Consider the following 46,682-nt stretch of genomic DNA (forward strand, 5'->3'; position numbering starts at 1 on the left):
TTTTTTACCATCTTGCACTCCGTTTCTCCCCATGGTACAATGGGGCTGTAGAATAATTAGTAGTTACCTTGAATCCCTGGGAGTTGCAGCTCCTGGGGATTCTGCTTTTAGTGTATTTACGCGGCGTACCGCATCAGAAAGCTCACTGAGTTTGTATGCGCGCGGCCATATTTTAGTATCGGAATCTTTGCCGGGAGTCCAGCCAGCAGAATATGTCCGAATGCTTATCCGCCCAACATGACCAGAAAAGTCAAAAAATACTGTTGGAAGATTCCCTGTAACTTTCTGTTCTCTTGGTTCCAGTCCATTGATATCCAGCGCCAGATCTAGCAGCCGGTGGATCTGTTCACGCTTCCGCTTCTCCATCTTCTTCTCTAATCGTTTCTTCATCTGCTTTTACCTCCTCTCATACTGCCTCGAATCCCTCAGCGAACTCTACAATTTCCCTGCTTAACTCCTGATACTCCTGCCACGTGATTGCATTGGTCAGACACAGGCCGTTTAAAAATCCCTGCCACATCATGGCTATGTAATCCCGGTCTTTCTGCTCCGCGGCCTCGCTGATGAGACGCTTCTGTTTCTGTATCCATACCCTGAGCTGCTGTTCTTTCTGCATGGGTTGTCCCTCCTCTTATAATCCTTACACGGATACCGACGGCTCTGCTCTATGCAGCGGTTGCGGTACCGGCAGGTGTTGCAGGTTACATTTGGGTTGATGCGGATCACCCTCCTTTTCCTATGATGTAAGGCTACGCTCTACAGTCGTCCGTTCCCATGAGCACCCGCAGGTACATACATATTTACGGCTAGTAACCTCTCTTCCATTTTCGTCCCATGATCTGATAGATACAGGTCTGGGTCTTACATCTAATTTGTATTCTCCCTAGCAGCGGGGACACCTGTTATCATTTTCTCTCAACCGATCCATCTCCCTTCCACCACTAACATCAACAGCAGATACCCTATGTACCCGCAGACCCCTGCTCCGGCCAGATCAAAGATCCCAACCAGCAGCCATTCCACCCAGTCGATCAGCGGCGGCCGGCTGTCGTCCTCGAAGTCGTCCAGGTTGTCAATGTACTTCTGCATTCTGTATCACCTCCCACTGCTTGTCCATCAGTCCCGCTATTAAGCGGTTTCATCTTTCTGTACCTCTCGCATATACTTAGCCCTCAAAGCAGGATATGCGATTCTAGCAATGTTGTTTAGTATAACCTCCACCTCCTCCGGCGTAGTGTTCTTACAATAATCATCATGAAAATAGAATGTGGTCTCACCCTTTTTAATTGTCTCCACTAACATATCACCCCTCCTCTCTGATAGAGTCTATGTATTACGGGTTGTACTTGTTTCCTATATCCTTATTGCCATCTCTTTCCTGGGCCCCTATAATCTAAGTACAGGCCATGCAGGGCCGAGTACAAAAGAAAGGAGAAATATTCAATGTCTAAAACAAGCAAAGAACTTGCGACTGAAATAGTTATTGCACAGATTCAGGCTCAATCAGTAATTAAAATGAACCAATTACAAACAGGCTCTGTAATCAAAGCTAATTCTGTATGCGATCTGCTGAAAATGTATTACAACACGCTTGAATCCTTGGGCTCCAAAACAGAATAGATGCCTAACATACTGTTTGTGATGCCAGCAAGACAATCATCTCCACAGGATTTAGAGCTCTCCGCTAACAGTTCCAGCTGCTGGCGGAGAATTTCTTTTTCCGTCATCTCACTAATATTTTTTTCCATCTCTCTCACCCTCCTTCCTGTGATGTGAGGTTGTCCTACAATAAAATAAACTTCTTCACTTCTCCGCTCGTCAACGCCTGCCCTGCAAGAATACTGGCGTTCTGTATCGGAGTGAATTTGAGAATCTTACTGAGTTTCCACAACTCTTCCATCGTGAACGTTTCCGGACTCTCCCGCTTATTCCGAAATGTCCGTTCGGCAAATCCCATTTTTGCCGCTATAGCCTCGTTGTCCAGATGATAAAGCTCCATGTTACTGGCTATGCAGGCCCGAACAATCCGCCGTCGTTCTTCCAGATTATTGGGTTTTACTTTCGGCATCTACGTCACCTCCTCACGCTACTCCCAGATTCATCTGCGCGTTGGCGACTTCGATCAGTTCCATTAGATACGTAGGGGCCTCATAACAGTCGATCAGCTCATGAGCATCTGCGATATACTTCCGTTTCAGAGCCTTGTAGGACTTAGGCCTGCCGGTATCGTCATAGATACCAAATTCACGCTTAATCTGATCGTAGATGTCCCGATAAACCTTTGAACGGATTTCGGTATCTTTGTAGGCATCTGCCTGTTTCCCGCCCAGAATCTTCACCCCTTTACGTTTAACATGCGCCGAGAGTTCGTCCGCTTCGCTGCCGTAAAGAGGAATGTCATATTCCAGCTTGTCTATACGCTGCTCCATCTTTACCTGCTTCTGATCGATCATAAGAATCGCCTTCATCTCCGTAGACAAGTTAGGATTCTCATAATAGCCATTCTGGCGGATTGATGGAAGCACCTCATCAAATACCCATGATTCGAATCGCTCCGCGCTTTCCAACTTGCTGTGGGTGACGAGACGGTACATATCGCCTTCCGGGATTACGTTTACCTCTATCTGCTTGTCTGGATTCTGTGGGTGAGGTATTCCCTGTTTCAGGGTATACCGGCAATGTGTCGCTACAGCATTCGCCGGTTTCTCATACCCGAGTGCCCTTGCTATATCACTTGCTACAAAATAAATCTTCCCTTCTACTTCTACTGTTCGTATCTGCCCGAACTCGGCATTGTTAAAAATCTGCAAGTCGTTCATTCTGCTTCTCCTTTCATTATAAAATCTTCAACGTGCGTCGGTTAGTTTGTCATTGTGTCTAAATTAGACACATCTTGAGTAAAAAAAATTTCTACTACTACATTAGCATCTAGCGAATACCTTCTTTTAATCGAAGCTATTTCCCCTTGAGTAAATTCTGCCCCCTTTGTTTCGTTAATTTTTGCAGAAAAGGTACTTCTTGCCATGCCTAAATACTGAGACAATGTAGTGCCAGTGTCTCCATGTGCTTTCATTATAGATTCTAAAAGACATTTATTCAATTACTATCACCTCTCTTTCAAGTGTCTATTTTAGACACCTAAACTATAGCATCCTTTTACCGCACTGTCAACGACTTTTTATGATTTTTAAGACACTTTTTTCGATTTTTCTTGCAATTAGTCATAAAATGTAGTAAAATTAAGACACCAAAGTTATGGAGGAAAAATAAATGGGAATGTCAGAAAGAATTAAAGAACGCCGACTAGCTATGAATTATACTCAAGAAGAACTCGCACAGAAACTGGGACTTCAAAAATCGGCTATTGCAAAATATGAAAATGGACGTGTAGAAAACATTAAGCGTTCTGTTATTGCTCAGATGGCAAAAACTCTTGATTGCTCCCCTTCCTACCTTATGGGCTGGGAAGATCATAAAGACATTGAAACAGCAGCAAGCGCTTTGGACTTAATTTATAATGATAAAAATATACAGCTAATTACAGAAAAGTGTTCACAATTAAAGAATGAAGCATCTATTAAAAGGTTATTAAGGTATATTGATTTATTAATCGAAGAGGAGAATGAACTATAATTTCTTGCTCACTCTCCTCTTATATTATTTTAGGAATGTCGCAAAAGTTGCTTATCAAGAAAAGAGATAATAATTTTCATCAAATCCTCGTCATTAATCTCTTTTAATTGTTCTGTAATTACAGTTATGTAATCTTCAATACCCATTGGATTTTCCTCCCTTTCCGGCCTGTATAGCCTCGAAAAAGCAAACCTTTGTTACTTTAATTATACCACATAATATTACTGGAATATCATCCAGTAGTTTCCACCTTTGGTATTAACTTCCAGGGAAAGGAAAAAGCCAATACTGTAAGATTGGAAGAGAACATTTGTTCTATTACTAGGATTATATATCAGCCCAAAGAAAAAATCAACCCAGAACAGAACATTTGTTCTTTTCCAATTCTTACAATATTGAAATCACGAATAGTAAGGAGATGATATCATGTCGTACCTCATGTATCTAAGAAAGAGTCGCGCCGACAAGGAGGCTGAGGCTCGAGGCGAAGGGGAAACGCTTGCACGCCACGAACAGATTCTATCTGAATTGGCAGCTAAAATGGATCTTCCCATAGGGGCCACTTATAAAGAAATTGTTTCCGGAGAGACCATCTCCTCACGCCCCAAAATGCAGCAACTCCTTATTGAAGTTATGCAGGGGCAATGGGATGGTGTTCTGGTTATGGAAATAGAACGTCTGGCCCGTGGTGATACCAAAGACCAGGGAACCGTTGCGGAAGCGTTTAAATTCAGTAACACCAAAATTATTACACCAATTAAAACTTATGATCCCTTAAATGAATACGATGAGGAATATTTTGAATTCAACCTGTTCATGAGCCGCCGCGAATATAAAACTATCAACCGGCGGATTCAACGCGGCCGGGTAGCAGCCTTCCAGGACGGCTGGTACATTGCTGGCACAGCTCCTTATGGCTACGAAAAAATTAAGCGTAAAGGAGATAAGGGGTATACTCTTGATATAGTAGATAATGAAGCGCAGGTTGTTCGCATGATCTACGATCTCTATACTCACGGAGAGCTGCAAGATGATGGAAGTTATCTAAGATTTGGATCCTATCAAATCAAGGATCGGCTCAATGATCTTCACATACAGTCTCGATCTGGATCCACTTGGTCAGCCGCAACGATTATTGACATACTTCGTAACCCGGCTTATGCAGGATACCAGAGATGGAGCTGGCGCAAAGTTCAGAAAAAGTTGGTTGGTGGTAACATTGTGGAATCTCGCCCCAAAAATGATGACTGCCCAAAAGTAAAAGGGAGGTTTGAGGCAATTATCACAGATGAGCAATTTGAACTGGCACAAAAAATTAGAGAAGGCAAGCCAACCCCTATTCGCTCAACAAATGCCTTGCAAAACCCTCTTTCCGGTCTCGTGTACTGCGAAAAATGTGGTACACTAATGACGCGCCAACCCAGTAATACTAAAGATCATTATCCGGTATTGCGTTGCCCGAATAGTAAATGCACTAATATATCAGCGCCTCTCTATCTGATAGAACAAAAGCTCATAGAAGGTTTGGCAGAGTGGGCCGATGAATATGAATTAAACTGGCCTAAAAAAGATTGGGAAGATACAGAAATATCCACAGCCACTTATCAGCATTCTGTCGATTCCATGCAAGGCAAACTGGATACAATCACCAAACAGTTGTCTGCGGCTTATGATTTACTAGAGCAGGGAATCTACACGCTTCAAATATTTCAAGAGCGCCGAAGCACTCTCGAAAACCAAAAGGAGGAAACCGAAACAGAATTGCAGCGTTTGAATAGAGAATTAGAAATCAGCCAGGCAAGAGCAAGAGCCAAAAGAGAGTTTTTACCCACAATCAGGCACATAGTCGATACCTATTGGACTATTGATGATGTTTTTGTCAAAAATACTATGCTTAAAGAGGTATTGGAGAAAGTTGATTATCTAAAAACCGAGAGAAACAAAAAAGGCGGAAGGGGAAATGCTAATTTCTCTATCTATTTTTATCCACGCGTCCCGAAATTCTGAAATCATGTATACTTTTTCGGGGCGCATAATTACCTATAGTTTATCGGCGCATATGTGTATCCCCATTCATACGTCATCAGCAAAACCCGGTTGGCCGCCTCTCCGAGCAGGCGGTAATCGATTCCTTCGTAGAGCAGCCCTCTCTGGTCTCTGTCCGTCTTGGGAGCCAGTGCAACGCTCACCTGATAGCCGAACAGGTTCATCACCTGTCTCACCAGCTTTACAAATTCTGCATATTTCACCCGGTCCTCCGCCAGCACGTATTCAAAATCAATATCAACTCCGCCGTAGCCTTTCTGCGTCATCGTGCGCCCCAGCTCCCAGATAAGATTTTTCTGAACATCGGGATTATTTACCAGTGCTGTCACAAGATTATTGTTGAATTTTCCGTCCTCACCCAGAGGCGTCAGCGTCAGGACGGGCCGCACGCCGTTTGCCGACGCCACATTTACCATCCAGCTGTCGTCAGCCATGGGCGGAATCAGGTCCCCATCCGCCGTAAATCCATAGGAGAAGACAGATAGATCCGTCAGATAAGGAAGCGTCCAGTCCAAAGTATCCGGGTTAATAAATGGATACGCGTAGCCGTTTACGTGCAGAGGGCTCTTCATTCTTCCGTTTCTTTCATTATCTAGTAAAAGCGCCTGACCCACGGCCAGGCGATATGGATATGCAATCTGATTGTCCCACAGAAGCGTACTCACGGGAATTCCGGCTTCTGCGGCTATGGAATCTACATTATCTCCGCTTTTTACAACATATATCTGCATGTCAGCATCCTTTTATCAGTATTACTACAATATATGCCGCAGAGGGGAAACACGTTATCCTGTGATCCCGTTGTTTTCATTTGACAAAAAAGCTGCCGTTCCACAGACGATCCTTCATCCGCTTTTGCAGCAGCTTTCAAGCTATATGCTTTACTTTTTATATTTGTTACTTATACCATTTCGTTCTGTAAACACTTCCCTCTGCCGAGCTCCGGTAGGCCGCCCGTATAATCTGAAGCGTATGCTCGGAATCCTCCAGTGTCGACAACGGTTTTCCCGTACCATCCAGGCAGTCCAGAAATGCCTGCGCCTGATTAACAAATGTCTGGTCGTACGGCTCTGCGTCACAGAGTCTTTCCCCATTTACATAGAGCGCATCCGTCAAATGCATCTCCCCATCGGTCCCCAGTATTCGTATCCCGTTTAACTGGTCTGCCGCTTCAGATGCCCAACTCTCTGTTATGACGCAGAGCGAGCCATCCGTCATCTGCATATTGAGCTGAGCGGTATCTTCGCCATCCAGATCATGCAAACGCAGATTAGCCGTAAACGCCTGAAGCCGCGCCGGCACGCCCAGAAGATACAGCATTTGGTAAATCAGGTGGTGTCCGCTGTCGATTAACGCACCTCCGCAGGACAGCTCCTTCTGCCTTCTCCAGTTCTCTGTTCCCGAGGTATCCAGAAGCTGCGCTGAGAAGAAAGAGGACTGGAGTATTGTTCCCAACGCCTTCTCGTCAAGCAGTTTTTTCATCTGCGAAAGGGGCCTCCGGTACATGAAATTATGTCCTGGAAAAAGCATGACCCGGTTCTGTTCGATGGCTCGCCTGACGCGCTGATACTGTTCAGCCTCACCCACCACGGGCTTTTCCACCAGCATGGAGACCCCGGCAGCGGCGGCCTTTAATATTTCCTGATAGTGGCAGGCAGTCACGCTGCAGAGAACCACCGCATCCAGTTCTCCCTTTTCCAGCATTTCATCCATACTGGCAAACGGGATAATCTGGTGTTCCTCACAGATGGCATGCAGTTTTTCCATATTGGAGTAGGTACACATGCCCACAATCTCCGCTTTCTTCTGCGCCTTGAACGCAGCCAAATGTTTCATCGCAATAAACCCGGTACCTACGATCCCTATTCGTTTTCCCATCTATGGTTACTCCCCTGTATCTAATCTTAACAGCACTCCGTCATATCCGGGGACCTCCAGGCTCCACTCCTTCCCTGTCTGTTCCCTGGCAAAGAGAGGTCTGCTCTCCGGTGTCTGGTTTACAGCTGCCATAACCGGTCCGTTCTCCGTCTGGAGCAGTCTGACGATCAGATCCGGCGCCTCCAGTACAGAAAACAGAGAATATCCTTCCGCTTTGAACTGCTTTTGTATAAATTCAGCCGCTGCGCGGCTCCCCGCATCCTTTACTGCTGCCCCTGGAAATGTTCCGGTCCACCGTATTTCCCCTTTTCCATATTCCACCTCAGCCATAGCAGGAGTTCCGTCTTCAAACCAGCCGGTCACTTCCCCCCGGGCTGCCTTCATCGTCTGCCTGTAATACAGGCCTTCACACAGGACAGCGCCCTCTTTATCCATCACCGGAAGCTCTCCGTCTCCAGCGTCCAGAGATATCTCCTCCGCCCCAAAAGCGGCTTCCAGCATGGGACATGGAGAGCTTGATCCACCCGCAGATATCTCCCCCATCTCCGAATAGAGGCCTGCGGCCGCTTCCAGAACCACGCGGCCGCCCATTCCGGCAAACTTAAGGATTCTGCTCTGCTCTTCGTCAGACAGGGAAAGCGCCATGGGAACATACAGAACCCGCAGGCCCTCTTCCCATACGGAATCCATATAGTCGCTATGGACAAATCTCACAGGTATTCCCCCTTCGGCGCAGGACTTAAAGACACCATAGATACTGTGTGCATATTTCTCTTCCTGGGCGCCTGCTGCAAAGAGCAGTAAGTCCGCATTTCTGGAGAGGTAGATGCCATTTATAGCCGGAACCGGCCTGCTTCGGTCCAGCTCATATGCTTCGAAGAGCCTGGCGCAGCGGCCCGCTTCCAGACTTCTCTCCGTGTTTTCTCCGTTAAAGCCTGTCAGGCCAAATCCGGGAGATTCCATTCCCGCAGGCTCCGGAGCGTACTGCCAGTACACCACGCCTTTTCCCCCAGCCGCAATGGTATTCCAGTTCCAGATACGGATATCCTCTCTCTTTGGGACCTTATGAGCCAGAAATCCCGGTACGCCGGCCCCGCCCTGAAGCTCTGCCTGGTAGAAATCCTTTTCCCGGGAGGCCGCACAGATGATTTCTGACTGAAGCAGATGAGAAAGATCGTAGTCCCGCTTCGTCTCTCCCATCAGCCACTTCGGAAAGCTGGACAGCCCGAACACGTCCACCTCGCGGGCGAGCAGGAATTCATCGGACAGTTCTATACCCAGCGCGCCGTTACTGGAAGCCCCCATATAATCCGCGCTGGCACTGTGAGTCTGAATCAACTTGCCTGGTGCGCCGCGTCTCGCCGCGTCCACACGCCGTTTCAGCCATTCGGCCAGATTATATAACCAGAACCGCCTCCAGTCCATCATATCCGTATATGTCCCAAACCGCGGCGGAGGAACGATCTCCTCCCAGTCGGAATACCGACGGAACCACGCCTCGTTTAGACGCTCCAGCGATCCATACCTAACCTTCAGCCAGTCCCGGAACGCCCGTTTCGACGCTCTGCAGGCACAGAGGAGCTCATTCTTATAATCGAACATCGGCTCCAGGTGCGGTTCATTCCACACATCAAGGATGATCACACTGCTGTTGTCACGGTAATGCTCTGCTGTACGGAATATAAAATTACACACCAGATCCGAAACTTCCGGATTATCCATACAGAGTCCCGGCCATCCCCCTGTCGGAAGGTTCGCAGGCCCCCCCATGGTAATTTTCTTTCCTTCCACAGTCTCGTACAGACAGTCCGGGTATGCCTCATACAGCCAGTACGGCGCCCCTTCCGGTATCGTATTAATAATCACCTTCAGACCGTTCTTTCCGGCAAACTCTGTCAGTCGGTCCAGATCATCAAACACAAAATGATCCGGTTCCCGCTCAATATCGTTCCATACCGCCCAAAGCTTTACCACACGAAATCCCAGCTGCTTCATATTTAAAAAATCGCGCTCCCAACACGTCCGGTCCGGGAATGGCGGCCTGTAATACTGCGCTCCAAAATACACGTCCTGTACCTCCATTGTTCATTCTTTCTTTGCTGTAATATTATTTTATACTCATCCCTTAACCGCACCGGCCGTCAGCCCGCTGACGAGATACTTCTGAAGGAAGAAGCCCGCGATAATAATCGGCACCATGACAATGGTAGCCGCCGCGCTGGACTGTCCCCAGTCTACCGAAATCGCCCCTACGAACCTGGATACACCCACCGTAAGCGTATACGTGTGGAGATTTGTGTACTGCATGGAAAACAGCAGTTCGTTCCAGGAATACTGCATGACCAGTAAAAGTGCGGATCCAATCGCCGGTGAGAGAAGAGGAAATACAATCTTCCAGAATACCTGCATTCTCGTACAGCCGTCCAGCTTCCCGGCCTCAAATAAGTCTCCCGGAATATCCCGGATAAATCCGAGCACCAGCCAGGCCACAAACGGCGCGTTTACCGACACATGGGCCAGTATGGGCCCCACGTAGGTCCCCAGAAGATGCACCTTGTCCAGAATAATATAGAGAGGGATCATAATGGTAATCGTCGGCACCAGCTTGGAAAACAGCAGAAACGTGGAAATACGGTTCCCCCAGTTGGATTTCATGATTGCCAGCCCATATGCCGCGAGGCTTCCCAGCACAATACTGATAACCGTTGTCGACATGGCAATGATAAACGAGTTGCCAAAATACGACAGGAAGTTTCCCTGCTTAAAGATCTTCACATAATGCTGAAGAGTCGGGGGAAAGAAAAACTGCGGCGGCATTTTCCTGATCAACAGCGTTGGCTTAAAGGAATTGCTCACTATCATATAGATCGGGAAGACTACCGTAAGCACCACAAGCAGGCCGAACAGCGCTTTTCCGCATACAATCGCTGATTTTTTCATCACTGCTGTCCCTCCTTATGCGCTTTTGCATTATACCGGATAAAGATAATGCCAAATACCAGAAAGGAAAGGATCATGCTGGCATTGGATATCGTCATCGCATATCCCATATCAAAGGTATCAAACCCAATTTTATACGCATAGAGGCTGAGCGACATGGTGGAGTTATTCGGACCGCCGCCGGTCAATGCATAGATGATATCAAACACCTTGATGGCATCCACTCCGTTAAACAGGAGGATGACCATATAAACCGGAATCAGACCCGGAAGGGATATATGAAAAAATTTCTGTATAAATCCGGCTCCGTCCATTTCCGCCGCCTCATAATACTCGCCCGGTATGCTGAGCAAACCGGAGCTGAGCACCACGATAACAAAGGGAATAACCTGCCAGCAATGTGCAATGACAGCGCAGAGCATGGCTGTGGACGTTCCCGCAAGGCCCGGGAACTGTTTGGAGGTGATTCCAAACAGCCCCAGAACCCAGTAGATGAGTCCGCCGTTGATATTAAACATGTATTTCCAGATCAGACCGATGATAATGGGCGAGACCAGGAGCGGCATGGTGCAGATGGGACGGAGAATACTCTTTAACCGGCCCGTAAGGCTCTGAAGCCACACTGCGATCACCGTACCGAGTATTAAATCCCCGGCAATGGCGGCGGCTGTGAAATACAGCGTATTCCCGACCGCTTTTAAGAAGACCTTGTCTTTAAACAGCCTGACATAATTGCTGATGCTTATGAAATCCTCTTTGAGATCAATACTGCCCATATGATAGTTGTAAAAACTCATGAACACGCCGTACAAAAGAGGAATGAACATCACCACAAACACTACCAGAATACTGGGCAGAAGAAGGAGGACGGGCAGTAAATCCCCTTGTTCCAGTATATTTCTTCTCCGCTTCATTGTTACTTTACCTCCCATCCCCTTTATCACTACCTGCCAAACTGATAATCTTTGCAGGACTCGTTATAAGACTTGATTAACGCAGCCGAATCGGTGTCCGGATCAGTGGCAATCTCTGATAAAACTGCCTGTAAGCCGGTCAGCATGGTGGAGGAATCTCCTGCTGTAGGCAGAATCCTGGCGTGCGCAAGGGCCTCTGTGACTGCGGGCAGATACGGAATTTTTTCCAGTACTTCCTGATCTTCGGCCAGCTCCGGCAGCGCGGAGATCGATCCGTTTGCCAGAGACGCTGACTTTTCCTGTTCCGGGCTCGTCAGCCATACGGCCGCCTGGAATGCTTCATCCGGATTTTCACTGTTTGCCGCTACAGACCATCCCCAGAAATTGGCGGTTCCCACATAATCCTTGTCTCCGACTCCAGGCATACCGGCGAATTTTACGGTTTCAGCCACTGCCGACTGCTCCGGATCTAAGTATGCGGAGCAGTTGCCCGACAGGCTGATGCTGATAGGAGCCACGCCATCCTTCATTGCCTGCCCCACGTCGTCCACATGCCACGTAGAAGCTCCGTCCATAGCATACTTACAGAGTTCCTGCCAGATGGTAATTGCCTGTGCTGCCTCATCACTTCCCAAATCAGCCTTACCATCCTTTATAAACTCTCCGCCGCAGGAGTAGAGGATCGCACCAAATAAATCGACTGCCGCCTGTCCTTGCATGGCCGGAACTGCAATTCCGGTTCCCTCATTTTCCTTAAACCATTTGGCGCATGCAATCAGCTCGTCGAAGGTCTTCGGAACCTCTCCGCCGTACCGCTGCATGGCAGTCTCGTCATATGCCAGGATGGACGTCTGCGTAAATGTCGGAAGCGACATGATTTTTCCATCTACTGTCATGGTGTCCAGGAGGCTCTGGTTATACATGCTTAAATCCACATTATATTTTTCAATGTAGTCATTTAAAGGAAGAAGCCAGCCATTCGATGCGTAATCCGGGCACCATACTTCCGCTACATAGATCAGGTCGTAATCTCCCCCTCCGCTCTTCTGCATACTAAGCGTTTCCTTTTCCTTTAACTTATCGTACGCCACATCGTCAATCACAATCTCAGAAGCCGTATACCCCTTTACAAGCTCCTTCTGATCATCAGACTGTCCTCCGGACCATCTGGTCGCTACCAGCTCCACATTGGAGGCGGCCTGCGTCGTCTCCTTTCCGCTCTGAGCGGACTCTGTCTGTCCCTGTGCCTGCGTTGCAGTTGTCTCTTTGCTTTCCGTCCTGCCTCCACAGGCCGTAAGACTGAGTGTCAACACCACTGCCATCCCCAAACTCAATACCTTCTTCATATCTGTTGCTCCCTTCCTCGCACATTTTGTGCTATTTGTTTTTAAAATAATTGATAAACGCAGGCAGCCCCAAGCCTTTCAGTGCGGCCAGCCATGCCTTTTTCTCATCTTCTGTCGCGTCAGGCTGTTTACCCAGCCCCTGTACAACGGCGGCCTGTACCGCCTTTGAGGCTCCCATGCCGTGATACGGCATGATTTCAAATGCCTCAATTCCCGCCTGACGGCGGTAGAGCTTTGCCAATTCGCCGAAAAAGGTCTCCGTATCATTTATTCCCGGGATCAGCGGAACCCGGATTACCACATGACACTTCTTTTCAAGAAGAATCTCCAGATTTTGGTATATTTCCTCCGCCCTGACACCAGTTAAGTGTGGATACGCCGCCCTCTCCCCTTTCAGATCAAACAGGAATAAGTCCGTGAGAGGAATGACCGCATTTAACGGTTCAGCGGCACAGAAGCCTGATGTCTCCAGACACGTATGAATGCCCTCATCCTTGGCCGCCTGCAACAGTTCCCTCAGAAAATACGGCTGGAATAACGGTTCCCCTCCGGAAATGGTGATTCCGCCAGGTCCCGGCTTCTCATAAAACGTCCTGTCTTTCTTAACCTCGGCGATTACCTCTTCCGCGGTCACAGTTCTGCCGATTTTCTTCAGCGCCCCATAACAGCAGACCTCCGTACATGCCCCGCATCTGGTGCATGCCTCTCTCTCAAACCGGTGCAATCCTGTCACAATCCGGTGCGCCTTCTGAGGACAGACCTCCACGCACGCGCCGCATCCCGAACATTTGCTTTCATTGTACGAGATGGTATCCCTTTTCTCGTAGGATTCCGGGTTATGACACCAGATACAGCGAAGCGGGCAGCCCTTTAAAAACACAGTGGTACGAATTCCAGGACCGTCATCCAGGCAGAAATGCTGCAAATCAAATATTTCCCCCATTTTTTTCTCAGTAGCTGGCCCGTTCATAGATCTCCTTCTGGACATCCTTTTCCAGCATGACGAATCTTGCCGAAAAACCGCCGACCCTCACGATCAGATCGCCGTACTCCTCGGGGCGTTCCATCGCATTTTTCAAATCATCCTTTCCGATTACGGTAATCATCGCCTGACATCCGCCTCTGTCAAAGTAATCTTTCATGGCGGCGATCACCTTATCCTCTGATTGCTCCAACAGCTCCTTCGTGAATCGAAAATTCTGTACCATCCCAGCGTGATTTATGTGAGAGGGCTTCAGCAGACTGTTAATCATGGAGGTCAATCCCTTCGTCTCTACCACCGATTCCGGGTTATTGGCGTTGGCTGTCGCGCACCCGGACTTTCTGCCGTTCGGCGTAGCTCCCACCCATCTCGCCAGCGTGGTATTCTGTGCATTATTTATGTAAACCGGCAAATAACTCTTTAGTCCGACCCGGTCTGCCTGGGCCTTTGCCGTCTCATTAAAAAAGTCCTGTAATTCTACGAAAAATGCATCTGCTTCCTCATGATCCACGCCGTATTTCGGAGCTTCCAGCATCATTTTTCTGGCAGCCGGATAGTCTAAAAAGTTATCGGCAAGCGCCTCCATCATCTCTTCCGCTGTCATCCGTTTTTCATCGAAGATCAGTTTTTTAATCGCACACAGACTGTCTGCCGCATCGACCGCGCCATAGAACTCCAGCGTTCCCGCCAGATACTCACAGCCTCCCTCAAAAAGTGCTTTTCCTTTTTTGATGCAGCCGTCATAAAGAACGGATGCCATCAGAAATGGGTGCCTGGCGCCTGTAATCTCATATTCATACGCCTCAAATTCCGCCTGGGCCTCTATATAATATTTCGCATGCTCCTGATAGTAACGGTAAAACTCCTCGAAACTTCCGCATTCGGAAAGCTTTGGCGTCCTGGGACCGATTGCCCAGCCCCCTACCGGATCCCATCCTCCGTTTACGGTCAGTTCCATGATTTTTGCGGCGTTGAGAGATCCGCTCGGCGTTGCCACACTGTAGTGCTCAAACTCATATTCTCCGCATCCAAGCATAATATAGTGTTCGGCCATCTCCCTCGACACACCGTACGTACTCATTACTCCTGGCACGATCACGTCGTCATTATAGAGAAGCGGGTATGTTCTTCCCTCTAAAATACAGCGAATCGCGGCCTTCATCACCGATTCGGGCGTGTCTTTATGAAACCGGAGTGTGAACTGCGGAAGAACCTCTTTTACGGTTCTGCACGCCTCAATAGCCAGCAGGCTGTAACGGTCCCCCGTCTCCGGATTGCGCCGGCCATATCCGCCTACGATCACGCGGCCGTCTGTCTCACAATCCAGATGGTCAACCAGCTGAAAGAAGTTTTGGGTAATCTTAAGTGCTTCCTCCTCGGTCAGAATTCCATTGTCTATGTCATGGCAGTAAAGATCACCAAAGAACACATCACATCTTCCAATATCAATGATAGGCGTCATAAGGCAGTACATCCATACCAGCTGGACCGCCTCCAGATAGGACTCCGGCTTCCTTCGCTGATTCTGGAAGAGCGCCTCCTTAAGCTTTTGCAGCTCTTCTTTCCGTTTTCCCTCTGCTCTTTCGGCCATTTCACCGGCCTGCTCCTCGTAGTAATGAAGCATCTCTTTCAGGAGATCAAACATCTCGATAGAAGCCGCCAGAAACTGAATCTGTTCTTCCTTAAGCCCACTCCTCTCCATTGATTCCGACAGCTCCTCCACCATCCCCGGAATTCCCTTAAGCACCAGTTTGTCAAAGTCCAGGTAGCATCCCGCCATTCGGAGAATCGGGCAGGCCGGCATGGGAAGCTTATCCCACTGGTCAGATATCAGAGCCTTTTTTAAGTGTTCCGGCATGTGCTCCATCACATAGCGGTCCGTGTTTTCTTTTTTCCAGAATACCAGCATATCATTTAAGTCTTCACGATATTTCAGGCTTCCGACTCCGTTCTCCAGCTCCTTTACCACCTCGTCCTCGTGGATATAGAATCCGAAGCCCCCGGTCTGATGCTGAATTCCGAATCCTACCGGTCCGAACTCATGGCGCCCCGCCAGAACATCCTGCTCCTCAATCGGGTGGAGTATGGCTGGATACATGGCCTTCATACACTCTGCTTCAATCTTGTATTTATTCCCCCGCCACTGCTTCAGGATCCTTCGGTACGCCTTCGTAAATGAAATTTCCACTTCCAGATTTGTTCTGGGGCTGGCCACCTTAAAATGATTCATAACTGCCTCCTTCATTGTAATAAATTATCCACTTTCTTCCATCTCTTGCTTTTTGAGCGCACTTGACAGACCGTGTATTTCCCTCCGGTATTCTTAGAAAGAAATGCACTTTTTATAGACATTTTATTTATTTCCCTTGTTTTCAAGTAATTTTGATAGCATAAATGTACCATAAAAAAAGGGCGCTGTCTTGTCTTGCCTTTCCCTATTTATTGTGCTATATTGACATACATAGAAACCGTAAGAATGACCTCCCCATGACAGAATAAAGAGTGCGCATCCTGCCCGGAGGGCTTTTTATGTAATAGGAGCAATTTCCAATTACATAAAAAAAGCCCTGCGCATAACGCGAAGGCCTATATCTCATAATGATCTCTTATTAAACGATTTCCCATATCAGAAAACGCAGACTGGTAATCCAGTAGACACGAAAGGAGCCGAGAGATGAAAATTGAATTTTACAGAGAGCAGGACTGGCTCTTCTCAGGCGAAGACGGGATCTGCACAAAAATCGCATTTCAGGATGCCGACACCCGTTCCCATAACCATAATTATTATGAATTCTTCCTGGTCGGCGCGGGAAGCGCCACACATCACATTAATGACAAGAAAAAGATAGTAAACACCGGAGCCTTAGTCTTCATCCGCCCAAAGGACATACACAGCTTCCAGAATCCGTCTTCCGATTTCTGTTTTTATAATCTGCTGGTTTCCAGAGGCACCATGGACTCGTGTTTTTCTTTTCTTGGTACCGGATGCAACGCGGACCAGCTGATGGAGAACGAGATGCCTCCCTTCCGCCAGCTTCTCCCCGCGGAATTAAACAACTTACTGCCCTCCTTCGAGCAGCTGGCCATTGCACACGAACTCAACATCGTCCGGTTTAATACTCTTTTGAGGGCCGCCACCGTCAATCTCCTTACCAGCTATTTTCTTTCCTATAACTTAAAGCTGTCCCACGACATTCCAACGTGGCTGGGGCTACTTGCGCTGGAGATGCAGAAACAGCAGAATTACCAGGAAGGCTTAAACGCCCTCTACCGCATCTCTCAGAAGAGTCCTGAATACCTGTGCCGGGTCTTTAAAAAGCATTTAAATAAGACGCCGACTGAATTTATCAATGACATCCGCATCGCCAATGCAAAACTTGCTCTTGAATATACCAACCGGTCCATTTTACAGATCTGTGAGGAGGTGGGTTTTGACAACACCAGCCATTTCTACCATCTGTTTAAAAGGGATACCGGGTTATCGCCCAAAGCATTCAGGGAGCTGTCCAGTGAAGTCAGTGTGTCCCAGGCTCCCTGACCGCCGCCAGGCATTATTTCCCGCTTTTTTTCTTATGCTTTGCCATAAATTCGTTTCCCGCCAGCCGGATCCCCATTTCCAGCCACATTTTCTTATCATCCGGAGTCAGGCAATCCCCGATCTCTCTCGGATCCATGTCGGCGAAATTAAAATCACAGGACTGTTCCGAACGCTCCATTAAATAATCGGCCGTAACACCGAAGTAGTCGGCAATCCGGCAGAGCAGCTCCGATGAGATATCTGGAATCGGCTGTGATTCTATCTTACTGACGGTCTGCTGACTGACTCCCAGTAAATCTCCCAATAATGCCTGGGGAATTTTTTTCTGTCTCCTCAAACTATAGATTCTGTTTTTTCCCATTGTATCAATCCTTTTTCTTTTTATTGTAGCGGAAAGACTCCTGCTATATTACTTATATAATCTGTACTTTCTACTATTTATAAATGTTTTGTCCCTGATTCTTCAGAAAAAAGTAATGTGAATTTTATCCTGCCCGTTGTATAATAATGGAAAAGGAGGTTTTGACATGCAGAGTATATTAGTTTGTGATGATGATAAACAGATTGTGGAAGCCATAGATATCTATTTGACCGGAGAAGGTTTTAATGTGATAAAAGCATATGACGGCTATGAAGCCCTGGATCTGCTGGAGAATAATCAGGTGGATTTAATGATCGTGGATGTGATGATGCCGGGTCTGGACGGAATCAGAACCACGTTAAAGGTTCGGGAGACCAGCAGCATTCCTATTATCATCCTGTCCGCAAAGTCAGAAGACACCGATAAGATCCTGGGACTCAACATCGGCGCGGATGACTACATTACAAAGCCGTTCAATCCCCTGGAACTGGTCGCAAGAGTCAAATCCCAGCTGCGCCGCTATACCCAGCTGGGCAATATGAACCAGCAGACTGCCGGCCAGGTATATAAATGCGGTGGTCTGGCAATTAATGATGATAACAAGGAAGTTACCGTTGATGGGGATCTCATCAAGCTGACTCCCATTGAATATAACATTCTGCTGCTCCTCGTTAAAAATGCCGGAAAGGTGTTCTCCATTGACGAGATCTATGAGCAGATCTGGAATGAAGAAGCCATCGGCGCGGATAATACCGTAGCCGTTCACATCCGCCATATCCGTGAGAAAATCGAGATCAATCCGCGGGAGCCCCGCTATTTAAAGGTAGTCTGGGGTGTCGGCTACAAGATTGAAAAGCAATAGGAGAACATATGAAAAGAAAAAAGGAACATGCAGTCCTGCTGCACATTCTTTTTGTCATCCTCGTGGTGACGGGCATCAGCATCATGTACAACAATCCTCACTACGGAGAAGGCATCAGCTGGCTTACCAACGAGACGTATGAGGACACGCCGGAGTTCATCCGGCAGTTTAAGACGGACATCGACGATATTTTCAACTACATCAAATATAAAGAGGTATTTGAATCAAACGGAAAGCTGGCTTATGACAAGCCTGTCGTCCGTGTGACCACCGGTCCTGGGGAAGTAAGAGAATATACCGTTGATGAGATGGTGCGTATGGCCAAGTCCATGGGTTATTATCTGAATGAGAAATTTAAGGTGGATGGCCGCTACACACCGGAAGAAGGTGAGCAGGACATCCGGGTGGACTGGCGTTCCTACGATCCCGATCATCAGGATTCCGAGCCGGGAGAATCTTATACCACCATGGCCGAACTGGCAAAAGAAGTGCTGGCCCATGTAGGAAATTACTATGCATTTCACTATAAATTTATTCAGAATCCCAGCAACTTGAAATTCCGGGTATCTTTTAAGGGAGATTCGGAAGCTCCCAAGCTGTATAACAACACCGTGATCGATAATCCGGAGGAGTTAAAGACGCTGGGCCGTTATATCTACGTAACCGGTGAATCCCTGTATGTTGATACCAATTTGAACACAACACTGAAGACCATATCGGCCCAGCTGGAGAAGTCCAACCCTTACAACAACAGCAATTACTATATGGTTGTGGCAGTCAATACGGCGTATCCCGTCCAGGATTCTTACTCTGAAGCTGCCAAATCCTATGACCATATGCGTCTGCTCTTTATCATCGGCCTCGTGTCCCTGATTATTGGAATTCTGGGATCCGCTGCAAGCCTGTATTTCATGGTGAGTATGGCGGGCCATCAGAATTCCGATCACGACGCGGTTGTTCTGGGAAGAATCGACCGGATCGCCACGGAGACCTGCCTGATTCTGTTTGCCGCAGCCGCCATGTGCGCCCTGTTTCTGGGCGAACACGTCGGCTACAAGGTTATCCATTTATTCCTGTCGGAAGACCGCTGGTATTACGGGGAACTGGCTGCACACATGGTGATTCTCTATGCAGTCGGCATGGTCGCAGCATTCAGCATGATCCGCCGCTATAAGGCGGGAACGCTCTGGACGGGCAGTCTGACGAGCCGTATCTGCGTGAATATCAGTCTCTATATCAAAAACCACCGGTTTACGACCCGGCTGGCTTTAGGCTACATCTGTTATTTTATTTTTAACTGTGTCATTATCGCGACCGGCGCGTTCGTCTATTTCACCTATGACAGCATGGAATCCCGAATTTTAACGGGCATTCTCGTCCTTGCGCTTCTCTGTATGGACTCATGGGTTTTCCATCAGCTGTATAAGAATGCCTGGGAGACGGACCAGATTAATGAAGCGCTGTTAAAGATCTCCCACGGAGACACCAAATACAAGATCAATGCAGAAGAATTTGACGGAAAAGAGCGGGAACTGGCTGAGAACATCAACCATATCAGCCGGGGGCTGGATACCGCGCTGCAGGAAAAGGTAAGCAGCGAACGCCTGAAGGCGGACCTTATCACCAATGTCTCCCACGATATTAAGACGCCGCTTACGTCCATTATCAACTATGTGGATTTAATCAAACGGGAACACCTTCAGGACCCGAAGATTCAGGGTTATTTAGAGGTTCTGGAACAAAAGTCCCAGAGACTTAAGACTCTGACCGAGGATCTTGTCGAAGCCTCCAAAGCCAGTTCCGGGAATTTAAAGATCGAGCTGACCAACATCGACTTCGTCGAGCTGATCTATCAGACCAACGGGGAATTTGAAGAAAAATTCCTGGTCCGCCATCTGGAGCTGGTATCCAGCTTCCCTGAGGAAACCGTTATTATTCAGGCTGACGGCCGCCATCTGTGGCGTGTCCTGGAAAACCTTTATAACAATGCGTTTAAGTATGCGATGGAGCACAGCCGCGTATACGTTGATGTCATCGCAGGGGACAGCCAGGTACTCTTCACCATAAAGAATGTGTCAGAGAATCCTCTGAACATCAAGGGTGATGAACTGACGGAGCGTTTCGTCCGTGGTGACGTGGCTCGAACCACGGAAGGAAGCGGGCTGGGCCTGTCGATCGCCAAGAGCCTTACAGAGCTTCTCGGCGGGAAGTTTACCATCTATATCGATGGAGATTTATTTAAAGTGCAGCTGGCATTTCCCCGGCAGAATGGCAGGGGGAATTCATAATTAAGGAAAATTAAAGAGTCCGGCTTGCCGGACTCTCGCGCCGAAGCGCGGTTGCTTCAGCAACCAAACTTCCTTAGCGCGGAATGCGCCTCCTGCCCGGAGGGCTTTTTATGTAATAGGAGCACTTTCCTATTACATAAAAACAGGAATATTCGCTGGCGTCCTATCGAAAGACGGCGCGCAAATATTCCTGTTTTTTTATCTTCCGGAGATCAGATGAACCCGGCTCCATTTTCCTGTCAGATACCGCATAAATGAGATAATATAGTTTGCCGCCCATCCCATGGGAACCGCGTACCATACCGCCTGTACTCCGATAATCGGGGCAAATACCGCCGCCACGATCACGCGGATCGCCAGATTCACAAGGTTGGCAATCGTAAACACCACCACATCTCCCGCGCCCCGCAGCAGACCGTCTGTCGTCGCCTTCAGGCCGATAAACGCAAAGAAGAAGGAGATAAACCGCACATACGCCATACCGGTCTGGAAAGCGGTCTCAGCGCTTCCCTCATTTAGGAACCCGCGTATGAAGATATCCCCCCACAGCTGCATGATTATGCAGATGACCACTGCAAAGAATCCGACCATGGCATAGCAGTAACGATACCCCTGCTTCACCCGGTCCGGACGCCCGGCTCCGATGTTCTGTGCAGTAAAGGTCGACATGGCATTGCCGATGGCCAGCATGGGTACGATACAGATCGACTCGATCCTGGTACCAGCGGCAAATCCGGCCATGACCGCGGAACCGAAGACGTTCACCACCGACTGTACCAAAAGCATCCCGATATGGACGATCGACTGCTGAAGCGTGGAAGGGATCGCCACCCGCATCATATTGATCATCATCTTCATGTCGTAAAAATGAAACGCCTCCGTCACTTCATACGCCTTCAGGCGCTTCAGCAATATGGTGAAGGAAATCACCGCCGACAGCCCCTGAGCCATCAGCGTCGCCACCGCAACGCCTGCGACTCCCTGATGGAACCGGATTACGAAGAGCAAATCCAGCACAATATTCAGAAGCGACGAAAAGATCAGGAGATAGAGCGGCGTTCTGGAATCGCCCAGCGACTGGAATATAGCCGCCTGTACGTTGTACATAAACAGGAACGGAAGCCCTACAAAGTAAATGCTTAAATACACGGAGGCATCGGCAAATACGTTTTCCGGCGTGTTCATCCACGCCAGAATCGGCTCGTTAAACAGAAACCCCAGCGTGCCGAGAAGTACGCTCAGCGTCAGGAAGTTGATCAGTGTCGTAGAGATCGCCGTCTTCATATTCCCCAGCTGCTTCGCGCCCAGAAACTGGGACACTACCACGGAGCTTCCAATGCCACCGCCGATGGCGATGGCAATAAAGACATTGGTAATGGAATAGGAAGCGCCGACAGATGCCAGCGCCTCCTCACTTACGAACCGGCCTACGACGACCGAGTCCATAATATTATAAAACTGTTGAAATAAATTGCCCAGAATCATCGGCAGAGCGAACAGAAGCAACGCGCTGCCCGGTGAATCGGTTATCATGTTTACTGCTTTTCTCTCTTTTTTCATACCCTTATTTTGAACCATTCCTATCCGAATATACGCCATCCGCAGATAAAGTTATTTCTCCACCAGCTGCTTAAGGCACGTTCTATGACACGTCCGTTGCTTGAAGATGCATCCACCACCTTACCGCCGCCTGCCACGATTCCCACATGGCCGCTTACGACAATGATATCGCCCGCCTGGAGACTGTTGAAATTCGTGATCTTGGTGTATTTTCCTACGCTTCGCCATCCAGACGAAGTCAGATAGCTCTGCCGTACTCCCGCCTGATTCAGACAGTAGTAGATGAAGCCGGAGCAGTCAAACGCGTTCGGCCCTTTCGCACCATAGACATATGGGCATCCGAGCTTGGATCTGGCGATGGACAGCAGACCGCTGACACCGGAGCCGCCTTTTACCGTTCCGCCCTTAGAACCGCTTCCGCCTCCGGATGAACCGCCTGACCCCGCCTTCTTTACGCTGCTTCCCGTCAGTTTATTCATCGTCTGACGGCCTACAGAACCGTCTGCAGCAAGGCCATTGTTGCTCTGGAAAGACTTCACTGCCTTTTCCGTCACCTCGCCGTAATAGCCGGTAACATTGGCCGAAGATAAGTAGCCGTATTTATTTAGCAGCTGCTGGATCCGGGTAACGGTCTCTCCCTGTTCCCCCAGCATCAGGCCGTTGGCCTGCGCCTCTGCGCTGTTTAAGGCCACACGGGTGGACGGCCCGAGATAACCGTCAACCACCAGGTCGTTTCGTGCCTGGAACTGCTTGACCGCTGCTGCCGTATCATCGCCATACGAACCGTCCGGTGTGGTTGTTAAATATCCCAGCTCCTTCAGCCGCGTCTGGCACGCCAGAACCACGTCGCTCTTCTCTCCATAGGAAAGGAAATTGGGTTTGATCTCATCACTGTACAGAAGGTTAATCGTCTGCCGCCCCACCTTGCCATCCACATTCAGTCCGTTGACCTCCTGAAGCTTGATGACCGCGGCCTCTGTATCGTCCCCAAAGTGTCCGGTCACCAGATCCCCGGTAGCCAGATATCCCAGTTCGTAAAGACGGTTCTGAATCCGCTTGATATCGTCACCATCAACATCCTTCGAAACCGCGTAGTACTTGGCGGAAGGGGCCATGATTGCCTTCAGTGTCTCCGGGCCGACAATGCCATCCTGCGCCAGCTGATTCTGCCGTTGAAAAGTCTTGACTGCAGATTCGGTCATATTTCCAAAATATTGAGTCGGTTCATCGTTGTCCATAAATCCAAGATCCATCAGACGCTGCTGAAGGCTTGCTATAATGGGATGCTCCACGCCGTTTCGGAGATACTCCGGAATGGGATTCTCATCCAGAACCGGAAGATCCGGCAGTACCGGCATCGGCTCCTCACCGATTGTCAGGATCTTTACCGGCTGGGGATTCTTCTCAGTCTCCAGCTCAATCGAGATGGAAGAGGGCTCGGGCGCCTGTGTCTCCTGCCCTGCGTCATTCTTTTTTCCGCAGCCTCCCAAAACCGCCGCAACAGCCGCGGCCAGAAGTACTTTATGTATAAAAGGTGTGTACCATCGCGCTTTTTTATTCATAAATCGGTATTCCTTTCCTTTTGTCGAATCAGGTCTATTTTAGCACATTTATAGGAGAAAAGGGAAGGAAATTTATCTCATACCGGATATTACTCGTTACAATCTGCTTACTGTTTCAGTATAAACGACTTCCGTTTGCTGACTACATCGAAGATAACTGCAGCCAAAAGCACAGCTCCCTTCACTACTTTCTGAAGGTTCTGGTCCACGCCCATGATGCTCATGCCCAGGTTCAGCACGCCCATCAGAGTTGCGCCAATGATGACTCCAGGCACGGTGCCGACTCCGCCGTAGGCCGAGGCCCCGCCGATAAAGCAGGCGCCGATGGCATCCATTTCATAGTTATTTCCAGCCGTCGGATTGGCGGAATTCAGCCTTGCCACAGTGATCATCCCTGCCACAGCCGCCAGAAGCCCCATATTTAGGTAAGCCAGGAAATAAACCTTATTCGTATCAATACCGGAAAGCCTGGTCGCCTTCTCATTTCCGCCAACCGCATAGAAATACCGTCCGGTGGTGGTCTTCGATGAAATATAGCTGTAAATACAGATGACAGCCGTCACCCAGATTAATGCATTGGGAATCCCTTTATACTGTGCCAGCTTGAACATAAACGCCAGCACAACCGCGCAGATTACTGCCATCTTGATGATCATGCCGCCAGCCGGGTCCACCCGGTATCCCTTCTGCAGCTTTTTTCTTCTTCCGTAAAGCGTTGCTGCCACATAGGCGGCGCATACCGCCAGGCCAACGAGAAAACACGTAAGGTTAAAGCCCTCCATGCCGAAAAAGTCCGGCACGTATGTATTAAACAGGCTTAAGAATTTGTCAGGAGTCGGGGACAGAGTCATGCCCTGCAGCACCACATTGGACAGGCCGCGGAACATCAGCATACCGGCCAGTGTTACGATAAATGGAGGAATTCTCACATAGGCAATCCAGAATCCCTGCCAGGCTCCCACCAGGATTCCGATAATAGCCATGGCGATCAGGGAAAGATAAGGATTGATTCCCATCTTGATCATCATAGTGCCGCCGATTGCCCCCACAAAGCAGACCACAGACCCCACCGATAAATCGATGTTTCCGCCGGTCAGGATACAAAACAGCATACCGGTTGCCAGAATGAATACGTAGGCGTTCTGTGCAATTAAGTTGTTTACGTTCTGGGGAAGCAGCATTTTTCCCCCGGTATTCACGGTAAACAGGATAATAACAACCGCCAGCACGATTACCATCGTATATTTTTTTAATACCTCGGATAATTTTATCTTATTTTCCATGATTACTCTCCTTTATCAGATTTCAGGATACACGCCATGATTTTCTCCTGGGTTGCCTCCGCAGCGCTAATCTCGCCCGCCAGTCTGCCTTCATTCATAATATAAATCCGGTCCGACATGCCAAGGATCTCCGGAAGCTCGGAAGAAATCATCACCACGGACTTACCCTCGGCCGCAAGCTGGTTGATGATACAGTAAATCTCGTATTTCGCGCCTACGTCAATTCCTCTGGTGGGCTCATCTAAGATCAGGATATCCGGCTCCGCAAACATCCACTTTGCCAGCAGCACCTTTTGCTGGTTTCCGCCGCTTAGATTTCCTACATTCTGGTCCACGGACGGACATTTCGTATTCAGTTTCTCGCGGTATTCGTCTGCCACGACGTACTCCCTGTTCTTATCGATGACCGTATGGCGGCTCACTGCGCCCATATTGGCAAGCGTCGTGTTAATCTTGATGGGATTTGAGAGAATCAGCCCGTTACCCTTCCGGTCTTCCGTGACATAGGCAAGCTTATGGCGGATTGCCTCCCGGACCGAATAAAGCTTTACTTCTTCCCCGTTAATTTTTAACATGCCGGAGATATTCACCCCGTAGCTCTTTCCAAAAATACTCATAGCCAGCTCTGTGCGCCCTGCCCCCATCAGTCCGCAGATGCCCACGACCTCACCCTTTCTGACATGGATGGATACGTCGTCCACCACCTTCCGTTCCGAATAGAGCGGATGGTAGACATTCCAGTGTTCCACCTCCATGGCCACGTCCCCGATCTTCCCGCCGGTGCGTTTTGGGAATCGGTCTAAAAGCTCCCGACCTACCATTCCCTTGATAATCCTGTCCTCGGTAATCACGTCTTTCTCTTTATCCAGGGTCTCGATGGTGGAACCATCCCGGATGACCGTAATCTTATCTGCGACATAAGCAATTTCATTCAGCTTGTGGGAGATTATGATGGAGGTCATTCCCTCAGACTTGAATTTCAGCAGCAGCTCCAAAAGCGCCTTAGAGTCCTCTTCATTTAAGGACGCCGTAGGCTCATCTAAGATTAAGAGCTTTGCATGTTTGGCCAGGGCCTTTGCGATCTCTACAAGCTGCTGTTTGCCCACGCCGATATCCTTTATCAAAGTATGGGACGACTCGGTAAGGCCTACTGTCCTCAAATACTCGTCCGCCTCCCCATACGTTTCATTCCAGTTAATTGCATATTTGCTGCCCTTTTCATTGCCCAGATACATGTTCTCAGCAATGGACATATAAGGAACCAGGGCGAGTTCCTGATGGATGATAACGATTCCCTTTTCTTCACTGTCACTGATCCGGTTGAATTTACAGATTTCTTCATTATAAATAATATCGCCTTCATAGCTTCCATACGGATAAATGCCGCTCAGCACATTCATCAGGGTGGATTTGCCTGCGCCGTTTTCTCCGACCAGGGCATGGATTTCCCCTTCCTCCACACGCAGGTTTACGTTGTCAAGAGCCTTTACACCCGGAAACGTCTTGGTGATATTCTTCATCTCCAGCAGTATTTTTGCCAATGCTCTCCCTCCCTCATCTTTCTTTTATGATGGGGACGGCCTGTTGACCGTCCCCATGGGATTTAGCGACTTATTTTAACTGGTCCTCGGTGTAGTATCCGGAATCAATCAGCATTTCTTTGTAATTGTCTATGGTGACAACCACCGGTTCGCATAAATAGGTCGGAATGATGCCGGTTCCATTATCATAGGAAGTCGTATCGTTGATTTCCGCTTCACCGCCCTGCATTACTGCGTCTACCATCTTGACCACCTGGGTTGCAAGGGTACGGGTATCCTTAAATACGGACATTGCCTGCTTATCGGCCAGCATGTTCTTTACGTTTGCGATATCACAGTCCTGACCGGTGATAATCGGGTACTCTCCGGTGTAGGAAGATGCCAGGGCATTTTCAACGCCCAGTGCGGTGGAGTCGTTAGAACAGAGGACTGCGTGCAGTACGGTTCCGTCGGAATAGTTGCCTGCAATGATGGTATCCATACGGTTCTGTGCCTTCTCAGAATCCCAGTTGGCTGTAGCAACCTGCTCAAACGCCGTCTGTCCGGATTTGACCACCAGCTTGCCCTCGTCGATATACTTCTGAAGCACGTCCATTGCGCCGCCAAAGAAGAAGTTGCAGTTGTTGTCTGCCGGGTCGCCGGTGAACAGCTCGATGTTCTTCGGTTCCGTTGCTGTGTCAAGTCCCAGAGCCTCTACCAGATACTCGCCCTGCTTCTGTCCGACCATGTAGTTGTCAAAGGTTGCGTAGTAGCTGACGGCATCAGAATTCATCAGCAGACGGTCATAGGAGATAACCGGGATTCCTGCTTCTTTTGCCTGACTTAAAGGTTCGCCTAAGGAACTTCCGTCGATGGACGCGATGACTAAGATCTGGCAGCCATTGGAAATCATATTCTCAATCTGGGATACCTGGGTCTGCACGTCGTTGCTTGCATACTGTAAATCCACTTCATACCCCGCGGCTTCTAACTCTGCTTTCATGTTTGAGCCGTCCTGGTTCCATCTCTGCAAATCCTTTGTCGGCATCGCCACGCCAACCAGCGCCCCAGCGCCGCCTGCCGGTTTTTCTGCCGGAGCTTCCGTCTTAGGCGCCTCGGTCTCTGCAGGCGCCGCCGCTTCGGTTGCAGCAGGAGCCGCCGTCGTCGGAGCCGCTGTCGTCGCTGCCGTTTCGTTCGAGCCGCCGCATCCGGTCATAAGCCCCGCTGCCATTGCCATCGTCATTGCCACTGCAAGAAATCTTTTTTTCATCATAAGAACCTCCTCCAAATCACTTGTTTATTTGATGGTTTTATTCTAACACAGCGGATTCTGGACTTGCTTGGGAAGAAATAGCACGATACTACCGACATGAAAAAAAGCCCCGGTGATACAGGACTTTTTTTCACAAAAATATGCTACTGCGGTGCTACTGCCTCATGATGCTGGACATTTAAGTACACATCCTCCTGGGCGTGGAAGCCGCCCTGGATAATCACTTCATCCATATTTTCCCTGGTTACTGCAATTGGCGTCAGCTCCTTATAAGGGATGTTATACGTTCCGTCATGGATCGTCCTCGTCACGTCGTCAAGCGCCTCTCCCCTTCCAAGTCTCACGGCATACTGGGCCGCAAGCCGGGCTTCCTCCTCTACGGATTTGAACGCCGTCATCTGTTGGGTGCCTTCCACAATCCGCTGACAGGCCATCAAATCCCCGTCCTGCCCGGTCAGCACCACCTTGCCCGCCATCCGCTCCTCGGAGAGCGCGCGGAACGCCTGAGTCGCCACATCGTCATTGCCGCACATGACGCCCTTGATGTCCGGATGCCGCTCCAGCCCCTCTTTTACGTAGTCAAAGGCAGGCTCCGCAATCCAGCCGTCGCAGTAAGCCTCATATACTACATTCAAACGGCTCCCTTTCAGCACCTCGTCAAATCCGCGGCGTACCGAATCCACGTTGCCGTCTGTAGGGGATCCCTGGATCATGAAGATATCTCCGCCTTCCGGAATATTTTTTACCAGGCTTTCTGCCATCAGTCTGCCTACTTCCTCATTGTCGAAAGAGATATATAAGTCACAGTCCGCGTTATTAATCAGACGGTCATAGCTTACCGTCTTAATTCCCGCCTCCTTGGCCCGCTTCATCACGGCTGACAGGGCGTCGCAGTCCGCGGTGATCACCGCAATCACATCCATCTGCTTCTGGATGAAATACTCGATTTGTTCAATCTGTTCCTTTACATCCCCATTGGCATTCTGTACATTCACTTCCGCACCAAGCTCCATGGCTGTGGAAACGAAGACATCCCGCTCCCGGATCCACCGCTCGATGACAAACGAATCAAAGCTCAGCCCAATCTGAATTTTCTTCTCCCCCTCTTCCGTCTCTGCCATCGATGTTTCCTCCGTCTTATGACAGCCGGTCAGCGCCAGGAGCATCGCAAGGCTCATAAACGCTAGGACGAACCCCATTCCGTTCCCTCTTCGGGTTATTTTTTTCATATCCGTCCCTCTCTTTCTTCCGTCTTACCGGTCCCTGTACTCACTTGGCGTCATGCCCTCATATTTCTTGAAAATCCGGCTGAAATAATTGGGGTCGCTGTATCCGCACAACATACAGACCTCCTTGATGCTGTGTCTGGGGTCCTCAAGCAGCCGCCTGGCATTGCGGATTCTGGTCCGCGTCAGATACTCGATGAACGTCTCCCCCACCTCCTGCTTAAACAGCTTGCTGAAATAGTAGGGGCTGATATCCACCATCCGGGACGCCTCATCGAGGGTAATCTCCCTGGCGTAGTTTTCGTTGATGTAATTTTTCACCCTGGAAACCACATTTTCAAATTCGCGCTCTCTGGAGGTGCTGATGTTGTCACAGATCTCTCTGGTTTTCCCGACAAACCACTGGCGCAGGCCATTTAAGTCTGCCGCCCCCTGGATCTCCGCCAGATAATTTTCCCGGTATCGGAACCCATAATGGACGTTTCCCGCCTCAAAGGCCCGCTTTTCCAGCCTCATAATCATTTCGAGCACCTTCACCTCGATATTGGCCCGGACATTGCCGTCATGCTGGGCCATCCAGTCAAAAAATTCGTTGGCGCAGGCCGCAGCTCCCTCTTGATCCGCCTTGATGCCGCGCTGTAGATACTGGTTCTCCAAATCTGTCGGATAATCCCCGTCATAATAGGCTGCCGCCGGAATATCCGTGATATGCACCACATGGCTGTCGCTCTCCCGCAATGCCTTCAGCGCCTCCTTATAGGAATCCCGCACATCGGCAATGGGCTTTACTGCGCCGATCCCGCCGCGGAACCGGGCGTCAATGGCGCCTTCCAGCCTGTGTATCATATTCCTCGTCCTGGTAATCGTCTCGACCCGCTCCTCATATCCCGTCTTTTCCCGGTCAAACGGCACGAAAAGCACGATCCGGTTGCCCATAATCGGCCCGGTGATACAGTCAAAGTAATCCTTTACCGTCTCCTTTAGGGTGGAATAATACTTATTCACCCGCACATTCGCCCCCACCGCATTGGTCATCGCACCGTTTTCGACATCATCCCCGAATTCCAGCACAATCATAAAGCCGTATGGCTGGCGGATATCCAGCAGCTCCAAATATCCCTGTTTATTAATATCCGTATCATCCTGTAAGACGCTGTAGATAAATCCGCTCTCCATCATCGGCACCACGATTTCTAACTTCTCCCGAATCTTTAAATCGTCGCTCAGCTTCTGCCTCGCCTCTTCCACCTGCCGCATGGCGCGGATGCAGACGTCCAGGATCTTCTTTTTGTTCACCGGCTTGGTGATGAACTCCATAACCCCTAAGTTTACCGCCTCCTGCGCGTAGGAAAACTTGTCGTACGCCGTGATGATAATGAACACCATGGAGGAATTGAATTTGCGGACCTCCCGGATTGCCTGAATTCCGCTTAGCCCCGGCATCTGAATATCCACAAACGCAATATCCGGGCGGAAGGACTCCGCCTGTTCAATGACTGCCCGTCCAGTCTTGACGCAGACAATCTCGCATTCGCTTCCAAAATTCGATTCTATGCTGGATCGAATCGACTCCAGCATAATCCCCTCATCATCAGCCACCAATATCCGAAACATCTCTCTCCTCCTCTTTCCTGGGGATTTTTAAAATAACCGTGGTTCCCCTTCCCGGCCCGCCGCTGGCAATCTCTAACACGCTGTCCGTATTATAGTAAAGCTTAAGCCTGGATATTACGTTGCTGACCCCGATTCCTGTGGTCTCCGGATTCTTCGTCCCCCGGCTCCCCTCATAAATCTGCCGGATCTGTTCCTCCGACATTCCCTTTCCGTTATCCTCCACACGGATTTCAATCTCTTCTTCGCAGTCCCGGACCACCAGCTTCACTTCGCCCTGCCAGTCGATCCCCCGTATCCCGTGGTTGACTGCATTTTCCACCAGGGGCTGAAGCATCATGCTGGGAACCCGGTAGTCCAAAACCGACTGATCAACTTCAGAGCTGTAATGAATCTCTCCCGCAAACCGCACATTCAGAATATAAATGTAATTTTCTACCGTCTCCACCTCTTCCCGGATGGTGGCGTCCTCCATCCCCTTCTTTACATTATAGCGGAAGAAATCCGCCATTTTCTCGATAAATACCGATGTCTTTTCCGCATCCTCCATCACGGCAAGCTGCACGCCCGCGTTTAAGGAGTTAAAGAGGAAATGGGGATTAATCTGGGACTGCAGAAACTTAAGCTGCGCCTCCTTTAAATGGCTCTGCGTCAGCAGTTCCCTGGCCTGCATCTCCTGCTCCTTCTCCGCGCTCTCTTTGATCTTAGTCACATATTCGCCCAGGCTGTCCACCATCTGGTTAAAGGTTCCCGTCACAATTCCCAGCTCATCCCTGGAATGGACCGGCGACACCTTTACATGGAAATTGCCCTGTCCCACCAGTTTGGCGGTCTGTGCCAAATTGGTTAATGGGGTGACGATATCCTTTGTCAGAATCATCATAACCGCCAGACTGATGAACATGACAATCATCAGAATCACCAGGCTGACAATCTCTAAATACTTAAGCGCCGCCTGCAGCGTCTGGTAACTGGCGGAATTGTTCTTGAACTGGCGTCCGTTGAGCACGGAGATGTCGTGGGTGATAAAGCGGTAAAGCTTAAGCGCCGATTCATAGGAGCTTTTGTATTTTTCCACGTTCATCCCCCGCTTTGCCTGAACAGTCTCATCGGCAATTACCAGATAATTGTCGGACATGCTGCGAATATTCTTTTCTAAAATCTGTATGGGGTTGTCGCTGATCTGCATGTTCAGCCCATTCAGCAAATCCTTATATTCCTGTTCCGCCCGGTAATAGTTGGTGAGGGAATCAGAGTCCTTGACCTCTAAATACCGGTACATATAATTCTGCACATCGCCAAGGCGGTCCGACAGCTCGTTTAAATTCACGTTGCTGGAATATACCGAGTCCATCCGCCCCACCATCCGGTTAATCTGGGCATAAATTAATAAGTTGCTTGCAAAAAGCGCAGCAGCTGTAAACGCGATTTCCAGAAATAATTTGCGGGTAATCGGCAGATTTTCCCACAGCCTTTTCAATCGGTTTCCCATTGTCTCTCCCATCACTGATCCATAAACTCATCTGCATTTTCCCGGGTTACGAACTGTAAGTCCACGCTGTAGAAGGAATTGGTCCTTCCATCCCGGATGCATTCCATCATTGCCTTTACACTGTATCTGCCCATCTCCTCCGTGTCGATGCAGAATGTCATCGCCATAGTGCCGCGCCGGACCGCATCCAGGGTGGTTTTTGACTTGTAATAGCCGATGACCTGCGTCTTGCCCACGCGGTTGTAATCAATTACCGCCTGGTAGACCGCCTCCGTATCTACCTCATCCATGCACACGATGATGTCCGGCGGCCCTTTTGCACTCTGAAATAAGTTCCAGACGATCTCCTCAGATTCAAACGCCCCGCCGGACGGAATCCGAACCGCCCCCGCCTTCACAAGCTCCGCCGTGGCTTCGGATGTCACCATCATGTTGTTGATCTGGTTGAAAATCTGGAAATGGTTGCTGTCTATGGATGAATCGTTAAGTAAAACCGTAATCCGGTACTCCCCCTCCCGGTCACGGCCTCCTCCCTCCGATTCCAGCTTCCTGATCATTTTCTCAAGCTGGCAGCCATAAGCCTGTCCAAGCTGGTAGGGGTTGATGCCCACAAAGCTCTTCCGTTCCGACGCGGGGGCATCGTTTAAAATGGTAACGACAGGAATGCCTTTTTCTGTCGCCTCATTCACCTTTTCATCCAGGTTTTCTTCATCGGTACACTCCAGGATGATGCCATCCACCTTGGCCGCGATACTCATATCCATTAAATCGACCATGGTGTTGATGGAGGACTGGTTCTTTTCCTTCAGCTCCACATATGCCTCCTGCTTTGCCGCTTCCTCCCGCACACTGTCGAATACGTCGTTCCAGAACCGGGAATCGGTATTGGCGACAATCATCACAAAATGATACCGGTAATTCCTTACATTTTCCGCATGGTCTACCCCGATCTGTTCCAGCACATAGCCATAAAAGGAGATTGTCAGCAGCGTCAGGAACAGAATGCTGAACAGGCCCGCCGCGACCAGGCGAAACAGGTTTTTGTTCTTCTTACTCATAAGCGGCCTTCTTTCTGTATATTGACTCTGAATTTATTATACTAAATTCAGAGTCAATGGAAAAGCAGGATTATCTTGCACAGGAATAGCATTATTTTGACAAATAATGCCTGATCTTCTGTATTCCTTCTTTTATGTATCATTGCACAGTTGATAATAGTATGGTATACTAAACAAAGTTAGATTTCGCTAACTCAGAACCCGAAAGGAGGTTTTATTATGAGTACGTCTTTATTATGGGCAGCCGGCGGGACTGGATTTACATTTTTAATGACCACGCTGGGCGCGTCTGTAGTTTTTTTCTTTCGCAAAGAAGTCAATGCATCTGTACAAAGAATTTTTCTGGGATTCGCGGCCGGAGTTATGGTGGCGGCTTCCGTATGGTCACTGCTGATTCCTGCCATCGAGGAAGCTTCCTTAAATGGTGGTATCGGCTGGATTCCTGCCGCCGGAGGCTTTTTACTGGGCGTGTTCTTCCTGATCGCTCTCGATACCTATCTCCCCCACCTTCACCCGGACTGCAGTAACCCGGACTGCAACGAGGCAGAGGGCGTCTCCTCCAGCTGGAAGCGAACCACCCTGTTAGTCATGGCGGTTACGCTTCACAACATACCGGAGGGCATGGCGGTCGGCCTGTCTTTCGCATTGGCCGCGCAGCACGGCAATGATCCGGCGCTCTACACCGCGGCCATGGCTCTCGCCATCGGTATCGGTATTCAGAATTTCCCGGAAGGCGCGGCAATCTCCCTTCCCTTGCGTCAGGAAGGTCTTTCCACCGGAAAGGCATTCTTCCGCGGCAGTATGTCAGGTATCGTAGAACCAATCTTCGGTATCCTCACGGTGCTGGTGGCAGGCGCCATCGAGCCTCTGATGCCCTGGCTGCTCTCCTTTGCCGCAGGAGCCATGCTCTATGTCGTAGTGGAAGAACTGATTCCCGAAGCTCATTTAGGTGAACACTCCAACGCCGGTACACTGGGCGTTATGGGGGGATTTGTCATAATGATGATACTGGACGTGGCACTTGGGTGATGATATTTAAGAGATGATATTTATAAATGTTATCTATATGGAAAGAAGCGAAATGGTTCTTGTTATGGACCGTTTCGCTTCTTTTTTTACTTACTTTCTTTCGTAAATCCTGCCACTTGGAAATTTTTTCCATCTCTGCTATACTGATACCATCACATTCTGTTTGCATCTGACAATCAGTCTGAGGAGGGAGAATTTATGAAAAAACTTACTGCTTCACATTTTAATGACGCTATGGCCTATGCCCTTCTGGAACCGGAATTCAACCTCTTCCTTATCGGGGATTTGGAAAACTACGGTCTGGAGTCGGAAAACGTCTCCGTATACACGGCCGACACCTGGACAGGGGGAACACTTCCCTACTTTATTCTGGATTACAGGAATAATTTCCTGTTCTACAGCCATACCGCAGATTACAATAAAGCTGAAGTCGCCGGATTTCTTTCCGGATTCCAGATGCACAATTTAAGTGGAAAGCGTGAACTGATCGAGCCCCTGATACCGCTCTTGAAGGGCCTTGAGCTGGTTCCCACGTATCTGGCAAGGCTTGACCAGCCGGCCAGCCCCGATGATCCTGCTTTTCCTGCAAGGCGCCTTGTCCCTGATGATATTGATGCTATCTACGCACTGCTAAAGCAGATTGATGAATTCTTTTCCATGCGGAGTAAGACGGAGGAGGAAAACCGGGAAGATATTCTGAGTTCCATGACCAACGAGGGCCGGATGTACGGGGTCTTTGAAAATGGGACGCTTGCAGCCATAGCCGGAACCTCAGCCGAAAACTCCATGTCGGCCATGGTCGTCAGCGTTGCGACTCTGCCCGAATACAGAGGCCGCGGATACGCCACCCGGCTCGTAAACCGTTTGTGCCGGGACTGTCTGGCGGACGGTATGAAATTCCTCTGCCTCTTCTATGATAACCCGGAGGCCGGCGCCATCTACCGCAAGATCGGTTTTAAGGAACTGGGGCAGTATGCTATGGTAAGAAGTATTGAAAACCATTGAGAAAACGTATACCGCCTGGCTGCTGCCGGGCATAGTAAAAGCTTCCGCAAAAGCACCGCCCGTCAAACATCACGTTTGCCCGGTGCCTTTGCAGAAGCTTTCTCTATTTATTAAATCTCATACTTATGCTTCAGCCTCAGCCTCGCCAGCGACCTCGCCAGCGACGCCTCGAAATGCGAATGTTCCTGGATGCTCTTACTCTGTCTGAGCTGCTCCTCGGCTCTCTCTCTGGCCTCCTCGGCACGCCTCTCGTCAATATCCTCAGGACGTTCCGCAGTATCCACCAGAAGGGTGACACGGTTGTTGATAATCTGTACAAAACCATCGCCTACCACGCCGTTAATCCATTCGCCGCTTTCATTCATCAGTCTCATCTCGCCGATCGTAACTGCAATTACCATATCCTCATGGTGCGGCAGAACCTCTTTTTCTCCGTCTAACAGGGGGATGATGAGCTTCTGGCACGGTCCCTTAAAGAACACCTTGTCAGTTGCAATGATCTGCAGAAAAAATGTATTTGCGCTCACAGGCCCTCACCTCTATCTGCCTTCCTCGGCTCCTAATGTCTTCGCCTTCTCGATTACCTCGTCGATCGTTCCCACGTTAAAGAACGCCGCCTCCGGATACTGGTCCATCTCACCTTCTACGATGGCCTTAAAGCCGCGCACCGTCTCCTTTAAAGGAACGTACTTTCCGGCAACGCCGGTGAAGTTCTCCGCCACGGAGAATGGCTGGGATAAGAATTTCTGGATCTTTCTGGCACGGTTTACTGTGGTCTTATCCTCATCGCCCAGCTCCTCCATTCCTAGGATTGCGATGATGTCCTGAAGCTCTCTGTATTTCTGAAGTGTCTCCTGAACCATTCTGGCCACCTCATAGTGTTCCTCGCCTACCACATCCGGCTCCAGAATACGGGAGTTGGATTCCAGCGGATCAACCGCCGGGTAAATGCCCTGTTCCACGATCTTTCTCGAAAGAACCGTCGTCGCATCCAGATGGGCAAAGGTGGTCGCCGGAGCCGGATCCGTCAAGTCATCGGCCGGCACGTAAACCGCCTGAACCGAAGTAACAGAACCGTTCTTGGTAGAGGTAATCCTCTCCTGTAACTCGCCCATCTCCGTCGCCAGTGTCGGCTGGTAACCAACAGCGGACGGCATACGTCCGAGCAGCGCGGACACCTCGGAACCGGCCTGAACGAAACGGAAGATATTGTCGATGAACAGCAGCACGTTTTTATGCTCCTGGTCACGGAAGTATTCCGCCATGGTAAGTCCCGTCTCCGCTACACGCATACGGGCTCCCGGCGGCTCATTCATCTGACCGAATACCAGGGCCGTTTTCTCGATAACGCCGGACTCTCCCATCTCGGTCCATAAGTCATTACCTTCACGGGAACGCTCTCCAACACCGGTAAAAATGGAATATCCGCCATGCTCTGTCGCAATGTTATGAATCAGCTCCTGAATGAGGACCGTCTTGCCTACACCGGCGCCTCCAAACAGACCGATCTTTCCGCCCTTTGCATAGGGGGCCAGAAGGTCGATAACCTTGATTCCCGTCTCCAGGATCTCTGCTACCGGACTCTGTTCCTCAAATGACGGCGGATCCCTGTGGATGACCCATTTCTCGCCTTCCTTTAACGGTTCGCCGTTGTCAATCGTCTCACCCAGGACGTTAAAAAGGCGTCCCAGTGTCTGCTCGCCGACAGGAACCCTGATTCCCGAACCGGTGGCCGTTACTTCCATATCTCTGCAGAGTCCTTCGCTGGAAGCAAGCATAATGCAGCGAACGGTATTATTTCCAAGATGCTGGGAAACTTCCATTACGCAGCGTTTTCCGTCATTATCTACCTCAAGGGCGTCCTTAATACACGGCAGCTCCACGCCTTCCTCGAACTCTACGTCTACAACAGGCCCTAAAACCTGCACGATTTTTCCTTTATTCATAATCTGTTTCTCACAGTTGTGAGGACTCCTCCTCTCTGTTATTTTTTCTTCTTCTTTTTTTGGGCCTTTGCTCCGCTGATTACCTCGGTGATCTCCTGGGTAATGGCAGCCTGGCGGACCCGGTTATAGGTGATTGCCAGTTCATCCAGCATATCCTGCGCACTCTTCGTGGCAGCCTGCATGGCCATCATTCTGGAATTCTGCTCGCTGGAGTAGGATTCCACCAGACCGCCATAGATAAATCCGGCTATATAGTTAGGTACGATGGCATCGATCACCGCCTTGGGCGATGGCTTCATCGTGATTTCCTCCAGATGGATGTCGATCGGTATGCCCTGGGGCACGCTGAAATTAGACTTCGGAAGCGGTAAAAGCTGCGTAATCTCGGCCTCCATCTTCATTGCATTGACCATTCTGGTGTAAATCATGTATACCTCATCCAGTTTCCCGGACAGGAAATAATCCACGATTTTCTCCTCAATGATCCTCGCCCGGCTCATATTCGGGTTTTGCACCGTATACCGGAAATCCTGTTCTACCGGAATCCCCTTTCTCACAAAATACTGCTGGCCCAGCTCACCAACCACGAACAGCATGGGATTTCCTCCCTTGTCGATCTGTTCCTGTACCAGCTTAAATACGTTGTGATTGTATGCGCCCGCAAGGCCTTTGTCCGCGGTTACCACGATATATCCGATCTTCTTGTCTTCCGGCTTAATCTGCGGCCTCGTATCGAAATAAGGGTCCTCTATCTCCGGTGTATGCCTGACAATTCGGGAAATGGTCCTCTGGAGCGCATAGAAATAGGGTTCTGTATCGGTTAAGTTTTTTCTGGCCTTTTTAAGCTTTGACGAGGAAATCGTATACATCGCATTCGTAATCTTCATCGTACTCTTGATACTGTTCATCCTGCTTTGTATCTCTCTCGCATTTGCCATATCTTACACCTGCTTCTGTTTAAATTCTTTCACGCCGTCTAAAATGCTCTGCTTTAGCTCGTCGGAAAGAACTTTCTTCTCTTCGATCTCCTTCACGATTTCCGGATGCTTCTGCTCAAAGAATGCCAGCATTTCCTTCTGGAACCCCTTGATCTTTGACACTTCCACATCGAGAAGAAGCCGGTTATTGGCAGCTACCAGGCTGATGACCTGATCGTGTAAGCTCATCGGATGGCAGAGCGGCTGCTTTAACATCTCTGTCAGTCCCTTGCCATACTGGATCATCTCCTTCGTCGCCGGATCGAGGTCCGAACTGAACTGGGTAAATACTTCCATCTCACGGCACTGGGCCAGGTCGATACGAAGGCTTCCTGCCGCCTTCTTCATGGCCTTTGTCTGAGCTGCTCCGCCGACACGGGATACGGAAAGTCCCACGTTGACCGCAGGTCTCATACCGGAGAAGAATAAATCGCTCTCCAGGAATATCTGTCCGTCCGTGATGGAGATAACGTTTGTCGGAATATATGCCGAAACATCTCCGGCCTGTGTCTCAATAATCGGCAGCGCCGTAATGGAACCGCCGCCCTTTTCCTCACTCAGTCTGCTGGATCTCTCCAGAAGCCTGGAATGCAGATAAAACACGTCGCCCGGATATGCCTCACGTCCCGGGGACCGCTCAAGGAGTAAAGACAGCGCACGGTAAGCAACCGCATGTTTCGACAAATCATCGTAAACAATCAGCACATCTTTTCCCTGATACATAAAGTACTCTGCCAGCGCCGTTCCGGAATAGGGAGCGATATACTGAAGCGGAGCCGGTTCACTGGCTGTCGAGGACAGAACGATGGTATAATCCATGGCTCCATACTGGCTTAATGTATTGACCATCTTCGCAACGGTGGAAGCCTTCTGGCCTACCGCCACGTAGATGCAGATCGTATCTTTGCCCTTCTGATTTAAAATGGCATCGATGGCAATCGAGGTTTTACCGGTCTGACGGTCGCCGATGATCAGCTCACGCTGGCCGCGGCCGATGGGGAACATGGAGTCAATTGCCAGGATTCCCGTCTCCATAGGTACCGAAACGCTCTTTCTGTCAATAATACCAGGCGCCTCATTCTCAATCGGGCGGTAATCATCGGACTTGATGTCACCTTTCCCGTCGATTGCTGCACCCAATGCGTTGACAACTCTTCCTATATAAGCGTCGCCAACCGGGATACCGGCACGTTTCTTTGTTCTCGTAACCTTGCATCCCTCTTTAATCTCTCTATCTGAACCAAACAGGATACAACCGATGTCGTCCCGTCTGATATCCTGTACCATACCTTTTACACCGTTATCAAAGATAACGATCTCGCCGTACATGGCGTGGTCAATTCCATAAATCGTCGCGATTCCGTCACCGATTCCGATGACCGTGCCGACCTCCTGGTCTCTTGCATGTACGTCATAATCTTCAATCTCGCTTCTTAAGATGGAGATAATCTCATCTGAATTGATTGAACCCACGCTTCTCACCTCCGCATCAATATTTGCTCTAACTGTTTCATACGTCCTTTTATACTCCAGTCTGTCTCCATATCGCCGGTGCGGATCACAAATCCTCCGCCCAGACTGGAATCCTTAACAAGGCGGAGTTCCACATCCTGTTTCTGGTATTTCTTCATCAGCATCTGCTTAATTTTCTTAAGCTGCTCTGCGTCCGGCTCCGTCACATAATACAACGTTGCTCGCAGACTGCCTTCCTGTTCGCATGCATAGGCATGGTACGCTTCGAATACATCTTCGACCTCGCCCATGTCCTGATGTCCACAGAGCACCTTAAGAAAATTCCTCAGCTCTGCTGGAAATACCCGGTCAATGACGCGGTTTTTTTCGCTTTTTTTCACCACAGGGCTTACGAGGGCTTCCTTAAGCTGGGGAACCTCGCGAAACAGCACCTCCGCTTCTTCCACCATTTCCTTTGGAACCTTCAGTTCGTAAAGCACCTGTCCGTAATTATTTGCTGCCTGCGTCATGAGAATCACCTGCTTCTGCTATATACTGGTCGTAGAGTGCCTGGTTCTTCCTATCGTCCATCTCGCCCTGCACAACCTTCGCCGCTGCTGCAAGTACCAGACCTGCAATCTGCGCTTCCGCTTCCCTCATTGCCTTTTCCTGGTCCGCATTCGCCGTCTTGTGGGCATTTTCGATAATTCTGTCCGCCTGCTCTCCGGCTTCTTTTATCATGCGCTCCTGTACAGTCTTCGCCTCTGCCTTTGCCTCTTCCACAAGCTTCTTTCCTTCTTCCGCCGACGCCGCCAGCTTCTCTTCATACTGGCTTTTAAGCTCGAATGCCTGGGACTCGGATGCCCTTGCATTTGTGATGCTTTGATCCACCATAGTCTGGCGTTTGTTCATGATATCCATCACCGGTTTAATCAGGAAATGCTTGAGCAGAAGATACAGGACGATGACATTGACGATGTTCCACACAAGGTTAAAATCCAAACGTAACATCGAATTCGCCTGCCTTTCTATCTATATTCTTAACTTTCCGTCTGTCAGGCATTATTTTAAGAATAAGATGATTAACAGAGCGATAACGAAACCGTAAATAGCAGTTGCCTCTGCAAGAGCACAACCAAGTAATAAAGCCTTGCTGATCTTGCCTTCTGCCTCAGGCTGTCTTGCGATTGCGTCTACTGCCTTTGAAGTTGCCAGACCAATACCTACACCTGCACCTACACCTGTTAAAACTGCGATACCTGCACCAATAGCTGTTAACATAATAAATATCTCCTTTTCTCTTTTTAATTGTTTTGATTACTCCAACACTTTGGTTACTCCACTGCTTCTTTGATAAAGAGGGCAGTTAAGAATACGAATACATACGCCTGAATGAGTCCGTCAAAGATGTCAAAATACATGCTGAACGGAATCGGTATGATTGGCGCTACGAGCTGCTTAATCAGCTCCATGACTACAAACGAACCAAGCACGTTGCCAAAAAGACGCATACATAAAGACAACGGTTTAATAAAGATTTCCAGAATATTGATCGGAGCGATAATCGCTACCGGTTCTGCAAAGCTTTTTACCCATCCCTTAAGTCCTTTCTTATGGAAGCCCGCATATTCAATTAATACGATGCTCATAAGGGCAAGTGCCGCAGTCGCATTCAAGTCCTTGGTTGGTGGTTTGAAGCCGATTAAACCGATCAGATTTGCAACGCCGATGTAGATGGCTATGGATATCAGATACGGGATATATCTGCGCCCTTCTTCTCCCACCAGATCATCAAAGAATTTGTAAATGCCGCCGATTGCCACTTCCAGCGCCAGCTGCTTCTTCCCAGGATTCTCCACCTTTAAATTTCTCACCAGGCAGATGGAAAGTATGGTCAGCACCGCCATGATAATCCACGACACCACTACGGATTCAGCGATAGGAATTCCACCAAATACCGGAATGGTAAATACCGTTTCGCAGTTAAGTTCTTCCATTAACCTCTCTGCTAAATCCTCCGTAATGCTCACTTCCTTTCTTCAAGACTCTCTAATACTATTATCATACTTGTACTGATATTTGTACATTAAGTATACCGTGTATCATACTTGCATCTGCAACAATTGTCAACTTTTCCGCCGCTTCTTAACAAATCGTTAATGAGACTAATTGTTTGAACATTTGGAACAATTTTCCCGGAGTTATTTCTGAAATTCTTATTAAATTTTCAAGGAAAATATGAAGGAATTATGAACTTTATTAATTTGAACCCCAATTTTCTTAATTTTATACCAAAAATCATTTCAGTATTTTGTGAAATTTGACCGTGTTTTTTTTGTGTTTTTTATTTCCATCGTCATTACTACCTAAACGTTAAGTTAATATTCTGCAAATGATAGATAAAAAGGCTATCCCCATGGGACAGCCTATTATTTTGACCATCAAAACTTACAAATGGCTCATCTATGTTTTTTATAATATTTCCGAAAAACTCTTCCTATTAAATAGCTTATTCTCCTGCCTTAAAGTTATAAACTGGTTTTATCACCTGAAGAATTTTTACCGTGGAATCGATGTACTTGACGATATCATCCATGGCCTTGTAAGCCATGGGACACTCGTCCAGAGTTTCTGCGCCCACCGACGTCGTATAGATTCCCTTCATCTCCTGTTCGAACTCGGCCACTGTGAACGCCTTTTTCGCCGCTCTCCAGCTCATCAGACGGCCGGCGCCATGAGGCGCGGACCAGTTCCACTCCTCATGGCCCTTTCCCACACAGATCAGGCTCCCTTCCTTCATGTTGATGGGGATGAGAAGTTTTTCTCCACGGTCAGACCCATTCCGCTTACAATCTCGTCCATCATGGCCTTTCTGTTTAAAAGGGCGAAGTGCTGGACCAGCTTCATATCGTGAATGTAGTCCTCCATCTGCTGACCGCTTACGTATGCCAGTTCCCTGGGAACCGTGGTCTCACCGGACGCATGCAGCGCCTTGACAGCTGCCTCAATCTCTCCCTGCCGCCCCTGGGCCTTGTACGATTCGATCATCTGATTAATGGTTTTACGTGACGGCTCCTTTAAGCTCTTATACGCCAGATCCTGATAAAAACCGGCCGTCTCCAGCCCCAGATGGCGGCTTCCCGAATGGATAACAAGATAAATATTGCCGTCCTCATCCTGATCCGCCTCTATAAAGTGATTGCCGCCCCCAAGGGTGCCCATGCTTTTCTCCGCGCGTTCCAGATTGACAGCGCCTTGCTCCAGGCATTTAAGCTTCTTTAAGTCAACCTCACCGTAATAGGGATGAGTCTTCTCCCTCACCAGAAATCCTGCCGGAATCCGCTCATGAATCAGCGTGTCCAGCCTCTTTAGGTCGAGCCGGCGCTCCCGGATACGGACTGTCTCCATCCCGCATCCAATATCCACCCCAACAAGATTCGGTACTACCCTGTCATGGATCGTCATGGTCGTACCGATCGTACAGCCGGCGCCCGCGTGGACATCCGGCATAATCCGGATCCTGGCGTCCGCCGCAAATTCCATGTCGCATAACTGTTTAAGCTGCTGGAGTGCCATGTCTTCTACCACATCTGTATAGACAATAGCCTCGTTGTACTTTCCTCTTACTGTTTTCATACCATTACCTTTATGCTCTTTTTCCAGTCACAACCTTGCTTTTTTTACCGATTTTAACACCAGCTGCTTTGTACTGGCTGCATCCGGCGCAGCATCCCTTTTTATCTGCATGAAGCCCTCTGGCGCATATGCCAAAGCCCATATAGTAAAGACATACTTCTTCTTTAACCTGTCTCATTGTAATCCCTCCTGAAATTTATATATTAATCTGTTTTTTATGAATATAGATGAATAAGGAGTCCGGCGATCCGGACTCTCGCGCCGGAGCGCGGTCGCTAAAGCGGCCATATTTCCTTAGTGCGCAGTGCGCATACCCGATAAAGCGGGGCGCGCTGTCCCCCGAAGGGTTTTGTTTCATAGGACGAATTTTCTATGAAATAAAAAAAGAGCCTTCCGGCTCTCCCAACGTCTTTAAATATTTCTGTCCTTATCTCGTTCTCTGATCCTGCCGCTAAAATCCAGTTATTTTAGGCAGCCGGATATCAAATACTTCCTGTAATCCCTGTGCTCCCGCCTGGATTTCTGTAAAGTTTACTTAGGACTCTTCACATTCCTCCGGTTGGACATCAGGTGATTTCTTCGCCTCCTATTGGCGAACGATCAGGATGGACCATTTTAAGACTAAGCCTGTCGGCTGTCGGTTGAAACCGTATGATATCATCTGTATGCAGCTGTATTATATTTTGTGACTGTATAAACTGGTTTTGTATAAAGAATGAATAGCCGCGTCTCATCGCAGGTCCTCCTTTCTCTTTTCTTTCGATTACAGTATTCCTCACCATTATGGCTCTTCGAATACTCTATCATGGAAGGTTATGGAATGCAAGGGTATGACTGGAAGTGTAAGGATTATGTAAGGATTCCTATTACAGTTGATAAAGATACGCCCGGAATTGGAATGAGGTCTTTCACGAACCTGCCGTTTATGGTATGATGGATGCATAGCAAAAACAGAATATTCAACTATTATTAAGGAGGTTTCTTATGGGAGAAATGATTTCTTCATTTGACGGAACAAAGCTTTACTTTAACAGAGAAGTGCCGGAACAGGCAAGAGCTGCTGCCGTTATTGTACATGGACTCTGCGAGCACCAGGGGCGGTACGATTATCTCGCAGATCTTTTCCATCAGGCAGGCATCGCTACATACAGGTTCGACCACAGGGGGCATGGCCGTTCCGAAGGAGAGCGCACGTATTACGAAGATTTTAACGAGCTTTTAGATGATACCAATGTAATCGTGGACATGGCTATTGCAGAAAATCCCGATCTGCCGGTCTTCTTAATTGGCCACAGTATGGGTGGGTTCACCGTTGCGCTATACGGTGCAAAATATCCGGATAAGAGGCTGCGCGGCCTGATCACCAGCGGCGCTCTGACGAAGGACAACGGCGGCCTGATTACCGGCGTTCCGAAGGACTTGGATCCGCACACCCTGCTTCCCAATGAGCTGGGCGCAGGTGTCTGCTCCGTAGCCGAGGTCGTAGACTGGTACGGAAAGGATCCCCATAACACAAAGACCTTTACCACAGGCCTGTGCTACGCCATCTGCGGCGGTCTCGACTGGTTTAACGGCGCTGTCAAGGACTTTACCTATCCGGTCCTCATGCTTCATGGAGAAAAAGACGGACTCGTAAGTGTAAAAGATACTTATGATTTCTTTGCTGAGGCACCGTCCAAAGATAAACAGATGAAAATTTACGGCGGACTCTTCCATGAGATCTTTAATGAATACTGCCGGGATGAAGTGATCGGAGATACGATCCACTGGATCGAGAAGAGAATTTAAGGCAGGGCAGGTCAGCCCTCTAACAGCAAAAGCCCGCAGAATACGGTGCCGCACGCGCGGCCGCCGTATTCTGCGGGCTCTCTGTTTCTGTATTTAGTGGCGTTTTACGAAACGTCCTTCTTTCATGATAACCTTCATGTTCTCCACGCAGATATTTCTGATATTCTCCAGCGGGTTGCCGTCGATAACCAGTAAATCAGCGCTCTTGCCTTCTTCCAGAGTACCCGTTACGTCTGCAACCTTCAGCATCTCAGCGCCTACCTTGGTAGCGGCAACGATGGTATCCATCTCGCTGATGCCTGCGCACTCTACGAAGGAGTACATCTCGCCCATGGCGGTATAGCCGTATGGTGTCAGGCTGGAGCAGAAAGAGTCAGAACCGATGGTTAAGCCGATGCCCTTGTCTTTTGCTCTTCTAAGGTTTGCGTAAACACGGTTAAGTTCCTTCTCAACCACATCCTTGCCCGGGAACTTGTCATGGATTTCCGGTACGTATGTCGGCGGATATGTCTTGAACCACTCATGTAAGAACTGAATTGTCGGGCAGAAGTAGATGCCTTTTTCCGCCATGATATCGAGACACTCGTCATTTAAAGCCTGGCCATGGATGATCAGATGAACGCCGGCCTTTGCACAGTCTAATGCGCCGCCGAAGCCTTCACAGTGAGCCCATACCGGGATTCCTACCATATTGCACTCGTCTACGACTGCCTGGATTTCTTCCATGCAGTAATGCTGATCCAGCTTCTGATCCCAGCGCCAGATTCCGCCGCCGGTTGCCCAGATCTTGATGGCGTCCGGGTTGTCACGCAGCCTTCTTCTCACTGCTTTTCTTAAATCCCATGGTCCGTCGATACGCTCAGCCCACGGATGGCCTAAATCGTTATGCTCTTTTAAGAGCTTATGGGAATCGCCATGGCCTGCTGTACGGCAGAATCCAAGTCCTGTACCGACAACACGCGGTCCTTCCATAATTCCGGCTTCCACCATATCACGGATTGCAAGTCCGTTGCGTCCGATCTCACCAACTGTGGTAAGGCCTGTCTCCAGACATTCATGCGCCTGCTGAACAGCTACAACTGCTTTCTGCTCAACGCTCTCCAGTACCCAGTCACTGTCATCATCCGTTAAGTTACCGGAGAAATGCAGATGTGTATCAATTAAACCAGGCATAATTGTCTTTCCTGAAACATCTACGATTTCATACTCCGGACTAAATTCTTTTCCAGCACCCGCATAGGCGACTTTTCCGTCTTTTACCAGAACCAGGGAATCCTTAATTGGTTCTGCACCGGTACCATCGATCAGCAGTCCGCCGACAAATGCGGTATCTTTTAATTCTTTCTTCATGATAAAACCTCCTAGTATAATAATGGTGTAGTCAATCAAGACTACAAGTTAATAGTTACGGTATCTGTTCTAATGAATAACTGAAGGAGAGGCTCTCCCTCCATCAGAGGTTATTGCTAATAATTA

45 protein-coding genes and 1 pseudogene are annotated in these 46,682 nt (G+C 49.0%); 8 read left to right on the top strand and 38 right to left on the bottom strand.

Translation table 11 applies throughout. The annotated features are described in order from the left end of the window. Positions 1-63 precede the first annotated feature (63 nt). The 8 genes from H8S75_RS30365 to H8S75_RS30400 all read right to left on the bottom strand — a co-directional run bounded on the left by H8S75_RS30365 (position 64) and on the right by H8S75_RS30400 (position 3,100). Complete coding sequence (locus H8S75_RS30365; protein WP_187024676.1) at positions 64-390, bottom strand: nitrogenase molybdenum-iron protein subunit beta; 327 nt, start codon at positions 388-390, stop codon at positions 64-66. Between the two features lie 16 nt (positions 391-406). Continuing rightward, positions 407-616, bottom strand: coding sequence for a hypothetical protein (locus tag H8S75_RS30370; RefSeq protein ID WP_187024677.1), 210 nt, complete (start codon positions 614-616; stop codon positions 407-409). 299 nt (positions 617-915) lie between these two features. Beyond that, the gene (locus H8S75_RS30375; protein ID WP_187024709.1) at positions 916-1,089 is read right to left on the bottom strand and encodes a hypothetical protein; all 174 of its coding nucleotides are present in this window, start codon (positions 1,087-1,089) and stop codon (positions 916-918) included. 39 nt (positions 1,090-1,128) lie between these two features. Further along, positions 1,129-1,302, bottom strand: coding sequence for a hypothetical protein (locus H8S75_RS30380; RefSeq protein ID WP_187024678.1), 174 nt, complete (start codon positions 1,300-1,302; stop codon positions 1,129-1,131). A 278-nt stretch (positions 1,303-1,580) separates the two neighbouring features. Beyond that, a complete protein-coding gene (locus H8S75_RS30385) occupies positions 1,581-1,748 on the bottom strand; it encodes a hypothetical protein (protein WP_187024679.1) in 168 nt (55 codons plus the stop codon). A gap of 35 nt (positions 1,749-1,783) precedes the next feature. Continuing rightward, positions 1,784-2,068, bottom strand: a complete 285-nt coding sequence (locus tag H8S75_RS30390; protein WP_187024680.1) for a hypothetical protein — start codon at positions 2,066-2,068, stop codon at positions 1,784-1,786. Between the two features lie 13 nt (positions 2,069-2,081). Continuing rightward, positions 2,082-2,819 carry an ORF6C domain-containing protein gene (locus H8S75_RS30395; protein WP_187024681.1) on the bottom strand — a complete coding sequence of 246 codons (738 nt, stop codon included), beginning with the start codon at positions 2,817-2,819 and terminating at the stop codon, positions 2,082-2,084. A gap of 41 nt (positions 2,820-2,860) precedes the next feature. Next, positions 2,861-3,100 (bottom strand): hypothetical protein, encoded by a 240-nt coding sequence (locus tag H8S75_RS30400; RefSeq protein ID WP_187024682.1) that lies wholly within the window; start codon positions 3,098-3,100, stop codon positions 2,861-2,863. 170 nt (positions 3,101-3,270) lie between these two features. On the opposite strand from H8S75_RS30400, the gene H8S75_RS30405 reads away from it, so the two are divergent. Continuing rightward, positions 3,271-3,633 carry a helix-turn-helix domain-containing protein gene (locus H8S75_RS30405; protein WP_187024683.1) on the top strand — a complete coding sequence of 121 codons (363 nt, stop codon included), beginning with the start codon at positions 3,271-3,273 and terminating at the stop codon, positions 3,631-3,633. A 426-nt stretch (positions 3,634-4,059) separates the two neighbouring features. After that, the gene (locus H8S75_RS30410) at positions 4,060-5,640 is read left to right on the top strand and encodes a recombinase family protein (RefSeq protein ID WP_187024684.1); all 1,581 of its coding nucleotides are present in this window, start codon (positions 4,060-4,062) and stop codon (positions 5,638-5,640) included. 44 nt (positions 5,641-5,684) lie between these two features. On the opposite strand, the pseudogene H8S75_RS30415 reads toward H8S75_RS30410, so the two are convergent. The 8 genes and pseudogenes from H8S75_RS30415 to H8S75_RS30450 form a co-directional block, all read right to left on the bottom strand. Next, positions 5,685-6,410: pseudogene (locus H8S75_RS30415) on the bottom strand (LysM peptidoglycan-binding domain-containing protein); the annotation flags it as partial. A gap of 166 nt (positions 6,411-6,576) precedes the next feature. Next, complete coding sequence (locus H8S75_RS30420) at positions 6,577-7,557, bottom strand: Gfo/Idh/MocA family protein (RefSeq protein ID WP_187024685.1); 981 nt, start codon at positions 7,555-7,557, stop codon at positions 6,577-6,579. A 6-nt stretch (positions 7,558-7,563) separates the two neighbouring features. Further along, positions 7,564-9,624, bottom strand: a complete 2,061-nt coding sequence (locus H8S75_RS30425) for a beta-galactosidase (RefSeq protein ID WP_187024686.1) — start codon at positions 9,622-9,624, stop codon at positions 7,564-7,566. 51 nt (positions 9,625-9,675) lie between these two features. Next, complete coding sequence (locus tag H8S75_RS30430; protein WP_187024687.1) at positions 9,676-10,497, bottom strand: carbohydrate ABC transporter permease; 822 nt, start codon at positions 10,495-10,497, stop codon at positions 9,676-9,678. Further along, on the bottom strand, positions 10,497-11,411 hold the full coding sequence (locus H8S75_RS30435; protein ID WP_025531745.1) for a carbohydrate ABC transporter permease: 915 nt from the start codon (positions 11,409-11,411) through the stop codon (positions 10,497-10,499). Before H8S75_RS30435 ends, H8S75_RS30430 begins: the two co-directional genes overlap by 1 nt. Positions 11,412-11,440: 29 nt before the next feature. Further along, the gene (locus H8S75_RS30440) at positions 11,441-12,757 is read right to left on the bottom strand and encodes an ABC transporter substrate-binding protein (RefSeq protein ID WP_002605312.1); all 1,317 of its coding nucleotides are present in this window, start codon (positions 12,755-12,757) and stop codon (positions 11,441-11,443) included. A 31-nt stretch (positions 12,758-12,788) separates the two neighbouring features. Further along, positions 12,789-13,727, bottom strand: coding sequence for a glycyl-radical enzyme activating protein (locus tag H8S75_RS30445; protein WP_187024688.1), 939 nt, complete (start codon positions 13,725-13,727; stop codon positions 12,789-12,791). After that, on the bottom strand, positions 13,708-15,969 hold the full coding sequence (locus tag H8S75_RS30450; protein ID WP_187024689.1) for a pyruvate formate lyase family protein: 2,262 nt from the start codon (positions 15,967-15,969) through the stop codon (positions 13,708-13,710). The genes H8S75_RS30445 and H8S75_RS30450 overlap by 20 nt, the downstream gene beginning before the upstream one ends. Positions 15,970-16,413: 444 nt before the next feature. Here H8S75_RS30450 and H8S75_RS30455 point away from each other — a divergent pair, with 444 nt between their 5' ends. Continuing rightward, positions 16,414-17,277 (top strand): helix-turn-helix domain-containing protein, encoded by an 864-nt coding sequence (locus H8S75_RS30455; protein WP_187024690.1) that lies wholly within the window; start codon positions 16,414-16,416, stop codon positions 17,275-17,277. 13 nt (positions 17,278-17,290) lie between these two features. Here H8S75_RS30455 and H8S75_RS30460 read toward each other — a convergent pair whose 3' ends face one another. After that, positions 17,291-17,638 carry a helix-turn-helix domain-containing protein gene (locus H8S75_RS30460; RefSeq protein ID WP_002605316.1) on the bottom strand — a complete coding sequence of 116 codons (348 nt, stop codon included), beginning with the start codon at positions 17,636-17,638 and terminating at the stop codon, positions 17,291-17,293. A gap of 166 nt (positions 17,639-17,804) precedes the next feature. On the opposite strand from H8S75_RS30460, the gene H8S75_RS30465 reads away from it, so the two are divergent. Both H8S75_RS30465 and H8S75_RS30470 read left to right on the top strand, forming a co-directional pair. Beyond that, positions 17,805-18,500 carry a response regulator transcription factor gene (locus H8S75_RS30465; RefSeq protein WP_187024691.1) on the top strand — a complete coding sequence of 232 codons (696 nt, stop codon included), beginning with the start codon at positions 17,805-17,807 and terminating at the stop codon, positions 18,498-18,500. An 8-nt stretch (positions 18,501-18,508) separates the two neighbouring features. Beyond that, entirely contained in the window at positions 18,509-20,788 is a 2,280-nt protein-coding gene (locus tag H8S75_RS30470) for a sensor histidine kinase (RefSeq protein WP_187024692.1), read from the top strand. Positions 20,789-20,986: 198 nt separating this feature from the next. Here H8S75_RS30470 and H8S75_RS30475 read toward each other — a convergent pair whose 3' ends face one another. From H8S75_RS30475 to H8S75_RS30515, 9 genes are all read right to left on the bottom strand, one after another. Further along, positions 20,987-22,348 (bottom strand): MATE family efflux transporter, encoded by a 1,362-nt coding sequence (locus H8S75_RS30475; protein WP_187024693.1) that lies wholly within the window; start codon positions 22,346-22,348, stop codon positions 20,987-20,989. Positions 22,349-22,368: 20 nt separating this feature from the next. Beyond that, a complete protein-coding gene (locus H8S75_RS30480) occupies positions 22,369-23,910 on the bottom strand; it encodes an NlpC/P60 family protein (RefSeq protein WP_187024694.1) in 1,542 nt (513 codons plus the stop codon). 107 nt (positions 23,911-24,017) lie between these two features. Beyond that, complete coding sequence (gene mmsB, locus H8S75_RS30485) at positions 24,018-25,193, bottom strand: multiple monosaccharide ABC transporter permease (protein ID WP_187024695.1); 1,176 nt, start codon at positions 25,191-25,193, stop codon at positions 24,018-24,020. A gap of 2 nt (positions 25,194-25,195) precedes the next feature. Further along, positions 25,196-26,734 (bottom strand): multiple monosaccharide ABC transporter ATP-binding protein, encoded by a 1,539-nt coding sequence (mmsA, locus tag H8S75_RS30490; RefSeq protein ID WP_187024696.1) that lies wholly within the window; start codon positions 26,732-26,734, stop codon positions 25,196-25,198. A gap of 70 nt (positions 26,735-26,804) precedes the next feature. Then, complete coding sequence (gene chvE, locus H8S75_RS30495; protein WP_187024707.1) at positions 26,805-27,983, bottom strand: multiple monosaccharide ABC transporter substrate-binding protein; 1,179 nt, start codon at positions 27,981-27,983, stop codon at positions 26,805-26,807. A gap of 146 nt (positions 27,984-28,129) precedes the next feature. Beyond that, entirely contained in the window at positions 28,130-29,185 is a 1,056-nt protein-coding gene (locus H8S75_RS30500) for a substrate-binding domain-containing protein (RefSeq protein ID WP_187024708.1), read from the bottom strand. A 54-nt stretch (positions 29,186-29,239) separates the two neighbouring features. Then, a complete protein-coding gene (locus H8S75_RS30505) occupies positions 29,240-30,826 on the bottom strand; it encodes a helix-turn-helix domain-containing protein (RefSeq protein ID WP_187024697.1) in 1,587 nt (528 codons plus the stop codon). Then, positions 30,804-32,315, bottom strand: a complete 1,512-nt coding sequence (locus tag H8S75_RS30510; protein WP_187024698.1) for a sensor histidine kinase — start codon at positions 32,313-32,315, stop codon at positions 30,804-30,806. Before H8S75_RS30510 ends, H8S75_RS30505 begins: the two co-directional genes overlap by 23 nt. Positions 32,316-32,326: 11 nt before the next feature. Next, the gene (locus H8S75_RS30515) at positions 32,327-33,373 is read right to left on the bottom strand and encodes a sugar ABC transporter substrate-binding protein (RefSeq protein WP_187024699.1); all 1,047 of its coding nucleotides are present in this window, start codon (positions 33,371-33,373) and stop codon (positions 32,327-32,329) included. A 219-nt stretch (positions 33,374-33,592) separates the two neighbouring features. Between H8S75_RS30515 and H8S75_RS30520 the strand changes: the two genes are divergently transcribed. Then, entirely contained in the window at positions 33,593-34,402 is an 810-nt protein-coding gene (locus tag H8S75_RS30520) for a ZIP family metal transporter (RefSeq protein ID WP_187024700.1), read from the top strand. Positions 34,403-34,600: 198 nt separating this feature from the next. Next, positions 34,601-35,407 carry a GNAT family N-acetyltransferase gene (locus tag H8S75_RS30525; RefSeq protein ID WP_187024701.1) on the top strand — a complete coding sequence of 269 codons (807 nt, stop codon included), beginning with the start codon at positions 34,601-34,603 and terminating at the stop codon, positions 35,405-35,407. 110 nt (positions 35,408-35,517) lie between these two features. Here H8S75_RS30525 and atpC read toward each other — a convergent pair whose 3' ends face one another. The 11 genes from atpC to H8S75_RS30575 all read right to left on the bottom strand — a co-directional run bounded on the left by atpC (position 35,518) and on the right by H8S75_RS30575 (position 43,596). Next, positions 35,518-35,934: an ATP synthase F1 subunit epsilon gene (gene atpC, locus H8S75_RS30530; protein WP_002605329.1), complete on the bottom strand. Its 417-nt coding sequence runs from the start codon at positions 35,932-35,934 to the stop codon at positions 35,518-35,520. Positions 35,935-35,946: 12 nt separating this feature from the next. Continuing rightward, positions 35,947-37,353 carry a F0F1 ATP synthase subunit beta gene (gene atpD / locus H8S75_RS30535; protein ID WP_002605330.1) on the bottom strand — a complete coding sequence of 469 codons (1,407 nt, stop codon included), beginning with the start codon at positions 37,351-37,353 and terminating at the stop codon, positions 35,947-35,949. A gap of 38 nt (positions 37,354-37,391) precedes the next feature. After that, entirely contained in the window at positions 37,392-38,291 is a 900-nt protein-coding gene (gene atpG / locus H8S75_RS30540) for an ATP synthase F1 subunit gamma (RefSeq protein ID WP_187024702.1), read from the bottom strand. 3 nt (positions 38,292-38,294) lie between these two features. After that, the gene (atpA, locus tag H8S75_RS30545; protein ID WP_187024703.1) at positions 38,295-39,803 is read right to left on the bottom strand and encodes a F0F1 ATP synthase subunit alpha; all 1,509 of its coding nucleotides are present in this window, start codon (positions 39,801-39,803) and stop codon (positions 38,295-38,297) included. A gap of 5 nt (positions 39,804-39,808) precedes the next feature. Continuing rightward, on the bottom strand, positions 39,809-40,312 hold the full coding sequence (atpH, locus tag H8S75_RS30550) for an ATP synthase F1 subunit delta (RefSeq protein WP_002605333.1): 504 nt from the start codon (positions 40,310-40,312) through the stop codon (positions 39,809-39,811). Then, complete coding sequence (gene atpF, locus H8S75_RS30555) at positions 40,293-40,793, bottom strand: F0F1 ATP synthase subunit B (RefSeq protein ID WP_187024704.1); 501 nt, start codon at positions 40,791-40,793, stop codon at positions 40,293-40,295. The genes atpH and atpF overlap by 20 nt, the downstream gene beginning before the upstream one ends. A 51-nt stretch (positions 40,794-40,844) precedes the next feature. Then, entirely contained in the window at positions 40,845-41,063 is a 219-nt protein-coding gene (gene atpE / locus H8S75_RS30560) for an ATP synthase F0 subunit C (RefSeq protein WP_002605335.1), read from the bottom strand. A gap of 53 nt (positions 41,064-41,116) precedes the next feature. Beyond that, entirely contained in the window at positions 41,117-41,779 is a 663-nt protein-coding gene (locus H8S75_RS30565) for a F0F1 ATP synthase subunit A (RefSeq protein WP_002605336.1), read from the bottom strand. A 512-nt stretch (positions 41,780-42,291) separates the two neighbouring features. Next, the gene (locus H8S75_RS33690) at positions 42,292-42,558 is read right to left on the bottom strand and encodes an RtcB family protein (RefSeq protein WP_432764212.1); all 267 of its coding nucleotides are present in this window, start codon (positions 42,556-42,558) and stop codon (positions 42,292-42,294) included. Between the two features lie 20 nt (positions 42,559-42,578). Then, complete coding sequence (locus H8S75_RS30570) at positions 42,579-43,418, bottom strand: RtcB family protein (RefSeq protein ID WP_432764213.1); 840 nt, start codon at positions 43,416-43,418, stop codon at positions 42,579-42,581. Between the two features lie 10 nt (positions 43,419-43,428). Further along, positions 43,429-43,596, bottom strand: a complete 168-nt coding sequence (locus H8S75_RS30575; RefSeq protein ID WP_187024705.1) for a hypothetical protein — start codon at positions 43,594-43,596, stop codon at positions 43,429-43,431. A gap of 806 nt (positions 43,597-44,402) precedes the next feature. On the opposite strand from H8S75_RS30575, the gene H8S75_RS30580 reads away from it, so the two are divergent. Continuing rightward, entirely contained in the window at positions 44,403-45,206 is an 804-nt protein-coding gene (locus tag H8S75_RS30580) for an alpha/beta hydrolase (RefSeq protein WP_187024706.1), read from the top strand. A 93-nt stretch (positions 45,207-45,299) separates the two neighbouring features. Here H8S75_RS30580 and H8S75_RS30585 read toward each other — a convergent pair whose 3' ends face one another. Then, the gene (locus H8S75_RS30585; RefSeq protein ID WP_002605340.1) at positions 45,300-46,556 is read right to left on the bottom strand and encodes a metal-dependent hydrolase family protein; all 1,257 of its coding nucleotides are present in this window, start codon (positions 46,554-46,556) and stop codon (positions 45,300-45,302) included. Between the last annotated feature and the right edge of the window lie 126 nt (positions 46,557-46,682).

It is taken from the genome of Hungatella hominis, from assembly GCF_014288005.1.
In the GTDB taxonomy this organism is placed as follows: Bacteria; Bacillota; Clostridia; order Lachnospirales; family Lachnospiraceae; genus Hungatella; species Hungatella effluvii.

Excerpts from the sequence above, each read along its gene's own strand:
- chvE (WP_187024707.1), bottom strand. The coding sequence starts at position 27,983 with ATGAAAAAAAGATTTCTTGCAGTGGCAATGACGATGGCAATGGCAGCG.
- H8S75_RS30575 (WP_187024705.1), bottom strand. The coding sequence starts at position 43,596 with ATGAGACAGGTTAAAGAAGAAGTATGTCTTTACTATATGGGCTTTGGC.
- atpH (WP_002605333.1), bottom strand. The coding sequence starts at position 40,312 with ATGACGCAGGCAGCAAATAATTACGGACAGGTGCTTTACGAACTGAAG.
- H8S75_RS30450 (WP_187024689.1), bottom strand. The coding sequence starts at position 15,969 with ATGAATCATTTTAAGGTGGCCAGCCCCAGAACAAATCTGGAAGTGGAA.
- H8S75_RS30500 (WP_187024708.1), bottom strand. The coding sequence starts at position 29,185 with ATGGGGTTCGTCCTAGCGTTTATGAGCCTTGCGATGCTCCTGGCGCTG.
- H8S75_RS30375 (WP_187024709.1), bottom strand. The coding sequence starts at position 1,089 with ATGCAGAAGTACATTGACAACCTGGACGACTTCGAGGACGACAGCCGG.
- H8S75_RS30465 (WP_187024691.1), top strand. The coding sequence starts at position 17,805 with ATGCAGAGTATATTAGTTTGTGATGATGATAAACAGATTGTGGAAGCC.
- H8S75_RS30580 (WP_187024706.1), top strand. The coding sequence starts at position 44,403 with ATGGGAGAAATGATTTCTTCATTTGACGGAACAAAGCTTTACTTTAAC.
- H8S75_RS30475 (WP_187024693.1), bottom strand. The coding sequence starts at position 22,348 with ATGAAAAAAGAGAGAAAAGCAGTAAACATGATAACCGATTCACCGGGC.
- H8S75_RS30420 (WP_187024685.1), bottom strand. The coding sequence starts at position 7,557 with ATGGGAAAACGAATAGGGATCGTAGGTACCGGGTTTATTGCGATGAAA.
- mmsB (WP_187024695.1), bottom strand. The coding sequence starts at position 25,193 with ATGGAAAATAAGATAAAATTATCCGAGGTATTAAAAAAATATACGATG.
- H8S75_RS30445 (WP_187024688.1), bottom strand. The coding sequence starts at position 13,727 with ATGAACGGGCCAGCTACTGAGAAAAAAATGGGGGAAATATTTGATTTG.
- H8S75_RS30505 (WP_187024697.1), bottom strand. The coding sequence starts at position 30,826 with ATGTTTCGGATATTGGTGGCTGATGATGAGGGGATTATGCTGGAGTCG.
- H8S75_RS30365 (WP_187024676.1), bottom strand. The coding sequence starts at position 390 with ATGAAGAAACGATTAGAGAAGAAGATGGAGAAGCGGAAGCGTGAACAG.
- H8S75_RS30515 (WP_187024699.1), bottom strand. The coding sequence starts at position 33,373 with ATGAGTAAGAAGAACAAAAACCTGTTTCGCCTGGTCGCGGCGGGCCTG.
- atpF (WP_187024704.1), bottom strand. The coding sequence starts at position 40,793 with ATGTTACGTTTGGATTTTAACCTTGTGTGGAACATCGTCAATGTCATC.
- H8S75_RS30440 (WP_002605312.1), bottom strand. The coding sequence starts at position 12,757 with ATGAAGAAGGTATTGAGTTTGGGGATGGCAGTGGTGTTGACACTCAGT.
- H8S75_RS30390 (WP_187024680.1), bottom strand. The coding sequence starts at position 2,068 with ATGCCGAAAGTAAAACCCAATAATCTGGAAGAACGACGGCGGATTGTT.
- H8S75_RS30410 (WP_187024684.1), top strand. The coding sequence starts at position 4,060 with ATGTCGTACCTCATGTATCTAAGAAAGAGTCGCGCCGACAAGGAGGCT.
- H8S75_RS30480 (WP_187024694.1), bottom strand. The coding sequence starts at position 23,910 with ATGAATAAAAAAGCGCGATGGTACACACCTTTTATACATAAAGTACTT.
- H8S75_RS30570 (WP_432764213.1), bottom strand. The coding sequence starts at position 43,418 with ATGAAAACAGTAAGAGGAAAGTACAACGAGGCTATTGTCTATACAGAT.
- H8S75_RS30435 (WP_025531745.1), bottom strand. The coding sequence starts at position 11,411 with ATGAAGCGGAGAAGAAATATACTGGAACAAGGGGATTTACTGCCCGTC.
- H8S75_RS30455 (WP_187024690.1), top strand. The coding sequence starts at position 16,414 with ATGAAAATTGAATTTTACAGAGAGCAGGACTGGCTCTTCTCAGGCGAA.
- H8S75_RS30525 (WP_187024701.1), top strand. The coding sequence starts at position 34,601 with ATGAAAAAACTTACTGCTTCACATTTTAATGACGCTATGGCCTATGCC.
- atpE (WP_002605335.1), bottom strand. The coding sequence starts at position 41,063 with ATGTTAACAGCTATTGGTGCAGGTATCGCAGTTTTAACAGGTGTAGGT.
- H8S75_RS30385 (WP_187024679.1), bottom strand. The coding sequence starts at position 1,748 with ATGGAAAAAAATATTAGTGAGATGACGGAAAAAGAAATTCTCCGCCAG.
- H8S75_RS30460 (WP_002605316.1), bottom strand. The coding sequence starts at position 17,638 with ATGGGAAAAAACAGAATCTATAGTTTGAGGAGACAGAAAAAAATTCCC.
- H8S75_RS30520 (WP_187024700.1), top strand. The coding sequence starts at position 33,593 with ATGAGTACGTCTTTATTATGGGCAGCCGGCGGGACTGGATTTACATTT.
- H8S75_RS30405 (WP_187024683.1), top strand. The coding sequence starts at position 3,271 with ATGGGAATGTCAGAAAGAATTAAAGAACGCCGACTAGCTATGAATTAT.
- H8S75_RS30510 (WP_187024698.1), bottom strand. The coding sequence starts at position 32,315 with ATGGGAAACCGATTGAAAAGGCTGTGGGAAAATCTGCCGATTACCCGC.
- atpG (WP_187024702.1), bottom strand. The coding sequence starts at position 38,291 with ATGGCAAATGCGAGAGAGATACAAAGCAGGATGAACAGTATCAAGAGT.
- H8S75_RS30370 (WP_187024677.1), bottom strand. The coding sequence starts at position 616 with ATGCAGAAAGAACAGCAGCTCAGGGTATGGATACAGAAACAGAAGCGT.
- H8S75_RS30470 (WP_187024692.1), top strand. The coding sequence starts at position 18,509 with ATGAAAAGAAAAAAGGAACATGCAGTCCTGCTGCACATTCTTTTTGTC.
- atpD (WP_002605330.1), bottom strand. The coding sequence starts at position 37,353 with ATGAATAAAGGAAAAATCGTGCAGGTTTTAGGGCCTGTTGTAGACGTA.
- H8S75_RS30395 (WP_187024681.1), bottom strand. The coding sequence starts at position 2,819 with ATGAACGACTTGCAGATTTTTAACAATGCCGAGTTCGGGCAGATACGA.
- H8S75_RS30565 (WP_002605336.1), bottom strand. The coding sequence starts at position 41,779 with ATGGAAGAACTTAACTGCGAAACGGTATTTACCATTCCGGTATTTGGT.
- H8S75_RS30380 (WP_187024678.1), bottom strand. The coding sequence starts at position 1,302 with ATGTTAGTGGAGACAATTAAAAAGGGTGAGACCACATTCTATTTTCAT.
- H8S75_RS30430 (WP_187024687.1), bottom strand. The coding sequence starts at position 10,497 with ATGAAAAAATCAGCGATTGTATGCGGAAAAGCGCTGTTCGGCCTGCTT.
- H8S75_RS30585 (WP_002605340.1), bottom strand. The coding sequence starts at position 46,556 with ATGAAGAAAGAATTAAAAGATACCGCATTTGTCGGCGGACTGCTGATC.